Source organism: Aestuariibaculum marinum (assembly GCF_014596975.1).
Classification (GTDB): Bacteria; Bacteroidota; Bacteroidia; order Flavobacteriales; family Flavobacteriaceae; genus Aestuariibaculum; species Aestuariibaculum marinum.
Genome location: NZ_JACVXD010000007.1, coordinates 1 through 57,671 on the forward strand (window position 1 = coordinate 1; position 57,671 = coordinate 57,671).

Consider the following 57,671-nt stretch of genomic DNA (forward strand, 5'->3'; position numbering starts at 1 on the left):
TTTCACTTTTAATGAAAGGGTCCTGGGTTCGAGCCCCAGCCTGGTCACAACAAACATAACAAAAGCCTTTATCAAACACGATAAAGGCTTTTTTGGTATGAACTGATATGTGTTATTTGATTAACGCCTTTAGGCTTTTTTAAAGCATTCTATGTTGTGTTTGTTGATCTATGGAGTGAGAGGCTTAATAAATTAATTAAGCTTAAATAGACTATTAAAACGTAATGAATGCAATAATGTTGAATTGGTCTCGATTTGAGGTTTCCAAAAACTGATTCATATATCCAGCTTCAAATTTAATGTTTGAGTTAAACTTGTAACCTAAGCCTCCGTAAAGGCGATTGCGATCGAAAACTTTGCTTTTAGAATTTAGGAAGATTTCATTATAAGCGGATAGATACCATCTACTGTTAGTTTTAAAAGGAAGGTTAAATCCTAAAAAATAGCGAAAGCGGATTTTAAACTCATCTTCTAGAAAACGTTGTTCAAATCGATACCGATGATTTAGTGCTAATCTTCCAATTTGTTGTTTAGATATAAATTGTTGAAAAATGCGGTGTTCGTTGATACTTTGTTTGTTTTCTGAATCATCAATATAGTTTCCTGATAGAATGTAGCCGTAACCCAGTAAGACATTATTTTTGTTTTCATTAAAGCTATAGCCTAATCCAGTTCTAAGTAAGAGCTGTTCCAAGTCACCAATGGCATTATAATTTCTATATTGGAGTTCATTATGGATGTTCCATTTCGAGTTAAATTTTTTATTACCAATATATATTAACCAATTACCAAAGTCACTACCTTGAGCATGAATAAAAAATGGCAATGTAAGCATAAATACCAACACCGCCATTTTTATTTTATTTTTCATGAGATAGGTTGTTTACTCGTTAAAAGTAACCTCTCCTGTATTGATGTCGTACATGGCTCCAACAATCATGATGTCACCATTTTTTTCCATCTCTTGCAATACCTCACTTTCTTTTCGAATTCTGTCAATCGTTAACAAGACATTCTTTTGAGCAACACTGTCTACAAATTCAGAGTTTTTAGAGTTTCTTAAACTTGCGTCCGTTGGTTCTGTTATAGCATCAACAGCAGGTTTTATTTTCGCTAACATGTTTGTTAAGTTTCCTAGTTTAGCATCGTCGCACGCACCTTTTACGGCCCCACAGCTAGTATGTCCAAGTACTACGATAAGTTTAGTTCCTGCTAATTTACAAGCAAACTCCATGCTTCCTAGGATGTCTTCGTTTACAAAATTTCCAGCAATACGAACACTAAAAATATCTCCAAGGCCTTGGTCAAAAACTAATTCTGCTGATACTCTGGAGTCAATACAGCTTAAGATAGTTGCAAACGGAAATTGTCCTTCGCTGGTATCGTTTACCTGTTCTAAAAGGTTTCGATTAGCTTTAAGGTTTTGTTGAAACCTAAGGTTTCCCTCCTTTAAGAATTTCAATGACTTTTCTGGTGTCATGGTTGCTTGAGTTTCTTTTGTATGTGCTTTCATAATGTTTTAAACGTTTTAGTGATATGTTGTTTCAGGCAAATAATATAGCTTTGAAATTGGCATTATATTTAAAATGTTGTTATAAACAGGCTAAATTTAAGGCTTTATATTTGCTTAGGCAATTGGACCTAACTTAGGCTTAAATCAGATTTAGGTCTTTCGTTAAAGAAATGAATAAAACTAGCGGGGTTTTCTACAACCCCACGTTTAGAAACCAGTTTAATATCTATGTTTCTTTCTTCTGCTATTAGTAAAAAGTCCTCTAGTATTTCTATAACGTCGTTATCGAGATAACGAGTTTTAATTAAATTAATTTCCAGATACGTGTCTTTTGGTAGTCGGTCTAATTCCTTAAGAATAGCTCCTTTGTTAAAGAAGGTAACTTCTTCGGCCAAGGTCATTTTAATTTGGTGTTTACCGTTATTGTTATCTTCTATATGAAGGAAATGCGAGTTTTGGTAACTTTTTAATAAAACCACTACAATACCTACCAGAAGTCCTAAACTGATACCAATTAGTAAATCTGTAAAAACGATTCCAACTACGGTTGTAATGAATGGTAACCATTGTTTCCAACCTAAACCATACATGATTTTAAATAGTGATGGTTTGGCTAATTTATAGCCGACAACTAATAAGATTGCCGCTAAAACGGATAACGGTATTAGGTTTAATAATCGAGGAATCAATATCACAGAAATAAGAAGGAAGAAGCCATGAATTATAGCAGATAATTTTGTTCTACCTCCAGATTGAATATTGGCAGAACTTCTTACGATAACCTGAGTAATAGGTAAACCTCCAATTAACCCAGAAATAATATTTCCTGTTCCTTGAGCTAATAATTCCCGGTTGGTTGGTGTTACATTTTTATGAGGGTCTAATTTGTCGGTTGCTTCAACACATAATAGGGTTTCCAAACTAGCTACTAATGCCATAGTAAACGCTACAATCCAAACTTCTGTGTTTGTAATGGCTGAAAAATTAGGGAAGCTAAATTGATTTAAAAACGAGGTTGTGTCTTCGGGTACAGGAACACTTACCAGATGTTTGTCAAGAATGGATAAACTATCAGAACCAGAGGTAAGAACGACATAAATTATACCAACAACTACAGCTACTAACGGACCTTGAATGACCTGAAAGAATTTGGCCTTCTTAGCCAGAACTTTGTCCCAAAGGAGTATAATGCCTAAGCCAATAAAACCAATAATCATTGATCCTATAGTAATATTGTCTACAATATGAAGAATGGCAGAAAACGTATTTTCTCCTGAAGCTTCAATAAAACTATCAGCGCCTTCAGGCTCGGAATCGTAACCAAAAAAATGTGGGATTTGTTTTAAAATAATTATGATACCAATACCAGTAAGCATACCCTTAATTACAGAAGAAGGGAAATAGTAACCAATAACTCCGGCTTTTAAAATACCAAATATAATTTGAATGATTCCGGCTATCACGACAGCAACCAAAAAGTTCTGATAACCACCAAGACTTCCAATGGCGGTTAATACTATTGCTGCTAAACCAGCTGCAGGACCACTAACACCAATTTTAGAGCCACTTAAAGCCCCAACAACAATTCCTCCTACAATACCAGCTATTAATCCAGAAAACAGAGGAGCGCCACTGGCTAATGCAATACCCAAACACAGGGGTAATGCTACAAAGAATACAACGATACTTGCAGGCAAGTCGCTTTTTAAATTTTTAAACATACTCGTTAATAATTTTTTTCCCGACGGTTAAGTCAGAATGCGTTAATATTTAGGATAGGGTAGAACTTTTAAGTCCAAGACGTTATTATGATATATTGAATTCAGGAGGGGGATAAACCAAATTTAAATGTGGTTTTGGGTAGCTTTTAAAACGATAAGTGTAACAGGGGTTATTATTGATTAAGTAGTGAGTAAGTCCATCGTGAGTTTGAATTGAAAATGGAGATACTAAACTTTTACATTTACCGCTTTCTTCTTCTTCTGCCATAGCATAAAAGACGGAGGTGTCAATTGTATCATCTAATACAACAATTACTGATGGCGCCATAATTAACGTCATGAATATAGATGTAAAACATATTGCAATTGCTCTTTTAAACATACAGACAGTATTGTTGTTATAAACAAATATAATATTCTGTCTTGTTTTATAAGAGGATTTTTTTAAAAATGCTATAAAATGTTTAAATTTTTAAAAATATGAAAATATAAACTTATAAATTATGAATAAGTGATAAATAAACCCCTCTTGCAGTTAACTGCAAGAGGGGTGTTTAAATTTTTAATATGTTGATAATTACAGAGCTACTAAATCTCCTGAAGCGTCTTTAGTTGGTAAATCAGATTTACCCATTAAGAATATATCAACTTGTCTAGCAGCTTCTCTACCTTCAGAAATTGCCCAAACAATTAATGATTGTCCACGACGCATATCTCCGGCAGTGAAGATGTTCGGAATATTGGTTTGGTATTTACCGTATTCAGCTTTGTAATTAGAACGCGCATCTGTTTCAATGCCTAATTGTTCTGCAATTGTAGCTTCAGGACCAGTGAATCCAAGTGCTAGTAGCGCTAAGTCGCAAGGCCATGTTTTCTCTGTACCTTCAATTTCTATTAATTGAGGGCGTTCACCCGGAACCATTTTCCATTCTACGTTAACCGTTTTTAAAGCGGTTAATTTACCGTTTTTATCCGTTACGAATTCTTTAGTGTTAATCAACCAGTTACGCTCAACACCCTCCTCGTGAGAAGACGATGTTTTTAATTGCAATGGCCAGTAAGGCCAAGGTGTTGAAGGAGAACGGTGTCCTGGAGGTTTCGGCATAATTTCAAAGTTTGTTACCGATTTTGCTCCGTGACGGTTAGATGTACCAATACAATCTGAACCAGTATCTCCACCACCAATGACAATAACGTCCTTATCAGTAGCCATTACTTGATCTTTAACTTCTTTACCAAACAATACTTTGGTTTGTTGCGTTAAGAAATCCATAGCTTGTACTACACCATCGGCATCAATTCCTGGAGTAGGTAAACTACGTCTTTTAGTTGCTCCACCACAAAGGACCACGGCATCAAACTCATGAAGTTTTTCAACTTCATAATTTACACCAACATTAACGTTGGTTTTAAAAGTAATACCTTCAGCTTTTAAGATGGCCACACGGCGGTCAATAACTTCTTTTTCTAATTTAAAGTTTGGAATACCGTAGCGTAATAAACCTCCAACTTCATCGTCACGTTCAAAAACAGTTACAGTGTGTCCCGCTCTGTTTAATTGTTGTGCAGTGGCTAAACCTGCAGGTCCAGATCCGACAACGGCAACGCTTTTACCTGTTCTTGTTTTTGGTGGCTGTGGTTTTATCCAACCTTCTTTAAACGCGCGTTCTACAATATTCTTTTCAATATTTTCAATTGAAATTGGATCTTCAATGATACCTAATACGCATGATTTTTCGCAAGGAGCAGGGCATAAACGACCCGTAAATTCCGGGAAGTTATTGGTTGAGTGTAATAACCAAGAGGCTTTTTGCCACTCACCCTGGTGTACCATGTGGTTAAAATCTGGAATTAAGTTACCAAGTGGACAACCACTGTGGCAAAATGGAATTCCACAATCCATACAGCGAGAACCTTGCTTTGTAACTTCGGCTTCGCTTAAAGGCACTGTAAATTCTTTATAGTGTTGCACACGGTCTTTTACAGGCGTGTAGCTTTCATCTTGTCTTTCAAATTCTTTAAATCCTGTTACTTTTCCCATGACAATTATGCTGTTGTTAATTCTTCTACCATTTGTTCTTCAGTCTCTAAACGCTTAAGTGCACGTTTGTATTCCGTAGGCATTACTTTTACAAAGTTTGCTAAGCTGTTGTCCCAATCTTCAAGAAGGGCTTTCCCTTTATTGCTATCGGTATAGGCTACGTGCTTTTGGATCATTGATTTCAATTCTGTTTGATCTTCAGAAGACAGGGTTTCAAATTCAATGGTCTCTGTGTTACATAAACCGTTAGTAAACTTGTTCTCCGGATCGTAAACGTAAGCAATACCACCACTCATACCAGCAGCGAAATTTCTTCCTGTTTTACCAAGAACAACTACGCGACCTCCGGTCATATATTCACAACAGTGATCTCCAACACCTTCAACAACGGCTCTTGCTCCTGAATTTCTAACGGCGAAGCGCTCTCCGGCAATACCGTTAATGTAAGCTTCACCTTCAATTGCTCCGAATAAACAAACGTTACCAACAATAATGTTGTTTTCTGCAATAAAGTCGGCTTTAGCAGGTTTCTTAACTATTAACTTAGCTCCAGACAATCCTTTTCCTAAATAATCGTTGGTGTTTCCTTCTAATTTAAAGGTTAAACCGTGGGCACCGAAAGCTCCGAAACTTTGTCCTGCCGATCCTGTAAAGTTGATGTTTAAAGTATCTTCAGGTAAACCTAAGTGTCCGTATATTTTAGAGATTTCATTACTTACAATAGCTCCAACAGTACGATTGGTGTTGTGAATAGGGTAAGTTAAATCCATTTTCTCTTTTCTGTATAAAGCTCTGTGAGAATCTTTTAAAATGGTGAAATCTAAAACCTCGTCTAAATGATGGTCTTGTTTTTCAGTATTTCTCACGGTCATTTTACTGTAAGCTTCTGGTCTGTGAAGAATAGCAGATAAATCTAAACCTTTTGCTTTATAGTGTGTAATGGCTTTATTGGCGTTGATTTTATGAGTCTGACCAACCATTTCGGCTAGTGTTCTAAATCCTAATTGTGCCATAATTGCTCTTAATTCTTCAGCTACATAATAGAAGAAGTTAATCACATGTTCTGGCGTACCTTTAAAGTTTTTACGTAATTCTTTGTCTTGAGTTGCAATACCTACAGGACATGTATTTAGGTGACACTTACGCATCATGATACATCCTGAAGCTACTAGCGGAGCCGTTGCAAAACCAAATTCTTCGGCACCTAATAAGGCGGCAATAGCAACATCACGACCAGTTTTTAATTGTCCGTCACACTCAACTACAATACGACTACGTAAGTTGTTAAGAACTAATGTTTGTTGTGCTTCAGCTAAACCAAGCTCCCAAGGTAAACCTGCATGTTTTAATGAGGTTAAAGGAGAGGCTCCTGTACCGCCATCGTATCCTGAAATCAATACCACATCAGCTTTAGCTTTTGCAACACCAGCAGCAATGGTACCAACACCAACTTCTGATACTAATTTTACGTTAACACGTGCTTCTCTGTTTGCGTTTTTCAAGTCGAAAATAAGCTGCGCTAAATCCTCGATTGAGTAAATGTCGTGATGCGGTGGTGGTGAAATTAATCCAACAAAAGGCGTCGAGTTACGAGCAGAGGCAATCCAAGGCAACACTTTTTCACCAGGTAGCTGTCCGCCTTCACCAGGTTTCGCTCCTTGAGCCATTTTAATTTGAATCTCTCTTGCATTAGTTAAGTAATGTGATGTTACCCCAAAACGTCCTGATGCAACCTGTTTGATGGCCGAGTTACGGCTATCGCCGTTTACATCTGGATGGAAACGACGTCTGTCTTCTCCACCTTCTCCAGAGTTCGATTTACCACCAATACGGTTCATTGCGATGGCTAAGTTTTCGTGAGCTTCTCTTGAAATCGATCCGTAAGACATCGCTCCGGTTTTAAAACGCTTCACGATTTCTGTCCAAGGCTCTACTTCTTCTAAAGGAATCGGGTCTAAATTATCGAATTCAAATAATCCACGAATGGTCATTAAATTTTCAGCTTGCTCGTTGATCGCTTTAGAGTAAACATCGTAACTCTTTTGGTCACTTAAGCGAACAGCTTGTTGTAATTTAGCCACGGTTGTTGGGTTAAACATATGGCGCTCGCCATTACGTCTCCAACGGTAATCGCCACCAATATTTAAACCTAATTTTTTATCGATTAGATTATCTGGATAGGCTTGTTTATAACGTTCGGTGATTTCTTTTTCAATTTCGTAAAGTCCGATACCTTCAATTCTTGAAGCCGTGTAAGGGAAATATTTTTCAACGAATTGAGAGTTGAAACCAACAATTTCGAAAATTTGAGAACCTCTGTACGAGTGTAAAGTAGAGATTCCAATTTTGTTCATAATTTTAAGAAGTCCTTTACCGATAGCTTTGTTGAAATTCTCAACAGCTTTTTCTTCATCTAGATTTTCGATAAAGCCTTCTTTTACCTGCATTCTTATAATTTCGTTAACCATGTATGGGTTAATAGCACTAGCGCCATAACCAAATAAGGTTGCGAAATGATGTGGTTCACGAGGTTCTGCCGATTCGATAATGATATCGAAATTAGAACGCTTACGTAAACGGTTCATCTGGTGATTTACATAAGAACATGCCAATAGTGCAGGGATTGGAGCAAAATCTTTATTAACACCCCTATCTGATAAGATGATGATGTTAGCCCCAGTATCTAAGGCTTTAGTTACTTGAATAATAATGTCCTCTAAAGCATTTTCTAAACCGTTTAATCCTTGGTTTTTAGGATAAAGCATGTGAATCGTTTCAGCTTTAAATCCTTCAATAGAAATGGTTCTTATTTTTTCTAAATCACCATTTGAAATGACCGGATTCTGAATGCGTAATTTTCTACATTGTCTTTCTGTAATGCTGAAAATATTACGGTCTTTACCTAAATTTAAGGCGATATCTGTTACAATTTCTTCGCGAATCCCATCTAATGGAGGATTGGTTACCTGTGCGAATAATTGTTTAAAGTAATTTGAAATTAACTGAGGTCGGTCTGATAATACGGCTAATGGCGTATCGATACCCATAGATCCTAAGGCTTCTTTTCCAGCTACGGCCATTGGGGTGATTACCTCTTGTATGTCTTCGAACGTGTAGTTGAATAAACGTTGTCTTGTTTTAATGTCTATGGTCTCAATCGGACAAGTTTCGTTGGTGTACGGTACGTCTCTTAAATGAAGTCTGGTTTTGTTTAACCATTCCTGGTAAGGACGTTCTGAAACGATTTTATTTTTAATTTCTTCGTCACTTACAATACGACCTTCATTCATGTCTACTAAGAACATTTTTCCTGGTTCTAAACGACCGTGTTCTTTAATATCGTCTGGTTCGATGTCTACGACACCAACTTCAGAAGACATGATTAATTTACCACTTTTTGTTACCGTGTAACGCGAAGGTCTTAATCCGTTACGGTCAAGAAGTGCTCCAATGTAATCTCCATCGGTAAATGGTACCGAAGCTGGTCCGTCCCAAGGCTCCATGATGCAAGCATTATATTCGTAGAATGCTTTGCGCTCTGGCGACATGGTTTTGTGTTTTTCCCATGCCTCAGGAATCATCATCATCATGATTTCTGGTAACGATCTTCCGGTGTGTGTTAATAATTCAACCACCATATCCATAGAAGCCGAATCTGACTTTCCTGGTAATATGATTGGGAATAATTTATCTATTTGTGGACCAAATACTTCACTCTTCATGATTTCTTCACGAACACGCATTCTACTTACGTTGCCACGAAGGGTGTTAATCTCACCATTCTGACACATAAAACGGAATGGCTGTGCTAGTTCCCAAGTAGGCATGGTATTGGTTGAGAAACGCTGGTGTACCAAAGCTAAACGGGTTACTAAATCGATTTGTTGTAAATCGGTATAGTAAGGTCCGATATCTTCGGGCATGATAATACCTTTATATATCAACGTTGTAGTTGATAAACTTGGAATATAAAAATAACCACTTTCAGATATTTTTGATGTCCTAATAGTGTGCTCAGTAATTTTACGAGCCGCATATAATTTTGCTTTGAAAATATCTTCTGAAATATCCTCAGTTTTCCCGATAAATAATTGTTCGATATTAGGTTCTGAAGCTAAGGCGATTTCTCCTAACTGAGAAGAATCTACAGGGACTTTACGCCATCCTAAAATAGATAGACCTTGTGCTTTTATTTCTTTCTCGAAAATATCTTTACAGAACTTATATTGGTTGGTGTTTTTTGGTAAAAAAACCATACCCACGGCATACTCTCTTTGTTCTGGTAAACTAAAGCTGCATACACGCTTAAAATAATCATGAGGAATATCTATCAACAAACCGGCTCCATCTCCAGTTTTTCCATCGGCACTAACGCCTCCTCTATGTTCTAGTTTTACAAGAATTTCTAATGCATCGTGAATAATTTGATTTGTTTTCTCTCCTTTAAGATTACAAATAAAACCAGCCCCACAATTTTCATGTTCAAACTCAGGTAAATACATTCCTTGTTTCTTCAGCATAATCAACAAATTTTGGTTTTGAAAAGTGACTTAATAAGCGAATATATGTATAGATTTTAAATAAAAATAATGGCTATTTCATTATTTCGATATTAGGAGATAAGTCAAGATAAAAATAATTATATGTTAATAAATATGGCGTTTTTTAATAAATATTCAAAGCGTTATTATCAGTGTTTAATTGAGATTCCTGAAATTATTTTAATGAATATTTCGATAAATAGAATTTAACACATAAAAAACTATTAAATATTGATGATAATTCAATTGTTAGAGTTGTTAAAATTCAAAAAAACCAAAAAAATAAAACGGTACCCGTAAAAAAAAAGGGATAAAATTAAAATATTAACAAAAGTTTAAGTTAGACCCCCTTTTTTTATGGGGGTTAATATTTTTTCACATAGTTTTACGGCGTTCTTAAGGAAAAAATTAACCAAAAATTTAATAACTTAAATTAAACATTATGAAAAAATTACTTACTCTTTCAATGCTTTTTGCGGCTACGTCATTGTTTGCTCAGGAAGAATCTACTTCTAAATTCAGTTTGAGTGGTAGCGTAGATGCTTACTATCAAACTTATTTAACAGCTCCAGATAATCAAGGTGCTACTTTTGGTACTGCTTTCGCCGGTAAATCTGGTTTTGCTTTAGGTATGGGTAATTTAATCGCCAGCTACGAAGGTGAAAAAGTAGGTGCTGTTCTTGATTTAGTTACAGGACCAAGAGGTGCTGGTGCTACGTTTGCTTCAGATATTGTTGATGGAATTGTAAATCAGGCTTACGTTTACTGGAATGTTTCTGATAAAACTACTTTAACCTTTGGTAGATGGAATACATTTTTAGGATACGAAGTTATTGCTCCGGCAGCTAACTTTAACTACAGCTGTTCTTATTTATTCTCAAGCGGACCATTCTCTCATATGGGTTTAAAAGCTGACTTTGCTTTATCTGATGACTTTAGCTTAATGTTAGCAGTAACTAATCCATGGGATACTAACGATACTTCTATGACTGGTGAGTATGCATTTGGTGCTCAGTTAGGGTATTCAGGACAGTTCCTTAATCTATACTACGATAGTGGAGAGCACGGTGGTTTAGGATTTGAAATCGACTATACTGGTGGTTTCGACGTATCTGATGCTTTTTATTTAGGAATCAACGCAGCTTATAACGATAATGATGGTTCTGGTTTCTACGGTGCAGCACTTTACCCACAGTTAGCAACAAGCGATTCTTTTAGTATTGGTTTAAGAGGTGAGTATTTCGCTATTCACGGTGATGGAGACGATTTACCTTCTGTATTTGCAACTACTTTAACTGGAAGTTATACTATTGAAAATTTAATTATCAAGCCGGAACTTAGATTAGATGCTTTAACTAATCAAGATGATGGTCAGTTCTACGGAAACTTTATTGATAGTGACGGTGTTGGTACTGATAGCTTAGCTGCTTTCACACTTGCAGCCATCTATTCATTCTAATTTAAAAGCATGCAATAAATTTTAAATAAACTATAAGGAGGGTGGGGTACACACTAACTAACCAACTTGCTTCGCCCTCCAAAACAATCTAACCCTTAAAAATTATATAATATGTCTTTATTAAACATGCCTCTTTTAATTCAGGATACCGCCGCGATTGAAGGCGATATGGGGATGCTATGGATGCTTATCTCGGGTATCTTAGTATTTTTTATGCAAGCAGGATTTTTCTTAGTAGAGTCTGGTATGACAGATTCTAAGAATGCCGTAAACATTGCAATGAAAAACTTCCTTGACATCGCAGTTGGGTCGTTGGCCTTCTGGTTTATCGGGTATTCGTTAATGTACGGAGCTGATGTTTCAGGTGGAGGGTTCTTCCACTGGGGTGGCTTTGTATTCTCTCAAGGTGCAGCCGATTTATTCTTCCAAACGGTATTCGCTGCTACAGCTGCAACTATTGTATCTGGAGCTATTGCAGGAAGAACAAAGTATACAACGTATGCTATTTTTAGTATCGTTTTAACCGCGCTTATTTATCCAATCGCAGGTGGTTGGGAATGGAATGGCGGATGGTTAAACGCTGAATGGATGCCAGCTGAATTTATCGATTTCGCAGGATCTTCTATCGTTCACTCTGTGGGTGGATGGGCTGCACTTGTTGCTGCTTGGATGGTAGGACCTAGAATTGGAAAATTCTTAAATGGTAAACCAATCGAAATGCACGGTCATAACCAAATGTATGCTACACTAGGGGTGTTTATCCTTTGGTTAGGATGGTTCGGATTTAACGGTGGATCTCAATTAGCTTGGGGTGGTGATGATGCTACTGCTGCTTCTCAAGTGGTATTGGTAACTAACTTAGCTGCTGCTGCGGGTGCGTTAAGTGCTTTATTATTCACTTGGATTAAAAATGGAAAACCAAATTTAAGTATGACCTTAAATGGTGCTCTTGCCGGACTTGTTAGTATTACTGCTGGTTGTGGTAACATGAGTGAAGGTGGTGCTGTTTTAGCTGGTTTAATAGGAGGTATCTTAGTGGTATTATCTATTGGATTTGTAGAAAGTAAATTAAAAATTGATGATGCTGTAGGTGCTATTTCTGTACATGGTGTTGCTGGTGCTTGGGGGACTTTAGTAATTGGTCTTTGGGGTATCGATGGTGATGCTGGTATTGGTATCCTTAACGGTGGAGGTGTTTCTCAATTAGCTGCTCAAGCTATTGGAGTTGTTGCTTATGCTGTTTGGGCAATTGTAGCTTCTTGGATATTCCTAACTATTATTAGTAAGTGTTGTGGAGGTTTACGTGTAACAGAAGCCGAAGAGATTGCAGGTCTTGATATTTCAGAGCACGGATCTATTGCTTACGCAGGTAAGAGACAAAGAGAAATAGAATAAGAATAAAATTATAATAACGATTTCTTTATAGAAATTAGAGTTTTGTTTAAAAGATGTCTTGTATTAACAAGGCATCTTTTTAAATGTTTATGAGGATGGAAGAAATTATGGATAGAGATATTTTTCTAAATTTAACTAACTAAACAAATAAGAAGATATTATGAAAAAAATTGAAGCAATTATTAGAAAATCTAAATTTCGTGTAGTTAAAGAAGCATTACATGAAGTAGGAGTTAACTTCTTTTCGTATTGGGATGTTACCGGTATTGGTAATGAAAAAGAAGGGCATGTGTATCGCGGTATTACTTACAGTACTTCAGATATTCAGCGTAGGTATTTATCAATTGTAGTTAATGATGATTTTGAAGAGGCTACCATTCAGGCTATTTTGGGTTCGGCAGGAACCGGTGAAGTAGGCGATGGTAAAATCTTTGTTTCAGATGTTACAGAATGTTACAGAATACGAACGGGAGAAAAAGGAGGAGAAACATTAAAATAATAATAGCACAAGTATCTTAAAAAGGATAAAAACAATTAATTAATAATGGAATTACTTACAACAAATAATGTATGGATGATGATCTGTACAGCACTGGTTTTTTTCATGCACTTAGGATTTGCATGTTTAGAAATTGGTTTAACTAGACAAAAAAATACAATAAACATATTATTTAAAAACATATTTATTATCACCATAGGCTTATTACTGTATTGTCTTGTGGGATTCAATTTAATGTATCCTGGAGAATTTAATGGTATTATCGGTTTTGCCGGTTTCGGATTAGATTCGCCATTAACTGCTGAGGGGGCATTAGACTTAACATATAATGAAGGGTATACCTACTGGACAGACTTTTTATTTCAAGGGATGTTTGCAGCAACAGCAGCAACTATTGTGTCTGGAGCTGTAGCTGAGCGTATTAAAATTGTACCATTCATGATCTTTACCTTAATATATGTAGGGTTAGTATATCCTATTGCTGGTTCTTGGAAATGGGGTGGCGGATTTTTAGATGCCATGGGATTCTATGATTTCGCAGGTTCTACATTAGTACATTCTGTTGGAGGATGGGCTGCTGTAGTAGCAGTTTGTTTATTAGGCCCTAGAATTGGTAAGTTTAAAGAAGGAAAAGCGCAGGCGATTCCAGGTCATAATATTCCTTTAGCAACTGCAGGTGTTTTAATCCTTTGGTTAGGATGGTTCGGATTTAATGGAGGTTCTGTGCTTTCGGCAGATCCTGGATTGACATCTTTAGTATTGGTAACAACTTGTTTAGCTGCTGCTGCCGGAGGTGTATCGGCGATGTTATTATCTACTGCTATGTATAAAAACATGGATTTAACCATGTTCTTAAATGGTATTTTAGGAGGTTTAGTAGGTATAACAGCAGGTGCTGATGTTGTATCGCCAACAAGTGCTATTATTATTGGTCTTATAGCTGGTGTTCTAATTGTTTTAGCGGTAAGCTTTGTTGATAACAAATTAAAATTAGATGATCCGGTAGGTGCTATCGCCGTACACTTAGTATGTGGTGTTTGGGGAACTTTAGCAGTTGGAATTTTTTCTACGAATCCAGATCATAGTTTCTTAACACAATTAATAGGAGTACTTTGTTATGCTGCTATTTGTGTGGTATCATCGTTTTTAATCATTTATGTACTTAAGAAAACGATGGGTATTAGAGTATCTGAAAAAGAAGAGGTAGAAGGGTTAGATGGTCATGAACATGGAATGGATGCGTATCCGGATTTCAGGTTAAATGACAACTAATTATATATCGTTTTAGTTAGTGTTAAAAAGGATAGTTTGTCTTTGGCAAGCTATCCTTTTTTATTATACCTAATAGCTGTATGAACTGCCGAAATATTATTGTATTAGAAGAACTTTGTTCGGAATTCCGGTGATTATTTTCTAATCTTTCAAGAACATTTATCCCCATAAATTATATGAAATAATCAATCAAAATAGGGGGAATACTAATATTAGGAAATGAAAAAGCCTTCGAATTCGAAGGCTTTTTCTATAAAATAAACATTGTTTTGTCCGTTAAGCAGAGTTTCTACTGGCGTTAATGTTTCCGAAAAGCGAACGCGTAACGATTTTCTCGAAAATTTTTCTTTCTTCGTCATCTGCAGCAACACCTTCTTTGTCTAACTCCTGAATTTTCTTAAGCGCATACTGTTGTATGGTTAATAAAGGTAAAACAATAGATTCTCTTACCTCAATAGAGGCTTTACCAGAAGGTTCGTTCTCCATTAACTCCGTATATCCTGTTAGCTTTAAAAGTAACTCCTTAGTTGTTTGATACTCGGTGTAAATAATGTTCCAGAATGCACCAAATTCCTCGTCTTTAGACATGTATTTGGTTAAATCGAAGAACGACTTGGTTAACGACATCATACTGTTTTCCAACAGTGTTTTAAAGAATTTAGAATTGTTGTAAAGTTGTTCTACTTTATGGAATTCTCCACGTTCTTCATATTTCTTTAAGGCTGTACCTACACCAAAGAACCCTGGTACGTTTTGTTTTAACTGGCTCCAAGACCCTACAAATGGAATAGCTCTTAAATCTGAGAAAATTAATTTATCTGATTTTGAACGTTTCGATGGTCTACTTCCAATATTAGTTTTCGCGTAGTATTTTAATGTACTCATACGCTCTAAATATGGAATGAACATTTCGTGTCCTTTAAAGTCTTTATAAACCTGGTAGCTGGTTTCAGCTAAGTCGTTCATTACAACTCTATCTTCCTCAGATAATTTGTTCTTCTCAGTTAACCTATTTTTAATACCAGAACTTATTAATTGCTCAAGGTTGTATTGCGATGAATCTAAAGTTCCGAAATTAGAACTAATAGTTTGTCCTTGAATGGTTAACTGAACTTCTTTGTCTTCAATAGTTGGTCCTAGCGAAGAGTAGAACTGATGTGTTTTTCCTCCTCCACGCGCTGGTGGTCCACCACGACCGTCAAAGAATATGGCTGTTACATCGTATTTTCTAGACATTTCGGTTAATAGCTCTTTGGCTTTGTAAATACCCCAGTTGGCCATTAAGTAACCACCATCTTTAGTTCCGTCAGAGAAGCCAAGCATTATCGTTTGCTTCATACCTCTTTCTTTTAAATGCGCCATGTATTGTGGGTTAGTATAAAGCTGCTCCATAACAGCAGGTGCATTTTCTAAATCAGTAATGGTTTCAAATAATGGAACCACATCAACTGTAAGGTCATCGCTAAAGGCTACCATTTTAAGCATTGCGAATAACTGCATTACGTTTAATGCGGTTTGGTTGTTACTAATAATGTAACGGTTAGCACCGCGCTCACCATTAGTAGCTTGAATTTCTTTTATAGCTTCAATGGTTTTTAATGTATTGTAAACCATTTCATCTTCGAAGGCATTAAAATCGATATCTTCGTTAGAAACTTTCGATAAAATATCAATTTGTTCAGCTTCTGTTAAATCATGATAATTGCTCGGTATAGAATTACTTCCTTTTTCTATTAAATGGTCTACTACGCTGGTGAATACCGAGTGGTGAATTCTACTGTCCTGTCTGATATCAAGGGTTGCAAAGTGATATCTAAACATGTGAATTCTATTGATTAACTGATTAATTTCAGTTTCGTATAACGACTGGTGTTGTTCAACAACTACTTTTCTAATGCTTAACAACTCGGTAAGTAACTCTTTCGATGAAATTTTATCTGGAGTATCTAAGTCTACACTGTAATTATAGATAATTGTTTCTAAACGAACAATGCGATCTTCAACACCTCTAAACGTTAATTTTCGTCTTAAGCTTTTAAGATCGGCGTAATATTTCTTTAAAATAGACTGTTTTAATTTACGAGCAACCTTAAGTGTTGTGTCTGGTTTTACAAATGGGTTTCCATCACGGTCACCACCTGGCCAGAAGCCTATGTTAATAATTTCGTTATGTTTTTTACTGTCGTCGTAAATATTGGTTTGAATGTAATTGTAAATCTGTCCAAACGAATTGTAAAATACATTTTCTAAATACCATATTAAGCTAATGGCTTCATCGTATGGCGTTGGCTTTTTATGTTTAAAGAAAGGTGTTTTACCTAACTGCCCAAATAGATTGTTAATTTGAGACAGGTCGTTGCTTTTAATGGCTTCGGTTAAATCGGTAATAATTCCTAAGACTGAACCCGGGTAGAATTGCGTTGGATGCGCTGTTAATACGATACGCACTTTAAATTCTTCTAAATAGGCACGTAATTCTTCTAATTTATTTTCAGAATTCGAAGTTTCTTTAAGGTTTCGAAGCGTTCCAATACCTTCCATGTTGTTTACAATCGGGAAGGCAGCGTCTTCAATAGCATCAAATAATACAACCTGACGCTCTATGTATTGTATGAATCTGAATAGCAGATTAATTTGACTTTCTTTATTACGCCTTGCCTGATATTTTTTGAAGAAGGTGTCTACAATGGTTGTCGGATCGTCTCCGTTTGCAAATCCTTTTCTACAAGTTTCATGAAATAATGGGAGTAAGACTCCTGTTTTTGTGATAGAATCAAAAGGTAAGGTCATAAATATACTATTGTATATTTGATATTTAGACAATACGTTTTGCTTAAATCGTGTTAATTTTGGTTCTACAGACATATATCGTTCTAATTGAAAATTAAGCATAAAAATAATGAAGCTTTAAGAAAGAAGTACTATGGACTTAAAGTTTTATTAAAATTTGGCAATTATCGATTTCTTGTTGTGAATAATTAAATAAAAGAAGTGTTTATTCCAAATCTTTATAATTGCGAATTCCTTAAGTTTCCTCGCTTTATCAAATATGGGTTTTATGATAAATATCATAATTCATGAAATATGAACCCTTTACTTTTGGCTTTTTAATAGAATAACCAAAAATTGAACTATGAATAAAAGAGCACATTCGTTTCATATTCCGGTTATGGGTATTGGTTTTACTATAGATTCGCCGTTAAAAGTAGCGCAATATGGAATTGATTCGGTGATTTCTCTGGTAGACGATATTCTTATCGAAAAGTTGCGAAAAATGTACAGTGAAAAGTTTGAGATACCCTATCAGGAAATTACCAATAAAGTAGACGATTTTAGAGCTAAACGCATTACGTCTTATTTGAATTTAATAAGTGATGTTGTTGATAAGAAGTTTGAAGCGATGAAAAAATCGGCACTTGAAATGAGTCACGATTTTAAAACCTATTTAGACTTACTGCCTGGTAATAGTCATCTAAAGGCCGAATTTCAAAATTTATTAGAAAGAGGGGTATCGAAATCTGATATTAAATCATGGTTAGATCAACGATTAGTTAAAGGAAGTATTGATGTTAATATTATGACTAAGGTTGATAAAGATAACTATGATAAAGATGAAAAACTGCCTGTAGAATATAATGATGCACACGCGGCTTTTAGAGGTTTTGCTAATAGCAAGTTAAATTCTTCAGTGGTCCTTTCGGCTGGGATGAATCCTAGGTTGTATGCCTATATGAGTTCGTTTAACGATTTCTTTCCTAATCAGTACGGTGAGTTTAAGAAGAAAATCATTTTAAAAGTTAGCGATTATCGATCGGCTTTAATCCAGGGTAAATTTTTAGCTAAAAAAGGACTTTGGGTTTCTGAATACCGTATAGAATCCGGCTTAAACTGTGGAGGTCATGCTTTTGCTACCGATGGATATTTATTGGGGCCGGTGTTGGCAGAATTTAAAGCAAACCGTGAAGCTTTAAGAAGCTCTATAGAATCTGTATTGGTTAAAGAACTGGAAAATCAAAATAAAGTTATCCCAAATGAACCGCTGTCCATAAAAATTTCAGCTCAAGGCGGTGTGGGTACACATGAAGAACATGAGTTTTTAATAGAGGAATATCAGTTGGATGCTGTTGGTTGGGGGACACCATTTTTGTTGGTGCCAGAAGCAACAACAGTTGATGAGCAAACATTAGACAAATTGCTGCTAGCTAAAGAAGACGATTTGTATTTAAGCGATATTTCGCCTTTAGGCATTCCGTTTAATAATTTAAAAAACAATACCAAAGACTTAGAAAAGGAAACTTTGATTAATAAAGGACGACCGGGAAGTGCCTGTCCTAAAAGGTTTGTAGCACTTAACAAAGAATTTAAAGATAATGGCATTTGTACGGCATCACGTGAGTACCAGTATTTAAAAATTAAAGCTTTAGATGATTTGAGTTTATCTGAGAGTGATTATAATAAAGAGTACAATAAAATTATCGAGAAGTCCTGTACTTGTGTAGGGTTAGGTACCTCTGCTTTATTAAAATATAATTTAGATACTAAAACCGAAGGCGCAGGTGTTTCTATTTGTCCGGGACCTAATATGGCATATTATTCTAAAGTGATGAGCTTGAATAATATGACAGACCATATCTATGGTCGCGCCAATATGATTTCTCGAAAAGACAGGCCGCATATGTTCGTTAAAGAACTCTTCATTTATATCGATTATTTAAAGAAAAAATTTGAAGCCACTAAAGCTGAGATGACTAAAAAAGAAGAGAAGTATCTTTTAACTTTTTTAGAGAATATGAAATCGGGTGTAGCATATTATAAATCTCTGTTTTTAAATCTTCAAGACAAGTTTCAGGATGTGAAAAATGAGGTTTTAAACCAGCTGGAAAGTGGTGACTTTGTGTTGAGAATTATTGAGTTGGAGATTGAAGATGAGGTTTTTGTGAGTTAAAAATAAGATGTTTGTGGTTAATAGCTTCTTAAGAGGCGTTTCAATTTTATTAAAGAAACGCCTTTTTCTTTAACAAGAATTAAAAGATTTATAGAATAGCTAATTTGTATTCAATTTCACTTTATTTTTTAGTGTAAACCTAATGCATTAGAATTTTAATTAAGATATTTGCAAAAAATATGCGTTTACATGGTGTTCGATTGTAGATGAAATTGAGAAGTTATGAGTGAAACAATAGACTTAGTAAAAGAAATAAATCGTCTTAAAAAGGAAAAAAATGCTGTAATTCTTGCCCATTATTATCAGGTGCCGGAAATTCAGGATATTGCAGATTACGTTGGAGATAGTTTAGGCTTGTCTCAAAAAGCAGCCGAAACTGATGCCGATATTATTGTATTTGCAGGTGTGCACTTTATGGCCGAAACTGCTAAAATATTAAACCCGAAAAAAACGGTTGTATTACCAGATTTAAATGCAGGTTGTTCGCTGGCCGATTCTTGTCCGCCAGAGAGTTTTGAAGCGTTTACTAAAGCACATCCAGATCACGTGGTAATTACTTATGTAAACTGTTCGGCAGAAATTAAGGCTTTAAGTGATATTGTTTGTACATCTTCAAACGCATTAAAAATTGTACAGTCTATACCTGCTGAAACGCCAATCATTTTTGCGCCAGATAAGAATTTAGGGCGTTATATTATTCGAGAAACAGGTAGAGATATGTTGCTTTGGGATGGTAGTTGTGTGGTACACGAAGCATTCTCTATCGATAAGTTAATCGAACTTCACAAAAAACACCCAGATTATAAGATTATAGCTCACCCGGAATCGGAAACACATATTTTAGATACCGCTGCATATATCGGTTCGACGTCAGGAATGATTAATTTTGTTAAGGAGCACCCTAACGAGAAATTTATTGTGGCTACCGAAGCTGGTATTTTACATAAAATGCAAGAGGAAATTCCGACGGCAGATTTAATTCCAGCTCCAGCTGTAGAAGATAACACTTGCGCTTGTAGTGAATGTCATTTTATGAAAATGAATACGATGCAGAAATTGTACGATTGTTTATTAAACGAATCGCCACAAATACACGTGCCGGAAAACATTATAGACCGCGCTTTATTGCCAATAGAACGTATGTTAGAATTGTCTAAATAGACGAAATATTTAATTCTCGATTATCGAGTAAAATCATGGTTACTGCAAATTATTTAGTTATTGGTTCGGGGGTTGCCGGATTAACGTTTTCAGTTAAAATTGCTGAAAAATTCCCAGAAAGAAATGTCATTATAGTTACTAAAGCTAACGAAGATGAATCCAATACTAAGTACGCCCAGGGCGGTGTAGCCATAGTTCTTGATAAAGAGAACGATTCTTTTAAAAAACATATAAAGGATACTTTAATTGCTGGCGACGGTCTTTGTAAAGAAGACGTTGTTAAAATGGTGATTAAAGAAGGTCCCGAGCGTCTTGAAGAATTATTGCTTTGGGGTGCTAATTTTGATGTAGATTCTAGCGGAGAATTCGACCTGGGTAAGGAAGGTGGACATTCAGAGTATCGTGTAGTGCATCATAAAGATATAACAGGTTATGAAATTGAACGCGCCTTATTGATGCGCGCTCATCAGTTGCCAAATATTTCTATTTTACCACATCATTTTGCATTAGATTTAATTACCAATCACCATATTGAAGGTGCAGACCCTGATGAGTTGAAATGTTACGGTGCCTATGTGTTTAATCAGAAAACCGGGGAGATTTCAACGATAAAAGCTAATAGTACCTTATTGGCAGCTGGCGGTATTGGTTGCGTTTATGGACATACTACCAATCCAGTTATTGCAACTGGCGATGGTGTAGCTATGGCGTATCGCGCAAAAGCCAGGATTAAAGACATGGAATTTGTCCAGTTTCACCCAACGGCGTTATATGAGGCTAAGGGCGGCGAATCTTCATTTTTAATATCGGAAGCGGTTCGTGGTTTTGGTGCACATTTAAGAAATGCCGAAGGCGAGCGTTTTATGTTAAATTACGATGAACGTGCCGAATTGGCATCGCGCGATATCGTGTCGCAGAGCATTGATAATGAATTGAAAAAATCCGGAGCGTCTCATGTATTTTTAGATTGTACGCATCTGGATATTGAAGCTTTTATTAAGCACTTTCCTAATATTTATCAAAAATGCTTAGATAATCATATCGATATCAAATCCGACTGGATTCCCGTAGTTCCCGCGTCGCATTATTTATGTGGAGGAATTAAAGTTTCTAAAAAAGGAAAAACAACAATTGATAATTTGTTTGCCTGTGGTGAGTGTTCTAGAACGGGATTACATGGTGCAAATCGTTTAGCATCAAATTCGTTGTTAGAAGCCTTAGTTTATGCACATAACATTTTTAAACATCATGTAAAGCATGAGTATGAGACAGCCGATGTTGCAATTCCAGACTGGAACGATGAAGGTACCACTATTACTAAAGAGCACGTATTAATTCAGCATAATTTAAAAGAATTACAGGCTTTAATGCGTGATTATGTTGGTATTGTAAGGAGTAATAAACGTCTATACCGTGCTAAAAGACGTTTGGAATTAATTCATGAAGAGGTGGAAGCGTTTTATAAGGAATCGAAAATAACCACGTCGCTTTGCGAGTTAAGAAATATGGTTAATGTGGCACACCTCATCGTGAATCAGTCGTTAGAGCGTAAAGAAAATAAAGGGGGGTATTTTAATGTAGATAATGTTAAAAAATAATCAAGACCGCATATAGTATAGCGGCCTTGATATCTAAATTAACGTGAATACAACCAGAGTTTTTAAATCATTTTTATCAAGTAAATACTTAGTAGCAGTTAATTACTTACCTAACATTAAAAGTTCGTTACAAACAATTTCTGTAATGTAACGTTTGTTTCCTTCTTTGTCGTCGTAACTTCTTGAAGTTAATTTACCTTCTATAGCAACTTCTTTGCCTTTGCCTACATACTTTTCGATAATCTTTGCGGTATGTCCCCAGGCTATTACATTGTGCCATTGGGTATCCGTTATTTTTTCACCTTTGTTATTGGTATACGTGTCGTTTGTTGCAATCGTGAATTTGGCTAAAGTTTTACCAGATTCTAAATTCAAAATTTCAGGGTCATTTCCTAAGTTTCCAATCAACTGCACTTTGTTTCTAAGCGTATTCATAATTTTATTTTTAAGGTTAAACAGTTAATACTATCGAGTTCCTATGTTTCGACAAAGCAAAGATGAGTTAGAATGAAAATGTTAGTCGGTTATTACTTGTTTAAATTCGTTTGTAAATGTTTGTAGTCGTTTGTAAACGAATAATTTGTATATTTAGCTAGATGTTGTATATAATTTTGCTTAGCCCCTATGAAATATAATTTAATAATAATACTTCTTACTTTTACTTTAATTGTTTATTCCCAAAATAAACTGACTAACGAGATTGATAAATATGTTAAGAACATTGAGTCAAACCCTGAATTAAAGGTGAGTGAATACGATTGGAATAAAATTACAGAAAGTCAAGTTGATCATGGAGCAACATTAAGAATATGGAAAGTAAAAAGTCAAATTGTAAAAGTTGAAGAACAATTTGGAACTTCTTATGGGCGATACACAAGATTAATTTATTTGAAAAATAGTAAACCCAAAAAAGGAGTTGAAATTGAAGAAAATTTTGAGTTAAAAAATAATGAAATTGACTATTCAAATTTAAAAACTCAATTCAAAATGCAAATTTACGTAACTGGATTAAATGAGTTAATAGGTGAATACGAATTCGAAACAAAAGAAGAAGGACAAAGAAAAGCTACAGAGCCCTATTGTGATTTGAATGATCTTTTTGCAATTTTAAACGAGATTACGGAATTATAAAAAAAATATTTGAGCACACACGTATATAACTTATTGCAGTTGAATTCCTAAAGGAAATATAACATCAAAGAAACCAAACCGTAAATATTAATATGAAACAATGTTTAGAATGTGGTGAAAAAATTGCAGGTCGCATCGATAAGAAATTCTGCAGCGATGGTTGCCGGAATGCCTACAATAATAGGGTGAATAAGGATAGCAAGAATTTAATTCGAAATACGAATAACAGACTTCGTAAGAACTATAGAATTTTAGAACAGTTAAATCCGGATCAGAAAACAAAAACCTCGCGCGCAAAATTAATCGAGGCTGGATTCGATTTTAACTATTTCACCAGCATTTATACTACCAAATCAGGCAACGTATATTACTTTGTGTACGATCAGGGGTATTTGCCTTTAGAGGGCGAGTATTATGCTTTAGTAAAAAGGGAAAGTTGATGGTAACAAAAAAGCTTTTGATTTAAATGTTAAACCAAAAGCTTTAATACTGGAATTATAATTTGCTTATCTCTCTATTATTTCCAGTTCTGTCCTTTTAATTTCATGGCGGCTTTTAATATGTCTTTTTGACTAATTAACCCTACCAGTTTGCCATTTTCTACAATAGGAAAGCGTCGTCTTTTTGCATTTAAAAATTTGTTGGCGGCATCAAAAATGTTCATGTTTCCATCAATGGTTTCCACATTTTTAGCCATATAATTTTCAATGGTTTTATCCTGCATTGGCATATTGTAATAGCGACTTTCGCTTATTTTTTTTATGCAATCTCCTTCCGATATTATACCTACTAATTCGTGCTTTTCATTAATTACAGGTCCTCCGGAAATTTTATGATGAATTAACGCTTCAATAGCTGCTTCAATAGTTTGATCGGGAGTAAACGTAATCAAATCCGTAGACATATAATCACTCACCTTTAAAGGTGTTTCATCAGCAACTTGTGAATGCTTCCTTGACCCTTGAAAACTTTTTATCCCCATAATATTTAATTTAGTAGTTCTACTAATATAATTCTTTTTTTTAAGTATTCCTAAGAAAGCTAATTTTCGTTTTTAACAATTATTATCAATAAAAATTATCACTTAAAAGGGTGTAGCAAGAATTACTGCTTTTTTTGCTTGGTTAAATGTTAATTTTTTATAGTTTTAGCACCCTAAAAAATAGAGTTATATGAAGAAAGTAATAGTATTGGTAGGATTGGTTTTTGGAATGACGATGGGAGCCCAAAGTAATTCTGATTTAATAAAACATTTTGAAGCTTATTATAAGCAAATGCAAAAGCAAGGCGATGTACAGGGCATTATCAGTGGTTTAACCCATTTAAATGTGTTGTCGCCATCTATAGAACGTGTAGACACCTTAGCTTATATTTATATGAGAGAGGGACAATACGTTCAGGCCTTGAATACCATTGGTGTTGAGAAAAAAATGGATGATTCTGATATGGCATTAGAGGTTAAGGCTATTTCGTTAAAGGCGGTAAAGCGCCCGGAATTGGCTTTATGGTTTTTTCAGGAAATCTTTAAAAGAGATCCAAATGCACACTTGGCATACGAGTTAGCTGAACTTAATTTACAAACTCAGCAGGTTGAAGAAGCCGATAAAAATATTGCCTATGGTTTAGCTAATGCTACAGATGATATGAAAAAGGCATTTTATGAAACACAGCAGCCTTATGAGGTGTCTTTAAAATCGGCGTTTATGTATTTACAGGCATTATCGCTTTATAATAAAGATCGAAAAGCCAATATTGATGCTGCTGTAGATATATTGGATGCGGCGTTTAAACAATCGCCTAATTTTAATTTAATTCAAATTACAAAGAACGAATTGTTAAGACAAAAACAAATGCTTCAAGCACAAGCGGCAGAAGAGAAAAAATAATTTTAGTGTTAAAGTAAAAAAGGGTGTTTTCTTAATTTTGAAAACACCCTTTTTTTATTACCAGATTTTTACGCGTTTACTTGGTTCTAAATATAACCTGTCCGTTTCTTTAATATCGAATGCCTGATAAAAAGCATCGACATTTAATAGAGGTTGAACAGCTCTGGTCATGCCAGGTGAGTGCGGATCGGTTTTAATTTGGTTCTTTAAAGCATCATCACGCATTTTGGTTCTCCAAACGGTTGCCCATGACATAAAAAAGCGTTGCTCAGCAGTAAATCCATCAATATTTTCTGGTCTTCCGTTTTCTGCAAAGCTTAACTGTAAAGCATCGTAAGCAGCATTTACACCACCTAAATCACCAATGTTTTCACCAAGTGTAAATGGTCCGTTAATATTGGTTTCAGGTAATACTTCAATAGCACTGTATTGATCGGCTAAATCTTTTCCTAACGCTTCAAATTGCTTTAAATCTTCATCGGTCCACCAATTGTTCAGGTTTCCGTTTTTGTCGTATCTCGCACCAGAATCGTCGAAACAATGAGAGATTTCATGACCTATAACAGCACCAATTCCACCATAATTAACCGCATCGTCTGCCTCAAAGTTAAAGAACGGAGGTTGCAAGATGGCTGCCGGGAATACGATTTCGTTAAAAGACGGATTAAAATAAGCGTTAACTGTTTGTGGCGACATGCCCCAACGGCTTTTATCTACTGGCTGACCTAAATCTTCTAAGTTTTTTTTGTGATGCCATGCGTTTACATTAAGCATGTTTTGAGAAAATGAGCCGTTTTCATCAGTTGAATGAATTTCTAAATCGGAGTAGTCTTTCCATTTGTCGGGATAAGCGATTTTAACAGTTAAAGCCAACAGTTTTTCAACAGCTTTGTCCTTGGTTTCTTCAGTCATCCAGGAAGCGTTTCTAATGCGATTTTCAAAAGCTTTAATCACATTGGCAATCATTTTTTCCGCACGCTCCTTTGCTTCAGGAGGAAATACTTCATCGACATAAAGTTTACCTAAAGCTTCGCCAATAGCACCATTAACTGTTAATAAAGCGCGTTCTTCCAGAGGGCGTTGCTGTTGTGCTCCACGTAATGTTTTACCATAGAATTCCCAGTTTGCAGTTTCTATATCTGTACTTAAAGCACCTGCCGATTTGTTAAAAAGGGACCAGCGTAAGTATGCTTTCCAGTCTGCTACATTATTTTCTGCAAGGATATTTTGTAGCGCTTTAGTATATTTTACTTCACTCACAATAATGGTGTCTAAACTTTTTACACCAATACCTTTAAAATAGGCATCCCAGTTAATTGCAGGAACCATATTTTGTAATTCGGTAATTGATTTAGGGTTGTAGCGTTTACGTGCATCGCGACGTTCTACTTTATCCATTTTTGGTTCAGCAAGGCGGGTTTCAAAAGCTAAAAGACGTTTAGCTTCTTCGTTTGCTTCTGTTTCACTATCTCCTAAATATTGAAGCATTCTTGTAATGTGTGCAACGTATAATTCTCTTTTTTCTTTAGAGTCTGAATCGTCTTTTACATAGTAATCTCTGTCAGGAAGCCCTAAACGACCAGAACCAAGAAAAGCAGAATTAATATCGCTGTTTTTAGGGTTTGTGCCAACGTAGAAACCAAAGAAGCCTATGCCTCCGTAAGGTTCCATTTCAATTAAGAAATTTTGAAGGTCTTCAATGTTTTCAATGGCATCAATTTTCTTTAAATTTTGTTTAATTGGGTTAATGCCAAGTTTGTTTCTGCTAACAGTATCAACTATAGTTTTAAAAAGTTCGATGGCTTTTTGTTGATCAGATCCTGGAAGTACTTCACTCTTTTTAATGTCTTTGTTATCCGACATAGCGTTTTTTAAAATGGCAAGAGCGTCTTCATCGGTTTTTTTTCTAAGCTCATTAAAACTTCCCCAACGGGTTTGATCGTCTGGGATTTTAGTTGTTTCCAGCCATTTTCCGTTAACGAATTTAAAAAAATCGTTCTGTGGCTTTATTGAGGTATCCATGTACTCAAGGTTAATGCCAGGGGTGTGGGCAACTTCATTGGTGTTGGTTTTTGTTTCGTTTTTACACGAAGCAACGGCCAAAACCAAAGATAAGCCTAAGAAAGGCTTAAAATTTAAGTTTGTTTTCATATACTGATTTGGTTAAAAAATAAGGCACAAGTTACTATACTTGTGTTTTAATAGCGGTGTGATTATGATAACCTTAACACAAATTGAGCGAACAAACTTGTTAAAATGTAAGTGTATTTACGGGCGTTCAAATACGTTCTTGTCGGCTTCCATTTTTTTGTTCATTTGAAGGTTTAAATTAGAAAAAGCTACAAGAAATTCTTTAATCGTTGCGAGTAATTCATCGCGATTGGTAGTTGATAATCCCGAAAAACTTTGAAGTTTATAAAGTTTAGTTTCAAAAGCTGTGATGCGTGCTTTTACGGCATCGGTATTTACTTTTTCAGGAATATTTTTATTGAAATCTTTTAGTAATGCGGTAATGGCTTCGTCATTATCATTAAAAAAACTTAGGTCGCCTTTTTTAACATTGGTAACCACATCGTTAATTTGGGTGTATTCATTCCAGCTGAGTATGGCTTCTTCGGCCTGATGGTCTAATAAAAACTCTGTGTATTTAAGTTTAGAAATGTCACTTTCAGTAATTTCAGTGGTGTTTTCTGAAGTATCGATATGTTGCTCTTGATTTTCAGATTGTTTACAAGAATTCACGATTACGATGAAAATGCTTAAAAGACTTAAAAATTTAAAATTCATAGGTTTTAAATATAAATACAACGGCAAAGATATAGGAATAGTTTATTAATCTTTAAAATAGATAGAAACGAATTAAAATGTTTTTATTGGGATGTGAAATGTTTTCAATAAAATCTTAGTAAATTTAAATAACCTACTTAAAACTTTATTTAAATGACACCTAAAGTATTAATAATAGGAGCTTGCGGACAAATTGGTTCAGAATTAACATTTAAGCTACGTGACATGTACGGCAGCTCGAATGTTATTGCCAGCGATATTAGTTATAGTAATTTGGGTGTGGTTAATTCCGGAATTTTTGAAGTGGTCGATGCGCGTAGTTATTCCAGTATAAAAATTTGTGTTGAGAAGTATGAAATAGATACGATTTACTTGATGGCGGCTATGCTTAGTGCAACGGGTGAAAAATACCCAATGAAAGCCTGGGATTTAAATATGGAATCGCTGTTTCATGTTCTTAATCTCGCGAAGACTAATATTATTAAAAAAGTATTTTGGCCATCTAGTATTGCAGTGTTCGGGCCGACAACTCCAGTAGATTATACACCGCAGTATACCGTCATGGAGCCATCGACTGTTTATGGCATTACCAAACAAGTAGGGGAGCGGTGGTGCGAGTATTATTTTAATAAATATGGCGTTGATGTGAGAAGTTTACGATATCCAGGTATTATCAGTTGGAAGACGATGCCAGGCGGTGGCACTACCGATTATGCTGTGGAAATTTATCATAAAGCCATAGCAGATGGTGTTTACGAATGCTTTTTGTCTGAAAACACCAAATTACCCATGATGTATATGGAGGATGCTATAAAGGCAACTGTTGATATTATGGAAGCACCAGCCGAAAACATAAAAATTAGGTCGTCGTATAATTTAGCAGCCATAAGCTTTACGCCTAAAGAGGTGGCAGAAAGTATTCAGGTCACACTTCCCGATTTTAAAATAACTTATAGTCCCGATTACAGACAGACCATAGCTGATAGCTGGCCTAAAAGTATTGATGATTCCAGAGCCAGAACGGACTGGGGTTGGAATCATAAATTTGATCTTCAGGATATTACTAATGAGATGTTATTTCAGTTGGATAAAATGGATAAGAGTCCTCTGAAAAAATCGAATTAATTGTATCTTTGGCTTTTCCCATATCTTAATTAATTATTATGCTAGAGAATTTTTGGTTTAATGTAGAATACGGTATAAACCATGTGCTTGACATTAAAGCTTACGACCACGTTTTATTTCTAATTGTGTTAACGGTTCCGTACTTGTTTAAAGACTGGAAACGCGTATTTTTATTAGTGTCTATGTTTACATTAGGGCATACCTTATCGTTGGTTTTAGCATCTTATGGTATGGTAAGTGTAAATGCAGCTATTATTGAGTTTTTAATTCCTATAACCATTTTAATTGTAGCGTTGTTTAATGTGTTTACTTCAGGTAAAGGCGCGCAAAAAGAAAAGGTTGGTGTTTTGTTTTTATCTACGTTGTTTTTCGGGTTAATTCACGGACTCGGGTTTGCCAGAGAGTTTAAAATGCTGCTTGGAGACTCTGACAGTAAACTGGTATTACTATTAGAATTTGCTTTGGGTATTGAAATTGCACAGATTATTATTGTATTTATCGTATTGTTTTTAGGGTATTTGGTGCAAACCATCTTCCGTTTTTCAAAACGCGATTGGATTATGGTGATTTCTGCCATTGTTGTAGGCTTAGTCATTCCTATGATTTTAAACAGCGATTTCCTGGCTTAATTAAAAATTAAGCACTTAACATCTAAAATTATATAAACTTTCGTAAAAGTTTAACGAAGTAGGGTTGTAATTAAAATACGAACCAAGTATATTCGTTATATTATTTCGCGTGAAGGATTGAGGTAGTTGTTGGAGCTCTTTATTTTTTTGAAATAAAAGCGACTGCCGAAAGCCTGGTTACCATGGGTAGCACGCCAAAAACAAATTCAAGTTCATGCCGAAGATTAAACAGCTTAAGTACGATAAAGCCTATCTAAGAATTGCTAAAGAATGGGGGAAATTATCTTATTGTAATCGTAGACAGGTTGGTGCGCTAATTGTAAAGGATAGAATGATAATTTCTGATGGATATAATGGAACACCGTCGGGATTTGAAAACTTTTGTGAAGACGATGAAGGCTACACAAAATGGTATGTTTTACATGCCGAGGCTAATGCGATTTTAAAAGTAGCGGCATCGACACAATCGAGTAAAGGAGCTACACTTTATATCACTATGTCGCCGTGTAAAGAATGTAGTAAACTAATTCATCAGGCGGGAATTGTAAAGGTGGTTTATCAAGATGCTTATAAAGACGACTCTGGTCTTAAGTTTTTAGAAAAAGCCGGTATAGAACTTAAACAAATTGAAGAAATAGAAGCTTAATGTCAAACAATAAAAAATACTTGCCCTTAATTTTAGGTGTTGCAATTGCGGCAGGGATTTTTATTGGCGGAAAATTAAATTTCAGTGATTCGCCGGACAGACTGTTTTCTACCAACAGTAAGAAGGATAAGCTTAATCGGCTTATAGATTATATAGACTACGACTATGTTGATGATATTAATACCGATAGTATTGTTGATGTTACCGTAAACGGAATTTTAGAGAATCTCGATCCGCATTCGGTGTATATTCCTAAGGAAGATATGCAGCGCGTTTCAGAAAATATGAAAGGCGATTTTATAGGTATCGGCGTTAGTTTTTATCCGTTTCGAGATAGTATTGCCGTTATCCGTGCTATTGAAGGAGGTCCAAGTGAGAAAGCTGGTATTAAAGGCGGTGATCGTATTTTAATGGCTGATGGCGATACACTTTTTGGGGCTAAGCTGAATAATAGCGATATGGTCGATAAATTAAAAGGACCGGAAAACACCAAAGTGCGATTAAAAGTTTATAGAAAAGGCGAGTCTAAACTTTTAGACTTTACTGTAAAGCGCTCTACAATTCCTATTAAAAGTGTAGACGCGTCTTATATGCTTACTGAAAAGTTAGGGTATATAAAGATTAACCGATTTGCAGAATCTACATATAAAGAATTTAAAAAAGCCTTAGATAAATTACTGGATAAAGGTGCAACCGAAATCGCTTTAGATTTACGGGATAATCCGGGTGGTTTTCTTGGTATAGCTGAGCAAATTGTTGATGAGTTTTTAGAGGATGAAAAATTGATTCTATTCACCAAAAACAAACGTGGCCATATTGAAAAAAACTATGCAACAAGTAAAGGTGATTTTGAAGATGGAAAACTGTTTGTATTAATTAATGAGAATTCCGCATCGGCAAGTGAGATTGTAGCTGGAGCACTTCAGGACAACGATAAGGGAACTATTGTGGGGCGTCGTAGTTATGGTAAAGGTTTAGTGCAGCGTGAAATGGATTTAGGTGATGGGAGTGCGGTGCGTTTAACCGTATCCAGATATTACACTCCAACAGGACGTTCTATTCAACGGTCTTACGATAAAGGAAATGACGATTATTATCACGATTATTTCGATCGTATTGAAAGTGGGGAGTTATTTGATTCTGATAAAATAAAGGTAGCCGATTCGTTGAAGTTTACTACTCCTAAAGGAAAAGTGGTTTACGGTGGGGGTGGAATCATTCCTGATGTGTTCGTGCCTATAGATACGAGTTTACAAAACGAAACGCTAATCTTTTTGCAGCGTAGTGGCTTTATAAGTAATTTTGTGTTTGTAGAGTTAGATAAAGATCGTGACGCTTACAGTAATATCCCTCGTGAAGATTTTATCAATAATTATACTGTGAGTGATGAAATGGTTTTTGATTTTCAGGATTATGTAAACCTTCGAACCAATACAAAAATTACCTTTGTGGCCTATCATGATGAGGTGAAGCAATATATTAAGGCAGCTTTAGCCGATCAGTTGTATGGCGACGGTGCTTTTGAGCAGATTATCAACCAAAATGACATTATGATAGATGAGGTAATTGAATTGAGTGCGGCAACAGAGAAGTTGTAATTATTCTTCTATCTTATCGTGAACTTTAGCATGTTTTCCGTCATTCCAAAGCGTTAAAATATCGGTAGCTACATGGGAGCCACTTCCTGAAGAAATAGCAAATTGACTACGCCATCCGGCTAATGAACCAGCAACGTATAAGTTATCTTCAATTAAATGGTCGGTATTTTTTAACCAGATTCTGTTTTTTTCAACAGCAGCTCTAGGGTGGGGCTCAACGTATTGCTCCAGACCTTTAATATGCATTAAATTTGTGTAGCCTACAGCGACAACAACTATTTTAGATTGATAAGTATTCTTGTTGGTTTTAATTTGAAAGCTGTTATCTAATTTTTCTAGTTCCAGTACCTTTTCGCCCTCAATTTGTTCTACGTGAGGATATAAATCGGCGAGTTGTTGTTTGCCATTTTCTAGAATGGATGCGCCGGTTGTACCTGGCGGTAATCCTAAAACGTTATTAAACAAAGCGGTTTGTAAGTGAGACGTTTTTTGGTGGGTAATAATGCCAATGCGTTTATCTTTTGCGTAAGCTTTGTTTTTAGCAGATCCTAAAATTAAAGCACAAGATAATCCTGCGGCACCACCTCCAATAATTAAAGCGTCAAATGTCATACTAACGGCGTTCTTTTACTTTTTGTTCAATTTGTTTAGAAACAAATAGAATTAGCATGATAAGAATGGCGCAAAGCGAAGCTAAAATAGTAATAAGAGCAATAGAGCTTTCGCCTTCCAGCGGTGCACTAAAATTTATTTTTGTCGTATTAAAAGCGATAAGCGCTAAGGCTAATACACTTATTATGATGGTTGCTATTTTCATTTTTAAAATGTTTTAGTTTAAAGCAAACAGGGCTTTAATGTTGTGTGCAAATAGTTTTACCGCGATGGCAAGTAAAATAACTCCGAATACTTTACGGATGATGTTAATGCCATTTTGCCCAATAATACGCTCAATCTTTGTTGACGTTTTAAGCACTACAAAAATAATAATAACATTTAATAATACAGCAACAATGATATTTTCTATGCTAAACTCTGCTCGCAGCGATAGTAATGTTGTTAAACTTCCGGGACCGGCAATTAAAGGAAAAGCCAATGGAAATACAGTAGCAGACATGGCGTTGTGTTCTTCTTCTTTATAAAGGGTAATGCCTAGTATCATTTCTAATGCAATAAAGAAAAGAATAAATGCACCGGCTACAGCAAAAGAGTTAACGTCAATACCAACTAAATTTAAAATACTCTTTCCTAAAAATAAAAACAGGATTAAAATCACGCCGGCAATAATTGATGCTTTACCACTTTGAATATGCCCTATTTTTTTTCTTAAATCAATAATAATGGGGATGTTTCCTATAATATCAATTACTGCGAAAAGGACCATAAAGGCTGTGAATATTTCTTTAAAGCTGAATTGCATAACCTCACGTTTTTAATTTAGTAACAAATGTATAGCAATATGATAAATAACAATAGTGTTTTAAAAATAAAGTTTCGTTATTTTTGCAGCCGAAAATTGTAGTAAAGGTATGTTTCAATTAGGGAAAACAATTGTTTCTGAAGATATTATAGAAAAGGAATTTGCATGTAATCTTTCGGCGTGCAAGGGGGCCTGCTGTGTTGATGGTGATGCTGGGGCGCCGCTTGATAAGGAAGAAGCGCAAATTTTAAAGGATATTTACCCAAAGGTGAAGCCTTACCTACGCCAGGAAGGTATTGATGTAATTGAATCGCAAGGAACCTCTGTAACATCTGAAGAGGATGGTGAATTAGAAACACCATTAATTAACGGAGCCGATTGTGCTTATGTTATTTATGATGAAAAGGATGTAGCGCTTTGTGGTATTGAAGCAGCATACCGAAATGGAGACGTAAATTGGAAAAAACCAGTGTCTTGCGAATTGTATCCCATTCGTGTTCAGGATTACAGCGAATTCTCGGCAGTCAATTACCATAAATGGCAAATTTGTGACGATGCCTGTTCCCTTGGAAAGGAATTACAGGTTCCAGTTTATAAATTTGTCAAGGATGCTTTAATTAGAAAATTTGGCGAAGACTGGTATATGGAGTTAGAGAAAATTGCGGACTCGAAATAACCTCTCAACCCTTTAAAAACAAGGTATGTCTTTCAAAAAAACTTATTTTTTGTGTAAACTTTTTGAAAATTTAAAAAATGTAAAGTACTTAAAATCAGTATTTTAATCAATTTTATTTGTAAACTTCTTAGAATCAATAAGTTTTGAAATTGTTAAAAACTTTTACTCAATGTTTATAACTTAGCCTTTCTTTTTTAACATCTATTTCTAATCTTTGTTACTCCCAAATCATAATAAATTTCAATTTTTTTAAAGCTTGTTAATAAACTTGTTGAAAATGTGTTTTGCATTGATTCAAAACATGTTAAACAAATTATAAACTTTGTTAGAGTAGTTTTTTGACGTGAAAAATACGTGAAGTTTTTGTTGCTCCCAGTTAATTAATAGCACGAAGTGGTCTTATATAATGTAAGAAATACACTCAAGTAACGATTATAACCAATACCCACAATATGGAATTAACGCACATTATTAAACGAGACTACGAAACCACACCTTTTGTGTTGGATAAAATTACCTGTGCCATTGAAAAAGCAATGCTTTCTGTTAATCATGGTACAAGAGAAGATGCTGAAGATATTTCAGGAAAAGTATTCGAAGCCCTTTTGGCTAGAAAGGCTGTAGATTCAAGATATGTTCCTACTGTAGAGCAGGTACAAGATATTGTTGAAGACAAGTTAATGGGTAGTGCATTTCATAATGCGGCCAAAGCCTATATTCTTTATCGCGATGAGCAAGCTAGAAAGCGTCAAACTAACATTTTTGAGAAACGTATAAATTTAAAGCCTTACGAGTATCCGGATTTATACGAGTATGTTAACGCTATTAGACATTCTTACTGGATTCATAGTGAGTTTAATTTCACTAGTGATGTACAGGACTTTAAAACAGGGTTAACACCAACCGAAAAATCGGCAATAAAAAATACCATGTTGGCAATTTCTCAAATAGAAGTTGCAGTAAAAACGTTTTGGGGAGACATTTATCAAAAAATGCCTAAGCCGGAAATAGGATCTGTAGGTGCTACGTTTGCCGAGAGTGAAGTGCGTCATCATGATGCGTATTCACATTTGTTGGAAATTTTAGGGTTGAACGCTGAATTTAAGACCTTAAAAAAGAAACCGGTAATCATGCGTCGCGTGCATTACTTAGAGACGGCTCTTAAAAACTCAAAAAGCGAAAATATTCAGGAATATGCCGAGTCGGTGTTATTGTTCTCTTTGTTTATCGAACATGTGTCGCTATTCTCTCAGTTTTTAATTATAATGGCTTTTAATAAGCATAAAAATATGCTGAAAGGGATATCGAATGTGGTTGAGGCAACATCAAAAGAAGAGCAAATACATGGTGATTTTGGTATTGATGTTATTAATATCATTAAAAAGGAAAACCCGAAATGGTTTGGCGAGGAGTATAATGAGAAAATTCAAAATATTTGTAGAGAAGCCTTTAAGGCCGAAAGTGATATTGTGGACTGGATTTTTGAAGATGGTGAGTTAGATTTCCTTCCTAAAAATGTAGTAAACGAATTTATTAAAAACAGATTTAATAGTTCGTTAGAAAGTATTGGTATTGGAAAAGTGTTTGATGTAGATGAAAAATTATTAGCACAAACCGAGTGGTTTGATGATGAAATAATTGGAACTAAACATGGCGATTTCTTTGTGAAACGATCTATCAATTATAGTAAGAGAACAAAAAGTATAACTAGTGATGACCTATTTTAAATTATGAAATTAAACACGCACCTCCAAGACGAACAAACAGAACAACAATCCAGCAAAGAACAATTATTAAACGCTAGGAAAGCTTATATAAAAAATACAAATCAGGCTGATTCAGATAGTGAACCAGAGTTTAAATGGCTTACTGAAAATAGTCGTAAATTTTTAGAATCAGGGTATTTAACCGATGGTGTAACTCCTGAAGGAAGAATTAGAGAAATCGCAGAACGCGCAGAACAAATTCTTAAAATAGATGGTTATGCAGACAAGTTTTATAAATATATGTCTGAAGGGTTTTTCTCGTTAGCATCACCGGTGTGGTCTAATTTTGGTAAAAAACGTGGTTTACCAATTAGTTGTTTTGGATCTAACATAGCAGACGATATGGGGAATATTCTTTATACGCAGTCTGAAGTTGGAATGATGTCTAAATTAGGTGGAGGTACTTCTGGGTATTTCGGTAATTTAAGACACCGTGGCGCGCCGGTAAAAAATAACGGGTATTCATCGGGTGCTGTACACATTATGCAGTTGTTCGAAAAAATGGTTGACGTTGTTAGTCAGGGCTCGGTAAGAAGAGGTCGTTTTTCGCCATATTTACCAGTAGAACATCCAGATATTAATGAGTTCTTAGAAATAGGTACCGAAGGAAATGCTATTCAAGAATTAACTCATGGGGTAACTGTAACCGATAAATGGATGCAGGAAATGATTGATGGAGATGTTGAGAAACGTACCATTTGGGCTAAAATTATTCAAAGAAGAGGGGAAATAGGTTATCCTTATATTTTCTTTAAAGACCATGCCAACAATAGTGCTGCCGATGTTTATAGAGACAAAAAATTACCTATTGTCGCTAGTAACTTGTGTACAGAAATCATGTTACCATCTAACGATCAATGGTCTTTTGTTTGTGTATTATCATCTGTAAACTTATTGCATTACGATAAGTGGAAAGATACCGATGCCGTTGAAACCATGGTATATTTCTTAGACGCGGTAATCACCGAGTTTATTGAAAAACTAGAAGAGTTTAGAGATTCTGCTGATTTAGATGACAGACAAACCTTCTTATTTATGGAGCGTGCTTATAACTTTGCAAAATCTAATCGTTCTCTAGGTTTAGGGGTTTTAGGTTGGCATTCTTTATTACAGTCTAAAATGTTATCGTTTGACAGTACAGAAGCCTTTAATTTAAATAGTGAAATCTTTAAATTAATTCAGGAGAAGTCTTATAAAGCTTCTGAAGAATTGGCAAAATTATACGGAGAGCCTGAAGTATTAAAAGGTTACGGAAGACGTAATGCAACTTTAAATGCCATTGCACCAACAACATCTTCGGCTTTTATTTTAGGTCAGGTATCTCAGGGTATTGAGCCTATTTGGTCTAATATTTATGTTAAGGATATTGCCAAGATTAAAACGACAATTAAAAACCCTTACTTAGAAGCGCTTCTTGAAGAAAAAGGACAAAATACAGCTGAGGTTTGGCGTAGTATTCGTGATTATGATGGGTCTGTACAACATTTAGACTTTTTAACAGAGCATGAGCGTGATGTATTTAAAACCTATTCTGAAATTGATCAGTTAACTATTGTGTACCAAGCGGCCAATAGACAAAATCATATAGATCAAGGGCAATCGGTTAATATTATTGTGCATCCAGATATGCCGGTAAAAGATATCAATAAGATATATGTTACAGCATGGAAGTTAGGGCTTAAGTCATTATACTATCAACATAGTATGAATGCAGCACAGAAATTTAAACAAAAGAAAGAATGTGCAAGCTGTGAGGCTTAGTATATATAAAAGCTGAGTTATTCAATTGTCTCTGAATAATTTTTTAATTAAGTGTTATATTACCAAAAAAGGCACCTCGAGAGAGGTGCCTTTTTTTTTATTGATTCAAAAGCTTGTACTTATTTGTACTGGCATAAGTAAGCGGTTTGTGTGTTAACCTTTACTAAAAAGCTTTCGTTAGCATCGATTTCGTAAGCTTCTCCTGCTTTGTAGGTTACCCATTCGCTTACGTTAGGAAGCTTTACGGTCATTTCTCCTTCAACCACGGTCATAGTTTCATGAAGAGAGGTCGAGAACTCATATTCACCAGGTTCCATAACGCCTAAGGTTGATTTTCCTGTAGCAGAAGTGTAGCCTAAAGATTTTACATTATTGTCAAAATAACTGTTTTGTGATATCATAATTGGTTTGTTTTTTGCAAATGTATATAAATTAGATAGGAATTACCGTGTATTCGTTTCAAGGATTTTGTGAAATAACAAAGCACCCACTACAGGTGCCTTGCATCTAACTCAACGATTCAAATGTTATGAAAAAAGGATTAATCCTTTTCTATACAGCTAAAGTAGAACTACAGTGTTAAGTAAATGGAGTTTTAGTATTATGTTAGTTTTATGAAATAGTTGTAATGCACAAGTAAAAAAAAGCCCGTGATTTAATCACGGGCTTTTTTTCATTAAGATGTTGTTTTGTTTACGCTTTAGCTTCTTCTGTGCTTAAGGTAGCAGGCTTAACCGATGCATCGTGTGCATGGTCGTACTCTTCAAGAAGATTCATAGTTGCGTTTAACAAATCTTTAGTTTCTAACAATAAACTAAAGTATAAGGTTGTGTTCTTCGGACTCGATTCTTCCGTACGAGTACGCTCCACTTGCTTTTGAATTTTCGTTGTTACTAACGATGTGATTTCAGCTTTTCTTCCTAAGATCACCGATAACTCATCAAAAGACTGGGTGTTAAATGCATTTTGAATATTGTTAAATAACGTTTCGAAACGCTCATCCACCTCTTTAAGTTCTTTAATTTGGTTGAATTTTAATTTCTTATGGTTATTGTTAACATGCTTATGACTCACCTTAGTAATGTATTCTAAAGACTGAACCATATCTTGTAAATATCCTAAAATGTGAATATAGAAATTACTAGCACCAACACTAGACTCATCTAAATTCTTGATGAAATAGAAAATGTTATCTCTTAGTTCATCAACCTCGTCTGAAAGTTTAATAATCTGCTTTTTATTCTTTTTAAGCATGGCTAAATCCTGCTTAGCTAAACCATTAATAGCATTGGTGTAAATTTTATTTCCACGCTTTACAAGACTAGCAATGTTTGATGCACTTTCGTGAATCACACCTTGTAACGAGCTGCTTTCAGCTTGCTTTAAGTAATCTTCCTCTAAAGATTTAGGAGAAGAAGTTTTCTTGTGTGCTTTGTAGTTTCTGTAAATTATTAAGCCAGTTAATAATAACAAGATTGGCGTCATTACACTAGGGTTCCAGTGGATTAGGAAGGCTACAAAACCTGAAGCGATAAAAGCTCCAATAGCTGTAAAGAACCAACCACCAATAACGTTTAATACACCAGCAACACGGTAAACAGCACTTTCTCTACCCCAAGCTCGATCGGCAAACGATGTACCCATAGCCACCATAAAGGTTACGTAAGTGGTAGATAGTGGTAATTTCATTGATGTTGCAATAGCAATTAATACACCAGCTACCATTAAGTTAACCGAAGCACGAATCATATCGAAGGCAGGGGCATCTTTAGCTTTTTCTTTGCTTAATAGAGCTTCTTGCTTTTCGAATCTCACATTCATTTTACCTTGAATACTTGCAGGAACAATAGCTTCAAAAGTATCAGAAAGGAATGTTGTTGCTTTTACTACACCACGTGATAATGAGTTCGGTTGAAATTTCTCGTGAGTATCCCCTTGGTGAGATAGACTAATCTCGGTGTCTGCAACTGTTCTTGCTTTTTTAGATAACCATAAAGTCACTACCATGACACCACCAGAGATGAATAATAATAAAGGTTCTGCAGGCACTTTCTTTTCTAGTACGCCCATTGAAAATGCTGAGGCGTCTAAGCCAGAAGCAATCCAGGCTTCATAAGAGTGGTATGCTGCCATAGGCACCCCGATAAAATTTACCAAGTCGTTACCAGAGAATGCAAGGGCTAAACCAAATGTACCAACAGCAATAACGATAAGTAAGATGCTTTTCTTTGTTAATTTCTGGAATGCATAGGCAAATAAAGTCCAGAAAACAAAACTTCCCAGCATGATGAAGATTTCGTTACCTTCAACACTACCTTGCATTTCACTATAATATGGAGTTCCTTTTAATCCTTTTAAGAAAATAAAGTAAGTGATAGCTGTTAATGAAAAACCGCCGAAAAACGCACCGAAATGTTTCATTTTCGTTTCGAAGTGGAACGTGAATATTAAACGTGATATCCACTGAACAAATGCACCAACGGTAAAGGCTATAACGACCGACAACAGAATCCCTAAAATAATGGTCAGGGCTTTATCAGTGTTGATATATTTACCAATATCTGAAATCGTTTCAGTATTTGAAACACTGGTTTTAATTAAGGCCATAACAACTGCCGCTCCCAGTAAGTTGAATACAATCGATACTGTAGTAGAGGTTGGTAATCCTAATGTGTTAAAAAAGTCGAGTAGAAGAATGTCGGTAATCATTACCGCCATGAAAATAATCATAATCTCGTCGAAGAAAAACTCTCCTGGAACGAAAATACCTTTACGGGCAACCTCCATCATACCACTTGAAAATACGGCTCCAATGAAAATACCTAAACTGGCAACAATCATGATGGTTTTAAAAGGAATGGCCTTAGAACCAATAGCTGAGTTTAAGAAGTTAACCGCATCGTTACTTACACCAACCACAATATCAACCACAGCTAATACAGTGATGGCTATCAGCATAAATAAATATAAATTATCCATAATTTAACTTGAAATAGTTTGCAAATATCTTTAGTGTTTTGCTTTGTTATGTTATCTAAATGTTAACTTTTAAAAGTGGATATCGCACTGTAACCTGTACATGATCTGACCAGTATTGGTTGGTACATCTAAGTAGCTAATATCCGTTTGTACTTTTAATTTATGACCAGATAAATATTTAGAAACACCAAGTGTATATTGGGTTTCCGGATCTTTACCGGTAATTGTTTTATCTAACTCTACATTAGTATATCTACCTGTTACTTCCCAGTTGTTTTTAAACAAATAACCAGACATTAAGTTATATCCATTACCTACTTGTACTTTATCACCAGTTAAACTGCCATCTGCATTTTTAGCAAACGGATCATCGGCGGTTCTATTAGCAAATTCTCCCATAAAAGAGAACCCTCTGTACTTAAACATTGCGTCTATAAAGATAGCGGAAATATTTGTTTCATAAAGTCCTTCGTCGGTTTCCATGTAAGACCCCATGTTACCACGGTTTCTTACGGCATTATTGTTAAAGTTATAGGTGGCACCAACAGCTAATTTAGGTGTGTGTTCGCGTTTTAAATCCGATCCCTTATAATCTCCTTTACTTTGAAAATCACCAAATGGATATAATTCAACACGACCAGTATATTGGTGTCCGCCTTCGTTACCGGTAGTTACGTTACGTCCTTCACCTTGAGAAATCGATAATATTTCTTTAACAATAAATTTGTTTGAAAGGTTGAAATGATGTCTTAACTGAAGTCCCATATCACGGTCAATGTTAAAACGGCTGTTTACTAACGAACGATCTACTAATTGTAAATCTGCAGATGAGATAACACGTTCGCGGTTACCTGGTAATTTGGTTTGTCCTGCCCATAAAACAAAGTTTCCTGCGAAGTTCCATTTTAAAACGGCATCCATAACATATCTTGGAGAATTGCTGGTATATTGTGATGCACCAGACATATCGCGGTTAGATAATCCTAACTCTATTTTGTATTTAAGTTTTGGTGAAAAGGCAAAACCATCAAATTTTAAACGTGAACGCCTTACTAGCGCACTTGTTTCTAAAGATTCTCCATCCTGCCATGTTGATGTTCCTAAAAGTTGCATACGGAATCCAACTTTCATGGTAAATGAACTGTCTTTACCTACTAAATTAAAAAGTCCTTTCCCGAATTTTGGGGCATTGGTTTCCTGCGCAAAAAAAGTGCTTGTAGCTAATACTAAAATAGCTACGAGGCTCCATCTAAATTTCATAAATTGTATTCTTAGTTTTTGTCGGGCGCAAAAGTCTAATATTAAAACGAAACCAATGTTTCCTTAATGTTAAATGTACGTAAAATAAAAGAGACTACCTTGGCCAAGGTAGTCTCCACAGAAATCATAATAATGTAGTCGACAAAAACTAATAGATTATATGAAATACTAAATGTTGTCTTAAGACTTACGCAAATAAAATGTAAATGCTTGATTTAAATGTAACCGTAATATTAAGTAATTATTAATTCGCATATGTTAATTTTTAAAGTGTAAACAGTTGTTAGTCAATATGTATAGGTTGTAATGTTAAATTAATGTTACGTAAGTGTTGATTAAATGTTACGAAATGCGTATCTTTACTGTATTAATGTTAAATACCCCATGATTATGAAAAAGTTTATTTTATCTCTGGCCTTTTTAGTAACTGTGGTTTCTTTTGGACAACAAAAAAGAGACTTAAAGTTTAATAAAGATACCAATTTAATTGAAGTAACTTACTATCATGACAATGGAGAGGTAAGCCAAACAGGGTTTTACACTACAGATGGTAAATTACAAGGAGAATGGTTGAGCTTTAATGAAGAAGGCAAGAAAACGGTTTCAGGTAATTATGATAATGGGAAAAAAGTCGGCAAATGGTTTTACTATACTGGTGAAACTGTAAAAGAAGTAGATTACAATGCTAATGAAATAGCAAGTTTAAAAGAAACAAACGTGAAGAACGATAAGGGTCTTTAAAATGTAAATACTAAACATAAAAAAGCCTCCCGATTGGGAGGCTTTTTTATGTTTTATAAAGAAGCTTATATTATAAGCCAGCATTAATCCATGTCCAAGCAGAGATGTCTAATGCGGTAGCATCTTTACCAGAATTTAATGTGTAGAAAGTAGTTTCTCCAGTAATTAAAGTAGCATCTGCTGCAGATCCTGCTATGATTACATTTGAAGTAGCTCCACCGTCTTTCATGTCTAAATCAACATCATAACCATTTAAGTGTAATCCAGTTATTGTTCCTCCAGATTCTTTTTTAAACTGTAATGCAGTACCACCAACAGTAGAGATTGCTGTAATGTTATTGAATTTAGGGTTTCCGTTAGCTTTATCTCCTTCAAAAGCAGTTGAGAAACCAGCTACAGTATGAGAGATGTAAGCGTTATCTACAGTTCCGTTCCAACCTTCTGTCCAGTCGATAGCATCATCACTGTTGTTTTCTAAATATAAGTTAGTTACCGAAGCAGTACCTCCGAAGAACTCAATTCCGTCATCATCACCGTTAATTACCGCAATGTTTTCTAATACAGTTTCAGAGCCTACAGCGTATAAAGATACACCGTTGTATTGAGACTCAGAGTTAATTTGAGCACCAGTTCCTTTAAGTACTAAGTTTTTAACAGAACCAGAGTTATCGTTGTCTGTAGTACCTCCATAAATGAAACCTCCAATTTCAGCAACAGCGTTAACACCTGCAGACGTTGTTGCGTTACCACAAATGGTTAATCCACCCCAGTCTCCAGGGTTACCAGCAGCAGAAGCAATAACTACAGGGTTAGCTGGTGTACCTTCTATAAAGATTTGACCACCTTGTAAAACAGCAATGTAAACTCCAGTACCACCATCTCTAGCAGTAATTTTTGTTCCAGCAGGGATTGTTAAAGAAGCACCATCTTGTACGATGTAAGATGAGTTTAATGTATAGCTTACAGAAGCATCTAGAGTAACCTCTCCAGTAACCGCACCTTGTAATACAGCAGTATCAAAAGATAAGTCTGATGCTACCCAGTCAAAATCAGCAACATCTACAGTAGGAACAACAGAAGTGTTTAAAGCAAAAGTATATGCACTTTCGTCTACATCTGTAGTTGTTTCATCATCTTCAACCATTGCAACAGGTGTGTACCCATCAACAAATACTACGTTTGAAGTTGCTCCAGCATCTTTCATATCTAAGTCTACATCATATCCACTTAAAGATAAACCAGTAATTGTTCCACCAGATTCTTTTTTGAATTGCAATGCAGTACCTCCAACAGTAGAGATAGCTGTGATGTTATTAAATTTAGGATTTCCGTTAGCTTTATCACCTTCAAAAACAGTAGAGAATCCAGCAACAGTGTGTGAGATATAAGCGTTATCTACAGTGCCGCTCCATCCTTCTGTCCAGTCGATAGAATCATCACTATTATTTTCTAAATATAAGTTAGATACCGATACAGTTCCACCAAAGAACTCAACACCATCATCATCACCGTTAATAACAGCAACGTTATCTACTAAAGTACCAGAACCAACAGCGTAGAAAGATACCCCGTTATACTGAGACTCAGAGTTAATTTGAGCACCAGTACCAACAATTTGTAAATATCTAATGATACCAGAACTATCTGAATCGTCGTTACCACCGTAAATGAAACCACCTACTTCGGCAACAGCATCAACACCAGCTGTAGTTGTTGCGTTACCACAAAGTGTTAATCCACCCCAGTCTCCAGGGTTACCATCGGCAGAAGACATAATTACTGGCTTGCTTGCCGTTCCGTTAATGTTTATCTGACCACCTTTTAAAGCAGCGATGTATACGTCTGTTCCACCATTATCAGCAACAATTGTTGTTCCGGCAGGGATGTTTAAAATAGCTCCCTCGTCAATAATGAATGAACCTGTTAAATCGTATTGTACAGCAGCATCAAGTGTATAAGACTCTTTTAAAGTACCGTTTAATACTCCAACTTTTAAGTTAGCCATTACTTCAGTATCGCCACCTCCAATTGGAGCAGGATCTTCAGAGTCACAACTTGTAGCTACAACTAATACTGCCGATGCAGTAAAAGCTTTGAATAAATTTAGGAATGATTTTTTCATTTTGTTTTTAATTAGTTTTTTGTTGTGCTTTTTCAAAGCAAAATAATTTCGTCGCAAAGTAAAGGACTAAGTGTTTGTTCACTATTAACCTAATATTAAAACTAGGTTACCCTTTGCTTTGCGACGAATGTGTTTTGTTAACTCAATGTTAACTTATTTATAATGTGTATTTTAAACTTAAGCTTAATAAACTTCCTTTCTTGTAAGACTGTACAGTTTCGTTAGTTTCAATTCCTGTTGGAATGTCTCTGATTAACTGTGTTTGCTCGATTTCTGGGTTTAATAAGTTTCGTCCAACAAATTTAATTTGTAGGTTTTCTGTAATCTCTTTACTTACTACTAAATCTAGAGTTACAAATCCTTTTTCGATGATTTGATCGTTGTAAAGTACATCGCTGTTGTCGAAATCTTCAGGAGAACCTAAAGCAAAGATTTTATCAGATGAATAGTTACCAGTTAAAGAAGCGTTGAATTCTCTTTCTGTATTGCTGTTATAGCTTAACGATCCGTTTAAAATTAAATCTGAAGCCCCTTGTAAATCGGTTTCTGTAACATCTTTATACTGATAGTTTTCGTATAAATCTTGATTGAACCACATTTTGGTAACGTTAGCATTAAAGTTTAACAAGCTTTCTTCTTCATCATTTTTAATTAAATCGAATCTTGTTTCTAATTCTAAACCAAAAACTTCAGCTTGGTCACCTGTGTTTTGATATTCGAATACACCTGAGGATCCTCTACTTTGTGCTAAGTTGATTGGATTTTTAATTTGTTTAAAGAAACCTGTAGCTGAAATTAATTCGCCTTTAGTTGGGAATAATTCATACTTTAAATCCATGTTAAATACATCAGATTTCTCTAAGGTAGGTGTACCTCTTGTAATACGACCAGTTGGAGAAACGTACTCGAATGGAGCGATTTCCTTAAACTCTGGTAAGGTTTGTGTTAAACTAGAAGCTAAACGTAAATATTGTTTTTCGTTTAATTCATACTTTAAGTTTACACTTGGGTAAAGTCCTGTATATTCTTTTGTAGTTTGCCCTACACGACCAACATAGTTGTTAACATCCCAAAGTACGTTAATCTCATCTCTTTCAAAACGCACACCGGCATTACCAGAGAAACGTTTGTTAATTCCAAAATCTAAGTTAGCATAACCAGCCATGATGTTTAGGTCGGCATCGTAACGGTCTGCAACACCTTCGCGTAATACTAAACCGTTTTCAAAATTATCAGGTGTAAAGGTTAACGAGAAACTATCTACATCTGGTACTTGGAAACCACGAGCTCTTACTCCAATAAATTGAGAGCTAAATACACGATCTTTTTGACGGAAGTCTGCACCAACATGTAATTTGAATGGTGACATGTCGTCTTCATCTAACTTACCGAATTCGATAGCGTCAGAGATATAAGCGTTGTATTCTGTATCTTCAATTTTTTGGCTAGATTTTCTTTGTTGGTAATCACCAACGTGAGCATATTGTACATAGCCTTCTTCTTCAAAAATGTTAGCTTCATTTCTAATTCTGTTAGGCTCTTGTGCGAATACGTAGTTAAAACCTCCAGCCCATTTTAATTCGTTTTTCTCAGAGATATGATGAGTACCTGCTAATTGATTAACTAACATGGTAGTTTGTTTGAAGTTTTGGTCTCTAACAAAAGCACCATCTTCTTTAGGGTCTTGATCGAAAACATAACCTTCACCGTTTCTACCTTGCTCGTAAACCTGGTCGTTACTGGTGTTTACCGATAAACTCGTTAATCGAATGTTGTTGTTATCGTCAAGCTTTAAGCCTAAATCAACATAACCTGTAGAGCTTGTTCTAGTGTTATATTGCTCTACGTCGTTAAATGAGTTATCTAAAACGTTTGATCTGTAACTTTTAAATACACCTTCTCTATAGTCGTAAGATTTCGAGTGAGAACCAGCAGCAAATAATTTTACTTGTTTTCCGAATACATCAAATTTTGTACCTCCAGATAATTTAATACCGTAGTTTCCAATATTTTTTGTGTTTACAGGTTCCCAGCCTTGTCTGGTAATTAAATCTACAAGTGCGTATTTTTTTTTGTGGAATCCGAAAGTCGCATCTTCAGAAACGATACTGGTTTTAAAACCGTTTTTACCTAAAACGTTAGTATTGTATCCAGATGATAATTGGATGTCGAATTCTTTTGAAGAATAGCCTTTAGATGAAATATCAACGTTACCAGAACTTTGATCAGCGTAGCTAGATGTAGCGTATGTTTTGCTAATACCAACATTTTCAATGATATTAGTAGAGAACAGGTTTAAGTTGATGTTTTTATTGTTAACATCATCAGAAGGAATTGGTAAACCGTTTAATGTAGTTGATAAATAGCGGTCTCCTAGACCTCTAATATAAATATCACCAGATCCTTCACTTTTAGTAACTCCCGATATTTTTTCAGTAGCCGCAGATGCGTCAGATACTCCAATTTTAGATAAACGTTCAGCACCAATACTTTCTTTAATAAGAACGGCTTTCTTTTGCTCTAATAATAAAGCCGTTTCACTTTCACGTTTTGTAGTTGTGGTAATAACAACCTCACTTAATGAAGCTGCACTAGCACCCATAGGTACGTTAACTTCGGTTACTTTACCTGCTGTAATTGTAACGTCAATTTCTTGTGTTTCGTAACCTACGAAACTAAAAATTAAGGTGTAGTTGCCGGCTTGTAAATCTTCAAGACTATATAATCCATCGAAGTCTGAAGTTGTACCAGTAGTGGTACCTTTAATAATAACATTAGCAAAGGCTAATGGTTCGTTATTGTATTCCTTATCAGTAAGTTTACCAACCACAGAACCAGTGGTTTGGGCGTATGACATTGCTCCTACTAAAAGCATTAGCAATACAGTAAATTTTTTCATAAAATGTTAGTTTTTATCTGCTGCAAAGAACGTTACGTTGTATGAACGCAGCGTTACCTAGAAGTTAAACAATGGTAATAAAAGCGTTATGTTAATGTTATGAGATTTAATGTTTGTAAACGTTAACTTAACATTGGAAGTTTGTAAAAATCAATAAAGTTTTAATGTGATTTTGTAATAAAAAACAGCCATTAAAATAACAAAGCCAATAACTTGGTTATTGGCTTTGCAGACTACTCGAATATATATTTTTAATCCCTAATATATACTATATTTTAATTACCCTTGTGGTAAAGCTTTGTCTCCTTTATCAGCAGTGCTGGTTAATAATGCTAGCTCGTCTAAAGAGATGGTGCTAGCTGCTAACGATAGTTTTAATTCAGTGGGCTCAAAAGCATCTACGTGAACGTTAATTTCTTTTGTTTCGTAACCTACAAAACTACAAACTAGGGTGTAATCTCCAGCTTCCAGGTTTTCTAATAAAAACAATCCGGTTTGATCGGTGTCTACTTTTGTTTCTGTTCCTTTAATGGTTACGTTAGCTAAAACTAAAGGCGCATTATTTACCTCGGCATCCATAATTTTTCCAACAACTAAGCCTGTGTTTTGGCTAAAAGATAGTGTTGAAATTAACATTGCGGCTACAAAAAATAAACCTTTCATTTATATGAATTTTTTTAATAGACTGCAAATTAAAAGTTTAAAGACGAGCATTGTGTTATGTAAATATTAAACAATCTTTATTTAATGTTATCTTAACGTTAATAAAGCTTATCTGAACACAGTTATTGAGAAATAAAACCCGGGTAAATATTGGTGAATTTAACTATCTTGCCATGCATTAACATGATATTATGAACTGGGAACAACTATTATCTTTAAAACGTTTTGGCGATACAAATAAACGACTTAGAAAAGAGCAGGATGAAACACGTTTAGGTTTCGAGGTGGATTACGATCGTATTATTTTTTCATCAGAATTTAGAAGTTTACAGGATAAAACACAGGTGATTCCCTTATCGGAAACCGATTTTGTTCATACCCGATTAACACACAGTCTGGAAGTTAGTGTGGTTGGTCGCTCACTAGGTCGTTTGGTTGGTAAAAAGTTATTGGAAAAACACCCGCATTTACAAAAAGTGCATGGTTATCAGGCTAACGATTTCGGAGCTATTGTGGCTGCTGCTGCCTTAGCACACGATATTGGAAATCCGCCGTTTGGGCATTCGGGAGAAAAGGCTATTGGCGAATTCTTTAAAACAGGTGAAGGCCTAAAGTATAAAGATCAACTAACAGCTAAGGAATATCAGGATTTATGTGATTTTGAAGGAAATGCTAACGGATTTAAAATTTTAACAGAAGATCGCGCCGGACGAATAGGAGGGTTACGTTTAAGTTATGCGACGCTTGGAGCCTTTACTAAGTATCCTAAAGAGTCGTTGCCTAAAAAGCCAACAACGCATATTGCTGATAAGAAATACGGGTTTTTTCAAAGTGAAAAGGAAGCATATGTTGATATTGCCGAAGAACTTGGTTTGATTAAGCGTAGTGAAGATAGTGTTAGTTATGCACGTCATCCTTTAACATTTTTAGTCGAAGCGGCAGACGATATCTGTTATACCATCATCGACTTTGAAGATGGTATTAATCTAGGGCTTATTCAGGAAGAATATGCATTAGAGTATTTGTCCAAAATCATTCGTCATACTATAAGACCGGAGAATTATTATGCCTTATCCACCAAAGAAGATCGTATAGGGTATTTGCGCGCCTTGGCTATTGGCTCTTTAATTAATGAAGCGGTCGATATCTTTATGGAAAATGAAGAAGCTATTTTAAATGGCGATTTCGATTGCGCATTGCTAGACAAAAGTAAATACGAAGCGCAGATTAACGATATCATTAAAATAAGTATCGAAAATATTTATCAGTCTACTGAAGTCATCGATAAAGAAATTGCAGGTTACGGTGTGATTAATACCTTATTGGAAACCTACACTGCTGCGGTGAACAATAGTTTTAACGGTACGGCTTCTAATTATGACGAGCTTATATTAAATGGTCTTCCGAAGAATATAAAAAACAATAGTCCAAGCTTGTATGCTCGCCTTTCCGGCGTATGTTACTACGTCTCTTTATTATCTGATAGCAAGGCGATTTTAGATTATAAAAAAATAAAAGGAATTAGTTTTTAGTGATTATAATATGATATTGAATAGGTATCCTGAAATGATAATACACAGGGTTACCACACTAAAAAATATGGCAATTAGTTTTAAGGTCATAACCTTTTTTAATAGCATAGCTTCGGGTAACGATAAGCCAACCACACCCATCATAAAGGCAATGGCTGTTCCTAAAGGAATGCCTTTAGAGACTAATACCTGAACGATAGGCAGGATGCCTGATGCGTTCGAGTACATGGGTACTGATAAAATAGTAGCAAGTGGAACCGCAAACAGGTTGTCTTTAGCCATGAATTTTTCGAAAAAGCCTTCAGGAATATAGCCGTGCATGATTCCACCAATGGCAATTCCGACAATTACATATGGTACTATGCCTTTTAGAATGTTTAATACTTCAGTCCATATTATAGGTAAACGTTGGGTGAAGGTTTGCTTTTCTGCTTTAAATAAGTCTTGTTCTTTTTGTGCGTTTGCCAAAATATCTTTCACCCAGGGTGTTAAGTAGCCTTCAAGTTTTAGATTTTGAAGAATGATTCCGGATATGGTGCCAAGCAATACGCCGCTAATTATATATAATAGTGTCGTTTTTATTCCGAATAAGCCTATAAATAAACCAATAGCCACTTCATTTACTAAAGGCGAGGTAATTAAAAAGGCGAATGTAACTCCTAGAGGGATGCCTCCTCTTACAAAACCAATAAATAAAGGAACCGAAGAACAGGAGCAAAATGGTGTAACCACTCCAAAAAGACTCGCCATAAGGTATTCCAGGCCGTATAGTTTTTTTCTTGATAGATAATTTTTAACCTTATCTATGGGGAAGTAGCTATTTACAATACCCATAAAAAAGATAACAATAACGAGTAAAATTAGAATTTTGACGGTATCATAAATAAAGAAGTTTAAAGCTTCAGCCAGATGTTGTTCTTGGTCTAAATCTAAGAGGTCGTAAACCAGCCAATCTGCTATATGTTGCAACCAATCAAACATAATTACGGATGTTTGAAAGTTGTTTTGTGACTTTCAATATGTAAAGTTTTAGTAAAACAATCCATGGTTAGATTTTTACTAGTTTAAAAGGGCAAGTACTTCGTCTTTTGTAGGCACTCGTCCTTTTATGGTAATGACATCGTCAATAACTAAAGCAGGTGTTGTCATGATGTTGAATTTCATGATTTCTACAATATCTTCAACTTTTTCAATGCTTGCATCAATATTATTTGTGCTAACAACGTCTTTAACAACATTGGTCATCGATTGGCATTTCGGGCAACCGGTTCCTAAAATTTTAATTACTTTACTCATGATTTTATATATAATTATTGATAGCAGATACGGGGTACAACCCAATTGTAAAATTACGATAGGGATTTAAAATGCTATGTGACTTTTGTCACCTTTTTAGATGTTTTTGCCGGAGAGGAGACGGCTAGATTTTGTTGCGATAAGAAGTCGGCAAATCAGGTCTTTAAAATGTCGTTTAGCAATTTTGATAGATGTTGGGCATCTAAACCAATTTGTTGTTGAAGTTCAGAAACACTGGCATGGTCAATAACAGCATCCGGAATTCCTAAAACTTTAATATCGTTTTTATAATGGTTAGAAGCTGCAAATTCTAAAATTGCCGATCCAAATCCACCTTTAATTGAATTATCTTCTATGGTAATAAGTGTTTTATGATTTTTGAAGATGTTATGAAGCAGTCGTTCATCTAAAGGTTTTACAAAACGTAAATCGTAATGGGCAATCGACTCAGGATTGTTAGATTGGTCAATGGCTTCGGTTACATTTTTAGCAATGGTTCCAATACTTAAAATGGCTATTTTATCACCTTCTTTTAGTGTAATTCCGGTTCCAATTTTAATGGCTTTAAATGGTTGCTTCCAGTCAGCAGTAATACCACGACCCCTTGGATAACGAATAGCAATCGGGTGGTTTAGGCCTAATTGTGCTGTGTACATGATATTGCGAAGCTCCATTTCATTTCTTGGCGCGAAAATAATCAGATTCGGAATACATCGTAAATATGATAAGTCGTAAACCCCATGATGGGTCGCGCCATCTTCACCAACCAATCCCGCACGATCCAAACAGAATATTACAGGCAGGTTTTGAATCGCGACATCATGGATAATCTGGTCGTAAGCGCGCTGTAAAAATGTGGAATAGATATTACAAAACGGAATTAATCCTTGAGTGACCATACCAGCAGCAAGGGTAACCGCATGTTGCTCTGCTATACCTACATCGAAAGCACGGTCTGGCAGTTGCGCCATCATGTATTTTAATGAACTGCCCGTTGGCATAGCGGGAGTAATACCGACAATATTTTTGTTCTGCTTAGCTAATTCTACTATGGTATGCCCAAATACATCTTGGTATTTTGGGATTTTCGATGTCGATTTCGGAATCAGTTCTCCCGTTTCAGAATCGAATTTTCCCGGTGCATGGTATCTAACCTGGTCTTCTTCAGCTTGGCGTAAGCCTTTGCCTTTGGTGGTAATAATGTGTAAAAACTTAGGGCCTTTTACCGTTTTTAAACGTTCTAATTCTGAAATTATAGCATCGAAATCATGCCCATCAATAGGTCCGGAATAGTCAAAATTCAGGGCTTCAAATATATTGTCTTGTTTTTGAGTGCCCTTTTTAACGTTGGTTAAATACATTTTTAGAGCGCCAACACTCGGATCGATTCCTATGGCGTTATCGTTTAAAATAACTAAAAGGTTAGCATCTGTTACGCCGGCGTGGTTTAAACCTTCAAAAGCCATACCGCTAGCAATGGAAGCATCCCCAATAACTGCAATATGTTGCTTTTCGGTTTCGCCTTTTAGTTTTGAAGCAATGGCCATGCCTAGCGCTGCAGAAATTGAGGTCGAGGAGTGACCAACACCAAAGGTGTCATAAATACTTTCGTCGCGTTTTGGGAATCCGCAAATCCCTCCTAATTGGCGATTCGTGTGAAACGCTGCTTTACGTTCTGTTAATATTTTATGCCCGTAAGCCTGATGGCCTACATCCCAAATCAGTTGGTCATCTGGGGTATTAAATACATAATGCAGTGCAATGGTTAATTCTATGACGCCTAAGCTGGCACCTAAATGCCCTTCTTTAACAGCGACGATATTAATAATAAACTCACGTAATTCCTGAGCCAATTGTGGTAATTGCTCAGGCTTTAAAAGACGCAGGTCTTTAGGAGAATTAATACTATGTAATAGGGTGTTTTGCACGAGGCAAAAATACAGATTTTATTAGTGTTAGTTTTGAAAATTAAATGAATAATGATTCAAAAGGAATAAATAATATGGCAGAAAATTATGCTGAAAATTAAGAATGTCGTAAAAATATTGTAATCTTAATCTTTAATATGAGACAATTTTGTAAATAAAAACTTATTATTTTATGTTTGATTCACTATTAACCAAATTTATAAAATCATGAATTTATTATCAAAATTAGCCCTAGTTTTATTTGTATCTACTTTTGTTGCTTGTAGTAGTGACGACGAAGGTAACTTTCCAAGTGAAAATGAAGTACCTACAAGTGCTGAAGACATCAATCCCGAAACCTCTGGTCAAGAGGATGGGATTCAAGAGGGGAGTTTTTCTATTGTCGGCTACTGGGTAGGAACTGGGTATGTTGAAGAAGGGGAAACCTATTCTCTAGGAGCTGATGATTGCGGAGAACATTTAACCTTTGATAATAAGGGTATAATGTCTGAAAATTACGAAAATATTGAAGGAGAATGTGAATTAGATGAAACAGTTTTTGGAGCATATACTCGTGATGGGGGAAAACTAAATGTTTTTATTGAAGGAGACCAAGTTGCTTTAACTATTGAAGTAACTGAAACGACTTTAAAGCTTTCAGGTTCTGATAATGGCGAAGCATGGACAGATATTTTTACTAGAATAGATTAAGTTGAAGTCTTAAATATAATTTGTAAACCTATGATGTAAACGTCATAGGTTTTTTTATTTTAGTACTTTACTTATCATATCCATGGAAAACCCGTTTGACGACACCTATTTTATGAAACGCGCGCTGCAGGAAGCCGAACTGGCCTTTGAAAAAGGTGAAATTCCTGTTGGTGCTGTTATTGTTATTGATAATAGAATTATTGCACGCGGACATAATTTAACCGAAACTTTAAATGATGTAACCGCCCATGCCGAAATGCAAGCAATTACGGCGGCTGCTAATTTTTTAGGAGGGAAGTATCTTCAAAATTGTACGTTGTACGTCACTTTAGAACCTTGCCAGATGTGTGCCGGAGCCTTGTACTGGAGTCAGATTTCTAATATTGTTTATGGAGCCAGAGATGAGCAACGGGGTTGTATTAATTTGAATACTAAGTTGCACCCTAAAACTATCATGAAGGGTGGTGTTTTGGAAGCTCAAGCTTCAGAATTAATGAAACGTTTTTTTATTGAAAAACGAAATTTGAACTAACCAAGTTAAAAATAGAGCTAAGTTCAGGGTAATGTTTAAAATGTGTGCTCCAAGCGCAGCTTTATAGGGGTGCGCTTAAACAATTAGTATTTCTTCTCTTCTTGCGATTTACGCATTTCTTCTAAATTTTCTTTTGTAATCATATAGTCTTTAATGTTTTTGTCTTTCCAGCGGTAATACGCAAATAGTGGAAATGCCACAAAAAAAAGCCCCATTACGCCAAAGCCAATAAGTTTTTGTGAATATGAAGTGTCAATAACCAGGCCTGCAATAATGCTGGTAAAAACTAAAAGGAATATGATAATGATAAGATATTTCATGCGTTATTTGGTGAATTTTAATAGTTGCCTTCTGTAGGCAGTTAATAATTTGGATTTAGAAATGTAACCGTAGTATTTTCCAGATTTTACCACTGGTAAATTCCAAGCTCCGGTAGATTTGAATTTTTCCATGATATCGTTCATAGTGTCGTCATCGTAGTTAATGATACCGGCATCGGCATGCATAATATCGGTAACACTAACTTTGTCGTAAAGATCGGCATTAAACATCATATGTCGTATATCGTCGAGCCTTATTACACCTAAAAATTCATTGTCGTCGTTTACAACAGGAAAATGGTTTCTCGAAGATTTAGCTACGGCTTCATTTAAAATATACCCCAGAGACATATCTGGTTTTAGCTTAACGAAATTAGTCTCTATAACCTTATCAATATCTAATGCGATGAGGGTGTTTTGGTCTTTGTCATGCGTCATAAGTTCACCGCGCTCTGCCAGTTTCATGGTGTAAATGGAGTGTGATACGTAATATTTCGTAATAGCAAATGAAATAGCGGCTACAATCATTAAAGGAACAAATAATTCATGCCCACTTGTAATTTCAGCAATTAAAAATATGGCTGTTAAAGGGGCATGAAGGACACCAGCCATTAAACCGGTCATACCCAATAGTGTAAAATTAGCTTCGTTAACCGAGAATCCTAAACCAATATTATTTACAATTTTGGCAAAGGCATTGCCTAAAGCACTGCCCATAATTAGTGTTGGTATAAAGATGCCTCCAACGCCACCAGCTCCAAATGTGGTGGTCATTGCAATGGCTTTAAATACAGTAATGCCTAAAAGCATGGCGATAACAATCCAGATATTAGATAGATCTAGGTTTTTAAACGGTGTGGTATTTATGGCAGATAGATGATCGCCTTTTAAAAGGTTATTCATAATGCCATAACCTTCACCATAAAGCGGCGGTATAAAATACAGCATGGTGCCAATGGCAAGTCCTCCGATTAAAAGACGTTTTGCCCGGCTTTCAAATTGTTTAAAAAAATTAGTGATTCCAAAAAATACTTTTGAAAAGTACACCGAAGTAAATGCTGTAACCACTCCTAGTAAGATATAAATGGGAATATCGTTAAAGTTGAAAGAATCTTTAATGATAACATGTAATAATACATCTGTTCCTAAAAACATATAAGATGTTATTACAGCTGAAACTGAGGCTAATAACAAAGGTACTAATGAGGTGAAAGCAATATCGAGACTAAAGATTTCTACAGCAAAAACGATAGCTGCAATTGGAGCCTTAAACATTGAAGCCATGGCTCCTGCAGATGCACAGCCAATTAAAAGTAATCGGGTTTTGGTATTCATATGAAACAGCTGAGCTGTATTGGAACCTAAAGCGGAGCCAACACTTACGGCGGGACCTTGTAACCCTACCGACCCACCAAAACCAGCGGTTAGCGGAGCTGTGATTAAAGCCGCATAAATATTATATCTTGGTAGAATTCCATTGAGTTTAGATAAGCCATATAAGGTGGTAGAAATACCATGACCTATATGTTTTTTGAGCCAGGTTTGTTTTATAATGAACACCAGAACCAAGCCAATTATCGGAAAGATAAAATATAAGGTGTTCTGATAGTTTTTAAACAGGTTTAGTTCGAGAAGCGATCGAATAAAATGTGTTAGGTTTTTTAGCACCACGGTACCAACACCGGCAAGCATGCCCACCAGTACACTTAAAATATAAATAAATTGTCGCTCGGAAATATGTTTGTATTTCCAGATTAAAAATTTACGCAACAGGCTTTTTGCTTCAAAAGACATGCTTATAAAGTTAATAAATAAATGCTTTTGAACGTATGTTATATTAAGAATTTACCTGTAATGTGATTAATTGTCTGCGGTAAGCTGTTAATAATTTAGATTTTGAAATAAAACCAAAATAGATGCCGTTTTTGGTGACAGGTAAATTCCAAGCACTACTATCCTGGAATTTTTGCATGATGTCGGTCATTTTATCTTTGTCTAAATTGATAACTGCAGGTGGTTTTTGCATAACATCGGTGGCAACAACTTCTTTGTAAAGAGACTGGTCGAACATAATTGGACGCAGATCATCTAATAATATAATTCCTTGAAGCTTTTGTGTGTCTTGTTTTACAACAGGGAAAATATTTCGGTTAGATTTAATTACGGCCGTATGAATCATTTGTTCCAGGTTCATTTCAGGAGTAATCGATATGAAGTTGGTTTCAATTACTTTATCAATATCCATTAAAGTTAATACGGCGTGGTCTTTATCGTGGGTAATAAGTTCACCTTTTCGACCTAACTCCATATTATAAACAGAGTGCGTTTTAAAGTATTTGGTAATGCTAAACGAAATGGTGGCGGTTAACATTAAAGGAATAAAAAGTTCGTACCCTCCTGTAAGTTCTGCAATTAAGAAGATTGCAGTAAGCGGGGCATGAAGCACACCTGCAAGTAGCCCGGCCATACCAACAAGAGTAAAATTACTCTCGGAAACAGGTTCGTTAAATAGCCCACAGTGGTTTATAATTTTTGCCAAAGCGTTGCCCATAATACTTCCCATAAATAAAACAGGTGCAAAAATACCACCAACGCCGCCTGCTCCAAAGGTTAAGCAGCTGGCAATAATTTTAAAGAAAATGAGTCCGCCTAATAACATAACGACAATCCAGATGTTATCGGTATCCATATGAAACAGGTTGCTTTGTAATGCTTTTTCGGGGTTACCAATTATTAAATTGTTGATGACATCGAAACCTTCACCATATAGAGGTGGAATTAAAAATATTAAAAGCCCAAGTCCTAACCCGCCAATGATTAATCTTTTTACGGGAGATTCAATCTTGTCGAAAAACGTATGAATTCTATCATATATTTCTGTAAAATAAATGGAAACGAATGCAGCGACAACACCCAGAATAATATAAAAAGGGGCGTCGTCAATGTAGAATTTGTCTTCAATTCTAAATGGTAATAGAATATCATCTCCAAAGAAAAAGTATGATGTTAAAATAGCTGAAAGCGATGCTAAAAGCAGGGGCAACATCGAAGCAATGGTTAAGTCTAAGCTAAAGACTTCTATGGCAAAAATGATAGCAGCAATTGGGGCTTTAAAAATAGAACTCATAGCTCCGGCTGCGGC

General features: G+C 35.5%; 47 protein-coding genes (1 of these 47 running past the window's edge). 21 read left to right on the forward strand and 26 right to left on the reverse strand.

The window, feature by feature from the left end; genetic code table 11:
* Positions 1-214 precede the first annotated feature (214 nt).
* The 6 genes from ICJ85_RS11935 to gltB all read right to left on the reverse strand — a co-directional run bounded on the left by ICJ85_RS11935 (position 215) and on the right by gltB (position 9,795).
* The gene (locus ICJ85_RS11935) at positions 215-871 is read right to left on the reverse strand and encodes a DUF2490 domain-containing protein (protein ID WP_188224027.1); all 657 of its coding nucleotides are present in this window, start codon (positions 869-871) and stop codon (positions 215-217) included.
* Between the two features lie 12 nt (positions 872-883).
* Positions 884-1,513, reverse strand: coding sequence for a carbonic anhydrase family protein (locus tag ICJ85_RS11940; protein ID WP_188224028.1), 630 nt, complete (start codon positions 1,511-1,513; stop codon positions 884-886).
* Between the two features lie 128 nt (positions 1,514-1,641).
* Positions 1,642-3,234 carry a SulP family inorganic anion transporter gene (locus ICJ85_RS11945; RefSeq protein WP_188224029.1) on the reverse strand — a complete coding sequence of 531 codons (1,593 nt, stop codon included), beginning with the start codon at positions 3,232-3,234 and terminating at the stop codon, positions 1,642-1,644.
* 85 nt (positions 3,235-3,319) lie between these two features.
* A complete protein-coding gene (locus tag ICJ85_RS11950; RefSeq protein ID WP_188224030.1) occupies positions 3,320-3,562 on the reverse strand; it encodes a hypothetical protein in 243 nt (80 codons plus the stop codon).
* A 249-nt stretch (positions 3,563-3,811) separates the two neighbouring features.
* Positions 3,812-5,275 carry a glutamate synthase subunit beta gene (locus ICJ85_RS11955; protein WP_188224031.1) on the reverse strand — a complete coding sequence of 488 codons (1,464 nt, stop codon included), beginning with the start codon at positions 5,273-5,275 and terminating at the stop codon, positions 3,812-3,814.
* Positions 5,276-5,280: 5 nt separating this feature from the next.
* The gene (gltB, locus tag ICJ85_RS11960; RefSeq protein WP_241739541.1) at positions 5,281-9,795 is read right to left on the reverse strand and encodes a glutamate synthase large subunit; all 4,515 of its coding nucleotides are present in this window, start codon (positions 9,793-9,795) and stop codon (positions 5,281-5,283) included.
* Between the two features lie 463 nt (positions 9,796-10,258).
* Here gltB and ICJ85_RS11965 point away from each other — a divergent pair, with 463 nt between their 5' ends.
* The 4 genes from ICJ85_RS11965 to ICJ85_RS11980 all read left to right on the forward strand — a co-directional run bounded on the left by ICJ85_RS11965 (position 10,259) and on the right by ICJ85_RS11980 (position 14,441).
* A complete protein-coding gene (locus ICJ85_RS11965; RefSeq protein WP_188224032.1) occupies positions 10,259-11,275 on the forward strand; it encodes an outer membrane beta-barrel protein in 1,017 nt (338 codons plus the stop codon).
* A 111-nt stretch (positions 11,276-11,386) separates the two neighbouring features.
* Positions 11,387-12,670, forward strand: coding sequence for an ammonium transporter (locus tag ICJ85_RS11970; protein WP_188224033.1), 1,284 nt, complete (start codon positions 11,387-11,389; stop codon positions 12,668-12,670).
* Between the two features lie 160 nt (positions 12,671-12,830).
* Positions 12,831-13,169 carry a P-II family nitrogen regulator gene (locus ICJ85_RS11975; RefSeq protein ID WP_188224034.1) on the forward strand — a complete coding sequence of 113 codons (339 nt, stop codon included), beginning with the start codon at positions 12,831-12,833 and terminating at the stop codon, positions 13,167-13,169.
* 45 nt (positions 13,170-13,214) lie between these two features.
* Positions 13,215-14,441: an ammonium transporter gene (locus tag ICJ85_RS11980; protein ID WP_188224035.1), complete on the forward strand. Its 1,227-nt coding sequence runs from the start codon at positions 13,215-13,217 to the stop codon at positions 14,439-14,441.
* Positions 14,442-14,717: 276 nt separating this feature from the next.
* Here ICJ85_RS11980 and ICJ85_RS11985 read toward each other — a convergent pair whose 3' ends face one another.
* On the reverse strand, positions 14,718-17,306 hold the full coding sequence (locus ICJ85_RS11985) for a phosphoenolpyruvate carboxylase (RefSeq protein WP_188224149.1): 2,589 nt from the start codon (positions 17,304-17,306) through the stop codon (positions 14,718-14,720).
* A 268-nt stretch (positions 17,307-17,574) separates the two neighbouring features.
* Here ICJ85_RS11985 and ICJ85_RS11990 point away from each other — a divergent pair, with 268 nt between their 5' ends.
* The 3 genes from ICJ85_RS11990 to nadB all read left to right on the forward strand — a co-directional run bounded on the left by ICJ85_RS11990 (position 17,575) and on the right by nadB (position 22,145).
* Entirely contained in the window at positions 17,575-19,386 is a 1,812-nt protein-coding gene (locus tag ICJ85_RS11990; protein ID WP_188224036.1) for a hypothetical protein, read from the forward strand.
* A gap of 222 nt (positions 19,387-19,608) precedes the next feature.
* A complete protein-coding gene (gene nadA / locus ICJ85_RS11995) occupies positions 19,609-20,547 on the forward strand; it encodes a quinolinate synthase NadA (RefSeq protein ID WP_188224037.1) in 939 nt (312 codons plus the stop codon).
* A gap of 35 nt (positions 20,548-20,582) precedes the next feature.
* Positions 20,583-22,145 carry an L-aspartate oxidase gene (nadB, locus tag ICJ85_RS12000; RefSeq protein WP_188224038.1) on the forward strand — a complete coding sequence of 521 codons (1,563 nt, stop codon included), beginning with the start codon at positions 20,583-20,585 and terminating at the stop codon, positions 22,143-22,145.
* Positions 22,146-22,247: 102 nt separating this feature from the next.
* On the opposite strand, the gene ICJ85_RS12005 is transcribed toward nadB, so the two are convergent.
* Positions 22,248-22,580, reverse strand: a complete 333-nt coding sequence (locus ICJ85_RS12005; RefSeq protein ID WP_188224039.1) for a single-stranded DNA-binding protein — start codon at positions 22,578-22,580, stop codon at positions 22,248-22,250.
* Positions 22,581-22,769: 189 nt separating this feature from the next.
* On the opposite strand from ICJ85_RS12005, the gene ICJ85_RS12010 reads away from it, so the two are divergent.
* Together ICJ85_RS12010 and ICJ85_RS12015 are read left to right on the forward strand one after the other, a co-directional pair.
* Complete coding sequence (locus ICJ85_RS12010) at positions 22,770-23,276, forward strand: hypothetical protein (protein ID WP_188224040.1); 507 nt, start codon at positions 22,770-22,772, stop codon at positions 23,274-23,276.
* A gap of 92 nt (positions 23,277-23,368) precedes the next feature.
* Positions 23,369-23,716, forward strand: a complete 348-nt coding sequence (locus ICJ85_RS12015) for a hypothetical protein (protein ID WP_188224041.1) — start codon at positions 23,369-23,371, stop codon at positions 23,714-23,716.
* A gap of 77 nt (positions 23,717-23,793) precedes the next feature.
* Here ICJ85_RS12015 and ICJ85_RS12020 read toward each other — a convergent pair whose 3' ends face one another.
* Entirely contained in the window at positions 23,794-24,258 is a 465-nt protein-coding gene (locus ICJ85_RS12020; protein ID WP_188224042.1) for a CBS domain-containing protein, read from the reverse strand.
* A gap of 190 nt (positions 24,259-24,448) precedes the next feature.
* Here ICJ85_RS12020 and ICJ85_RS12025 point away from each other — a divergent pair, with 190 nt between their 5' ends.
* Positions 24,449-25,162, forward strand: coding sequence for a tetratricopeptide repeat protein (locus ICJ85_RS12025; protein WP_188224043.1), 714 nt, complete (start codon positions 24,449-24,451; stop codon positions 25,160-25,162).
* 57 nt (positions 25,163-25,219) lie between these two features.
* On the opposite strand, the gene ICJ85_RS12030 is transcribed toward ICJ85_RS12025, so the two are convergent.
* The gene (locus tag ICJ85_RS12030; protein ID WP_188224044.1) at positions 25,220-27,313 is read right to left on the reverse strand and encodes a M13 family metallopeptidase; all 2,094 of its coding nucleotides are present in this window, start codon (positions 27,311-27,313) and stop codon (positions 25,220-25,222) included.
* A gap of 117 nt (positions 27,314-27,430) precedes the next feature.
* On the reverse strand, positions 27,431-27,949 hold the full coding sequence (locus ICJ85_RS12035; RefSeq protein WP_188224045.1) for a hypothetical protein: 519 nt from the start codon (positions 27,947-27,949) through the stop codon (positions 27,431-27,433).
* Between the two features lie 153 nt (positions 27,950-28,102).
* Between ICJ85_RS12035 and ICJ85_RS12040 the strand changes: the two genes are divergently transcribed.
* From ICJ85_RS12040 to ICJ85_RS12055, 4 genes are all read left to right on the forward strand, one after another.
* The gene (locus ICJ85_RS12040; protein WP_188224046.1) at positions 28,103-29,074 is read left to right on the forward strand and encodes an NAD-dependent epimerase/dehydratase family protein; all 972 of its coding nucleotides are present in this window, start codon (positions 28,103-28,105) and stop codon (positions 29,072-29,074) included.
* Positions 29,075-29,112: 38 nt separating this feature from the next.
* On the forward strand, positions 29,113-29,703 hold the full coding sequence (locus ICJ85_RS12045) for a HupE/UreJ family protein (RefSeq protein WP_188224047.1): 591 nt from the start codon (positions 29,113-29,115) through the stop codon (positions 29,701-29,703).
* Positions 29,704-29,917: 214 nt separating this feature from the next.
* On the forward strand, positions 29,918-30,349 hold the full coding sequence (locus tag ICJ85_RS12050; protein ID WP_188224048.1) for a deoxycytidylate deaminase: 432 nt from the start codon (positions 29,918-29,920) through the stop codon (positions 30,347-30,349).
* Positions 30,349-31,947 (forward strand): S41 family peptidase, encoded by a 1,599-nt coding sequence (locus ICJ85_RS12055; RefSeq protein ID WP_188224049.1) that lies wholly within the window; start codon positions 30,349-30,351, stop codon positions 31,945-31,947. Before ICJ85_RS12050 ends, ICJ85_RS12055 begins: the two co-directional genes overlap by 1 nt.
* Here the strand turns inward: ICJ85_RS12055 and ICJ85_RS12060 are convergent, their stop codons facing one another.
* Genes ICJ85_RS12060 through ICJ85_RS12070 form a run of 3 tightly spaced genes read right to left on the reverse strand, consistent with a single transcriptional unit; the run spans position 31,948 to position 33,364 of the window.
* A complete protein-coding gene (locus ICJ85_RS12060; protein WP_188224050.1) occupies positions 31,948-32,559 on the reverse strand; it encodes an FAD-dependent oxidoreductase in 612 nt (203 codons plus the stop codon). It lies immediately after the preceding gene.
* A gap of 1 nt (position 32,560) precedes the next feature.
* Complete coding sequence (locus tag ICJ85_RS12065) at positions 32,561-32,764, reverse strand: hypothetical protein (protein ID WP_188224051.1); 204 nt, start codon at positions 32,762-32,764, stop codon at positions 32,561-32,563.
* A 12-nt stretch (positions 32,765-32,776) separates the two neighbouring features.
* Positions 32,777-33,364 (reverse strand): MarC family protein, encoded by a 588-nt coding sequence (locus tag ICJ85_RS12070; RefSeq protein ID WP_188224052.1) that lies wholly within the window; start codon positions 33,362-33,364, stop codon positions 32,777-32,779.
* A gap of 109 nt (positions 33,365-33,473) precedes the next feature.
* Between ICJ85_RS12070 and ICJ85_RS12075 the strand changes: the two genes are divergently transcribed.
* From ICJ85_RS12075 to ICJ85_RS12085, 3 genes are all read left to right on the forward strand, one after another.
* Positions 33,474-34,040, forward strand: coding sequence for a DUF3109 family protein (locus ICJ85_RS12075; protein ID WP_188224053.1), 567 nt, complete (start codon positions 33,474-33,476; stop codon positions 34,038-34,040).
* Between the two features lie 452 nt (positions 34,041-34,492).
* Entirely contained in the window at positions 34,493-35,767 is a 1,275-nt protein-coding gene (locus tag ICJ85_RS12080; protein ID WP_188224054.1) for a ribonucleotide-diphosphate reductase subunit beta, read from the forward strand.
* A 3-nt stretch (positions 35,768-35,770) separates the two neighbouring features.
* On the forward strand, positions 35,771-37,567 hold the full coding sequence (locus ICJ85_RS12085; RefSeq protein ID WP_188224055.1) for a ribonucleoside-diphosphate reductase subunit alpha: 1,797 nt from the start codon (positions 35,771-35,773) through the stop codon (positions 37,565-37,567).
* Between the two features lie 119 nt (positions 37,568-37,686).
* Here ICJ85_RS12085 and ppnP read toward each other — a convergent pair whose 3' ends face one another.
* The 3 genes from ppnP to ICJ85_RS12100 all read right to left on the reverse strand — a co-directional run bounded on the left by ppnP (position 37,687) and on the right by ICJ85_RS12100 (position 41,806).
* Entirely contained in the window at positions 37,687-37,968 is a 282-nt protein-coding gene (gene ppnP / locus ICJ85_RS12090) for a pyrimidine/purine nucleoside phosphorylase (protein WP_188224056.1), read from the reverse strand.
* Between the two features lie 292 nt (positions 37,969-38,260).
* Positions 38,261-40,546: an inorganic phosphate transporter gene (locus ICJ85_RS12095; protein WP_188224057.1), complete on the reverse strand. Its 2,286-nt coding sequence runs from the start codon at positions 40,544-40,546 to the stop codon at positions 38,261-38,263.
* Between the two features lie 69 nt (positions 40,547-40,615).
* Positions 40,616-41,806 carry a porin gene (locus tag ICJ85_RS12100; RefSeq protein ID WP_188224058.1) on the reverse strand — a complete coding sequence of 397 codons (1,191 nt, stop codon included), beginning with the start codon at positions 41,804-41,806 and terminating at the stop codon, positions 40,616-40,618.
* A 390-nt stretch (positions 41,807-42,196) separates the two neighbouring features.
* On the opposite strand from ICJ85_RS12100, the gene ICJ85_RS12105 reads away from it, so the two are divergent.
* Positions 42,197-42,547, forward strand: a complete 351-nt coding sequence (locus ICJ85_RS12105) for a toxin-antitoxin system YwqK family antitoxin (protein ID WP_188224059.1) — start codon at positions 42,197-42,199, stop codon at positions 42,545-42,547.
* 70 nt (positions 42,548-42,617) lie between these two features.
* On the opposite strand, the gene ICJ85_RS12110 is transcribed toward ICJ85_RS12105, so the two are convergent.
* The 3 genes from ICJ85_RS12110 to ICJ85_RS12120 form a co-directional block, all read right to left on the reverse strand.
* A complete protein-coding gene (locus ICJ85_RS12110; protein WP_188224060.1) occupies positions 42,618-44,669 on the reverse strand; it encodes a hypothetical protein in 2,052 nt (683 codons plus the stop codon).
* Positions 44,670-44,826: 157 nt separating this feature from the next.
* Entirely contained in the window at positions 44,827-47,568 is a 2,742-nt protein-coding gene (locus tag ICJ85_RS12115) for a TonB-dependent receptor (protein WP_188224061.1), read from the reverse strand.
* Between the two features lie 279 nt (positions 47,569-47,847).
* The gene (locus tag ICJ85_RS12120) at positions 47,848-48,231 is read right to left on the reverse strand and encodes a carboxypeptidase-like regulatory domain-containing protein (RefSeq protein ID WP_188224062.1); all 384 of its coding nucleotides are present in this window, start codon (positions 48,229-48,231) and stop codon (positions 47,848-47,850) included.
* 191 nt (positions 48,232-48,422) lie between these two features.
* On the opposite strand from ICJ85_RS12120, the gene dgt reads away from it, so the two are divergent.
* Entirely contained in the window at positions 48,423-49,763 is a 1,341-nt protein-coding gene (gene dgt, locus ICJ85_RS12125) for a dGTP triphosphohydrolase (protein ID WP_188224063.1), read from the forward strand.
* A gap of 3 nt (positions 49,764-49,766) precedes the next feature.
* Here the strand turns inward: dgt and ICJ85_RS12130 are convergent, their stop codons facing one another.
* The 3 genes from ICJ85_RS12130 to dxs form a co-directional block, all read right to left on the reverse strand.
* Positions 49,767-50,744 carry a permease gene (locus ICJ85_RS12130; protein WP_188224064.1) on the reverse strand — a complete coding sequence of 326 codons (978 nt, stop codon included), beginning with the start codon at positions 50,742-50,744 and terminating at the stop codon, positions 49,767-49,769.
* Between the two features lie 78 nt (positions 50,745-50,822).
* A complete protein-coding gene (locus ICJ85_RS12135; protein WP_188224065.1) occupies positions 50,823-51,059 on the reverse strand; it encodes a thioredoxin family protein in 237 nt (78 codons plus the stop codon).
* Positions 51,060-51,214: 155 nt separating this feature from the next.
* Positions 51,215-52,987 carry a 1-deoxy-D-xylulose-5-phosphate synthase gene (dxs, locus tag ICJ85_RS12140; RefSeq protein WP_188224066.1) on the reverse strand — a complete coding sequence of 591 codons (1,773 nt, stop codon included), beginning with the start codon at positions 52,985-52,987 and terminating at the stop codon, positions 51,215-51,217.
* A 207-nt stretch (positions 52,988-53,194) separates the two neighbouring features.
* Between dxs and ICJ85_RS12145 the strand changes: the two genes are divergently transcribed.
* Together ICJ85_RS12145 and ICJ85_RS12150 are read left to right on the forward strand one after the other, a co-directional pair.
* Positions 53,195-53,677: a lipocalin-like domain-containing protein gene (locus ICJ85_RS12145; RefSeq protein ID WP_188224067.1), complete on the forward strand. Its 483-nt coding sequence runs from the start codon at positions 53,195-53,197 to the stop codon at positions 53,675-53,677.
* Positions 53,678-53,759: 82 nt separating this feature from the next.
* Positions 53,760-54,209: a nucleoside deaminase gene (locus ICJ85_RS12150; RefSeq protein WP_188224068.1), complete on the forward strand. Its 450-nt coding sequence runs from the start codon at positions 53,760-53,762 to the stop codon at positions 54,207-54,209.
* A gap of 83 nt (positions 54,210-54,292) precedes the next feature.
* Here the strand turns inward: ICJ85_RS12150 and ICJ85_RS12155 are convergent, their stop codons facing one another.
* The 3 genes in view from ICJ85_RS12155 to ICJ85_RS12165 are tightly spaced (at most 43 nt apart) and all read right to left on the reverse strand, a layout consistent with a single transcriptional unit that may run on beyond the window.
* Positions 54,293-54,529 carry a hypothetical protein gene (locus ICJ85_RS12155; protein WP_188224069.1) on the reverse strand — a complete coding sequence of 79 codons (237 nt, stop codon included), beginning with the start codon at positions 54,527-54,529 and terminating at the stop codon, positions 54,293-54,295.
* Positions 54,530-54,532: 3 nt separating this feature from the next.
* Positions 54,533-56,323: a chloride channel protein gene (locus ICJ85_RS12160; protein ID WP_188224070.1), complete on the reverse strand. Its 1,791-nt coding sequence runs from the start codon at positions 56,321-56,323 to the stop codon at positions 54,533-54,535.
* Between the two features lie 43 nt (positions 56,324-56,366).
* A protein-coding gene (locus ICJ85_RS12165) for a chloride channel protein (RefSeq protein WP_188224071.1) crosses the window boundary here: on the reverse strand, positions 56,367-57,671 show its 3' portion. The gene runs 489 nt beyond the window's last position; only the last 1,305 of its 1,794 coding nucleotides appear in the window; its start codon lies off the right edge, out of view; its stop codon occupies positions 56,367-56,369.

Excerpts from the sequence above, each read along its gene's own strand:
- ICJ85_RS11935 (WP_188224027.1), bottom strand. The coding sequence starts at position 871 with ATGAAAAATAAAATAAAAATGGCGGTGTTGGTATTTATGCTTACATTG.
- ICJ85_RS11940 (WP_188224028.1), bottom strand. The coding sequence starts at position 1,513 with ATGAAAGCACATACAAAAGAAACTCAAGCAACCATGACACCAGAAAAG.
- ICJ85_RS11945 (WP_188224029.1), bottom strand. The coding sequence starts at position 3,234 with ATGTTTAAAAATTTAAAAAGCGACTTGCCTGCAAGTATCGTTGTATTC.
- ICJ85_RS11950 (WP_188224030.1), bottom strand. The coding sequence starts at position 3,562 with ATGGCGCCATCAGTAATTGTTGTATTAGATGATACAATTGACACCTCC.
- ICJ85_RS11955 (WP_188224031.1), bottom strand. The coding sequence starts at position 5,275 with ATGGGAAAAGTAACAGGATTTAAAGAATTTGAAAGACAAGATGAAAGC.
- gltB (WP_241739541.1), bottom strand. The coding sequence starts at position 9,795 with ATGCTGAAGAAACAAGGAATGTATTTACCTGAGTTTGAACATGAAAAT.
- ICJ85_RS11965 (WP_188224032.1), top strand. The coding sequence starts at position 10,259 with ATGAAAAAATTACTTACTCTTTCAATGCTTTTTGCGGCTACGTCATTG.
- ICJ85_RS11970 (WP_188224033.1), top strand. The coding sequence starts at position 11,387 with ATGTCTTTATTAAACATGCCTCTTTTAATTCAGGATACCGCCGCGATT.
- ICJ85_RS11975 (WP_188224034.1), top strand. The coding sequence starts at position 12,831 with ATGAAAAAAATTGAAGCAATTATTAGAAAATCTAAATTTCGTGTAGTT.
- ICJ85_RS11980 (WP_188224035.1), top strand. The coding sequence starts at position 13,215 with ATGGAATTACTTACAACAAATAATGTATGGATGATGATCTGTACAGCA.
- ICJ85_RS11985 (WP_188224149.1), bottom strand. The coding sequence starts at position 17,306 with ATGTCTGTAGAACCAAAATTAACACGATTTAAGCAAAACGTATTGTCT.
- ICJ85_RS11990 (WP_188224036.1), top strand. The coding sequence starts at position 17,575 with ATGAATAAAAGAGCACATTCGTTTCATATTCCGGTTATGGGTATTGGT.
- nadA (WP_188224037.1), top strand. The coding sequence starts at position 19,609 with ATGAGTGAAACAATAGACTTAGTAAAAGAAATAAATCGTCTTAAAAAG.
- nadB (WP_188224038.1), top strand. The coding sequence starts at position 20,583 with ATGGTTACTGCAAATTATTTAGTTATTGGTTCGGGGGTTGCCGGATTA.
- ICJ85_RS12005 (WP_188224039.1), bottom strand. The coding sequence starts at position 22,580 with ATGAATACGCTTAGAAACAAAGTGCAGTTGATTGGAAACTTAGGAAAT.
- ICJ85_RS12010 (WP_188224040.1), top strand. The coding sequence starts at position 22,770 with ATGAAATATAATTTAATAATAATACTTCTTACTTTTACTTTAATTGTT.
- ICJ85_RS12015 (WP_188224041.1), top strand. The coding sequence starts at position 23,369 with ATGAAACAATGTTTAGAATGTGGTGAAAAAATTGCAGGTCGCATCGAT.
- ICJ85_RS12020 (WP_188224042.1), bottom strand. The coding sequence starts at position 24,258 with ATGGGGATAAAAAGTTTTCAAGGGTCAAGGAAGCATTCACAAGTTGCT.
- ICJ85_RS12025 (WP_188224043.1), top strand. The coding sequence starts at position 24,449 with ATGAAGAAAGTAATAGTATTGGTAGGATTGGTTTTTGGAATGACGATG.
- ICJ85_RS12030 (WP_188224044.1), bottom strand. The coding sequence starts at position 27,313 with ATGAAAACAAACTTAAATTTTAAGCCTTTCTTAGGCTTATCTTTGGTT.
- ICJ85_RS12035 (WP_188224045.1), bottom strand. The coding sequence starts at position 27,949 with ATGAATTTTAAATTTTTAAGTCTTTTAAGCATTTTCATCGTAATCGTG.
- ICJ85_RS12040 (WP_188224046.1), top strand. The coding sequence starts at position 28,103 with ATGACACCTAAAGTATTAATAATAGGAGCTTGCGGACAAATTGGTTCA.
- ICJ85_RS12045 (WP_188224047.1), top strand. The coding sequence starts at position 29,113 with ATGCTAGAGAATTTTTGGTTTAATGTAGAATACGGTATAAACCATGTG.
- ICJ85_RS12050 (WP_188224048.1), top strand. The coding sequence starts at position 29,918 with ATGCCGAAGATTAAACAGCTTAAGTACGATAAAGCCTATCTAAGAATT.
- ICJ85_RS12055 (WP_188224049.1), top strand. The coding sequence starts at position 30,349 with ATGTCAAACAATAAAAAATACTTGCCCTTAATTTTAGGTGTTGCAATT.
- ICJ85_RS12060 (WP_188224050.1), bottom strand. The coding sequence starts at position 32,559 with ATGACATTTGACGCTTTAATTATTGGAGGTGGTGCCGCAGGATTATCT.
- ICJ85_RS12065 (WP_188224051.1), bottom strand. The coding sequence starts at position 32,764 with ATGAAAATAGCAACCATCATAATAAGTGTATTAGCCTTAGCGCTTATC.
- ICJ85_RS12070 (WP_188224052.1), bottom strand. The coding sequence starts at position 33,364 with ATGCAATTCAGCTTTAAAGAAATATTCACAGCCTTTATGGTCCTTTTC.
- ICJ85_RS12075 (WP_188224053.1), top strand. The coding sequence starts at position 33,474 with ATGTTTCAATTAGGGAAAACAATTGTTTCTGAAGATATTATAGAAAAG.
- ICJ85_RS12080 (WP_188224054.1), top strand. The coding sequence starts at position 34,493 with ATGGAATTAACGCACATTATTAAACGAGACTACGAAACCACACCTTTT.
- ICJ85_RS12085 (WP_188224055.1), top strand. The coding sequence starts at position 35,771 with ATGAAATTAAACACGCACCTCCAAGACGAACAAACAGAACAACAATCC.
- ppnP (WP_188224056.1), bottom strand. The coding sequence starts at position 37,968 with ATGATATCACAAAACAGTTATTTTGACAATAATGTAAAATCTTTAGGC.
- ICJ85_RS12095 (WP_188224057.1), bottom strand. The coding sequence starts at position 40,546 with ATGGATAATTTATATTTATTTATGCTGATAGCCATCACTGTATTAGCT.
- ICJ85_RS12100 (WP_188224058.1), bottom strand. The coding sequence starts at position 41,806 with ATGAAATTTAGATGGAGCCTCGTAGCTATTTTAGTATTAGCTACAAGC.
- ICJ85_RS12105 (WP_188224059.1), top strand. The coding sequence starts at position 42,197 with ATGAAAAAGTTTATTTTATCTCTGGCCTTTTTAGTAACTGTGGTTTCT.
- ICJ85_RS12110 (WP_188224060.1), bottom strand. The coding sequence starts at position 44,669 with ATGAAAAAATCATTCCTAAATTTATTCAAAGCTTTTACTGCATCGGCA.
- ICJ85_RS12115 (WP_188224061.1), bottom strand. The coding sequence starts at position 47,568 with ATGAAAAAATTTACTGTATTGCTAATGCTTTTAGTAGGAGCAATGTCA.
- ICJ85_RS12120 (WP_188224062.1), bottom strand. The coding sequence starts at position 48,231 with ATGAAAGGTTTATTTTTTGTAGCCGCAATGTTAATTTCAACACTATCT.
- dgt (WP_188224063.1), top strand. The coding sequence starts at position 48,423 with ATGAACTGGGAACAACTATTATCTTTAAAACGTTTTGGCGATACAAAT.
- ICJ85_RS12130 (WP_188224064.1), bottom strand. The coding sequence starts at position 50,744 with ATGTTTGATTGGTTGCAACATATAGCAGATTGGCTGGTTTACGACCTC.
- ICJ85_RS12135 (WP_188224065.1), bottom strand. The coding sequence starts at position 51,059 with ATGAGTAAAGTAATTAAAATTTTAGGAACCGGTTGCCCGAAATGCCAA.
- ICJ85_RS12145 (WP_188224067.1), top strand. The coding sequence starts at position 53,195 with ATGAATTTATTATCAAAATTAGCCCTAGTTTTATTTGTATCTACTTTT.
- ICJ85_RS12150 (WP_188224068.1), top strand. The coding sequence starts at position 53,760 with ATGGAAAACCCGTTTGACGACACCTATTTTATGAAACGCGCGCTGCAG.
- ICJ85_RS12155 (WP_188224069.1), bottom strand. The coding sequence starts at position 54,529 with ATGAAATATCTTATCATTATCATATTCCTTTTAGTTTTTACCAGCATT.
- ICJ85_RS12160 (WP_188224070.1), bottom strand. The coding sequence starts at position 56,323 with ATGTCTTTTGAAGCAAAAAGCCTGTTGCGTAAATTTTTAATCTGGAAA.